Origin of the sequence: Streptomyces sp. NPDC094448 (assembly GCF_044763775.1) — a bacterium.
Classification (GTDB): domain Bacteria; phylum Actinomycetota; class Actinomycetes; order Streptomycetales; family Streptomycetaceae; genus Streptomyces.
Genome location: NZ_JBIWGU010000009.1, coordinates 219,077 through 276,747, shown reverse-complemented (window position 1 = coordinate 276,747; position 57,671 = coordinate 219,077). Strand labels below are relative to the sequence as shown.

The 57,671-nt window shown below is 71.5% G+C and carries 49 protein-coding genes and 1 riboswitch (1 of these 50 cut by a window edge); of the genes, 32 read left to right on the top strand and 17 right to left on the bottom strand.

Translation table 11 applies throughout. The features are described 5' to 3' along the window. Nucleotides 1–2,520 carry the 3' portion of an efflux RND transporter permease subunit gene (locus ACIQ9E_RS19640; RefSeq protein ID WP_403708633.1) on the top strand. The gene continues 612 nt to the left of window position 1, outside the view, so only the last 2,520 of its 3,132 coding nucleotides appear in the window; its start codon lies beyond the left edge, outside the window; it ends in the stop codon at nucleotides 2,518–2,520. 251 nt (nucleotides 2,521–2,771) lie between these two features. Beyond that, nucleotides 2,772–3,449: an alpha/beta fold hydrolase gene (locus ACIQ9E_RS19635; RefSeq protein ID WP_006349713.1), complete on the top strand. Its 678-nt coding sequence runs from the start codon at nucleotides 2,772–2,774 to the stop codon at nucleotides 3,447–3,449. Between the two features lie 24 nt (nucleotides 3,450–3,473). Here the strand turns inward: ACIQ9E_RS19635 and nadA are convergent, their stop codons facing one another. Continuing rightward, the gene (nadA, locus tag ACIQ9E_RS19630; RefSeq protein WP_403708631.1) at nucleotides 3,474–4,679 is read right to left on the bottom strand and encodes a quinolinate synthase NadA; all 1,206 of its coding nucleotides are present in this window, start codon (nucleotides 4,677–4,679) and stop codon (nucleotides 3,474–3,476) included. 313 nt (nucleotides 4,680–4,992) lie between these two features. Between nadA and ACIQ9E_RS19625 the strand changes: the two genes are divergently transcribed. Then, nucleotides 4,993–5,349 carry an iron-sulfur cluster assembly accessory protein gene (locus tag ACIQ9E_RS19625; RefSeq protein ID WP_006349715.1) on the top strand — a complete coding sequence of 119 codons (357 nt, stop codon included), beginning with the start codon at nucleotides 4,993–4,995 and terminating at the stop codon, nucleotides 5,347–5,349. Nucleotides 5,350–5,498: 149 nt separating this feature from the next. On the opposite strand, the gene ACIQ9E_RS19620 is transcribed toward ACIQ9E_RS19625, so the two are convergent. Both ACIQ9E_RS19620 and ACIQ9E_RS19615 read right to left on the bottom strand, forming a co-directional pair. Then, complete coding sequence (locus tag ACIQ9E_RS19620) at nucleotides 5,499–7,031, bottom strand: hypothetical protein (protein ID WP_403708629.1); 1,533 nt, start codon at nucleotides 7,029–7,031, stop codon at nucleotides 5,499–5,501. Between the two features lie 121 nt (nucleotides 7,032–7,152). Then, entirely contained in the window at nucleotides 7,153–7,353 is a 201-nt protein-coding gene (locus ACIQ9E_RS19615; RefSeq protein ID WP_403708627.1) for a hypothetical protein, read from the bottom strand. Nucleotides 7,354–7,482: 129 nt separating this feature from the next. Here ACIQ9E_RS19615 and ACIQ9E_RS19610 point away from each other — a divergent pair, with 129 nt between their 5' ends. Continuing rightward, nucleotides 7,483–8,454: a carbohydrate kinase family protein gene (locus tag ACIQ9E_RS19610; protein ID WP_403708625.1), complete on the top strand. Its 972-nt coding sequence runs from the start codon at nucleotides 7,483–7,485 to the stop codon at nucleotides 8,452–8,454. 265 nt (nucleotides 8,455–8,719) lie between these two features. Here the strand turns inward: ACIQ9E_RS19610 and ACIQ9E_RS19605 are convergent, their stop codons facing one another. After that, nucleotides 8,720–10,117, bottom strand: coding sequence for a cysteine desulfurase/sulfurtransferase TusA family protein (locus ACIQ9E_RS19605; RefSeq protein ID WP_403708623.1), 1,398 nt, complete (start codon nucleotides 10,115–10,117; stop codon nucleotides 8,720–8,722). Between the two features lie 362 nt (nucleotides 10,118–10,479). On the opposite strand from ACIQ9E_RS19605, the gene coxB reads away from it, so the two are divergent. The 4 genes from coxB to ACIQ9E_RS19585 all read left to right on the top strand — a co-directional run bounded on the left by coxB (nucleotide 10,480) and on the right by ACIQ9E_RS19585 (nucleotide 14,966). After that, nucleotides 10,480–11,475, top strand: coding sequence for a cytochrome c oxidase subunit II (coxB, locus tag ACIQ9E_RS19600; protein WP_403708621.1), 996 nt, complete (start codon nucleotides 10,480–10,482; stop codon nucleotides 11,473–11,475). Next, nucleotides 11,472–13,199 (top strand): cytochrome c oxidase subunit I, encoded by a 1,728-nt coding sequence (gene ctaD / locus ACIQ9E_RS19595; RefSeq protein ID WP_403708619.1) that lies wholly within the window; start codon nucleotides 11,472–11,474, stop codon nucleotides 13,197–13,199. Before coxB ends, ctaD begins: the two co-directional genes overlap by 4 nt. Next, nucleotides 13,196–13,594 (top strand): cytochrome c oxidase subunit 4, encoded by a 399-nt coding sequence (locus tag ACIQ9E_RS19590; protein ID WP_006349722.1) that lies wholly within the window; start codon nucleotides 13,196–13,198, stop codon nucleotides 13,592–13,594. The genes ctaD and ACIQ9E_RS19590 overlap by 4 nt, the downstream gene beginning before the upstream one ends. A gap of 121 nt (nucleotides 13,595–13,715) precedes the next feature. Continuing rightward, a complete protein-coding gene (locus ACIQ9E_RS19585) occupies nucleotides 13,716–14,966 on the top strand; it encodes an Ig-like domain-containing protein (protein ID WP_403708617.1) in 1,251 nt (416 codons plus the stop codon). A gap of 169 nt (nucleotides 14,967–15,135) precedes the next feature. Here ACIQ9E_RS19585 and ACIQ9E_RS19580 read toward each other — a convergent pair whose 3' ends face one another. Further along, nucleotides 15,136–15,537: a hypothetical protein gene (locus tag ACIQ9E_RS19580; protein ID WP_403708615.1), complete on the bottom strand. Its 402-nt coding sequence runs from the start codon at nucleotides 15,535–15,537 to the stop codon at nucleotides 15,136–15,138. Between the two features lie 182 nt (nucleotides 15,538–15,719). Between ACIQ9E_RS19580 and ACIQ9E_RS19575 the strand changes: the two genes are divergently transcribed. The 6 genes from ACIQ9E_RS19575 to ACIQ9E_RS19550 all read left to right on the top strand — a co-directional run bounded on the left by ACIQ9E_RS19575 (nucleotide 15,720) and on the right by ACIQ9E_RS19550 (nucleotide 23,422). After that, entirely contained in the window at nucleotides 15,720–16,337 is a 618-nt protein-coding gene (locus ACIQ9E_RS19575; protein ID WP_366257736.1) for a heme-copper oxidase subunit III, read from the top strand. Nucleotides 16,338–16,455: 118 nt separating this feature from the next. Next, nucleotides 16,456–17,265, top strand: coding sequence for a c-type cytochrome (locus tag ACIQ9E_RS19570; RefSeq protein ID WP_366257738.1), 810 nt, complete (start codon nucleotides 16,456–16,458; stop codon nucleotides 17,263–17,265). Continuing rightward, on the top strand, nucleotides 17,262–18,344 hold the full coding sequence (locus ACIQ9E_RS19565) for a Rieske 2Fe-2S domain-containing protein (RefSeq protein ID WP_403708612.1): 1,083 nt from the start codon (nucleotides 17,262–17,264) through the stop codon (nucleotides 18,342–18,344). Before ACIQ9E_RS19570 ends, ACIQ9E_RS19565 begins: the two co-directional genes overlap by 4 nt. Beyond that, complete coding sequence (locus ACIQ9E_RS19560; RefSeq protein ID WP_403708610.1) at nucleotides 18,341–20,023, top strand: cytochrome bc complex cytochrome b subunit; 1,683 nt, start codon at nucleotides 18,341–18,343, stop codon at nucleotides 20,021–20,023. The genes ACIQ9E_RS19565 and ACIQ9E_RS19560 overlap by 4 nt, the downstream gene beginning before the upstream one ends. Nucleotides 20,024–20,155: 132 nt before the next feature. Continuing rightward, nucleotides 20,156–21,217, top strand: coding sequence for an anthranilate phosphoribosyltransferase (gene trpD, locus ACIQ9E_RS19555; RefSeq protein ID WP_403708608.1), 1,062 nt, complete (start codon nucleotides 20,156–20,158; stop codon nucleotides 21,215–21,217). A 466-nt stretch (nucleotides 21,218–21,683) separates the two neighbouring features. Next, nucleotides 21,684–21,801, top strand: a riboswitch (SAM riboswitch). A 196-nt stretch (nucleotides 21,802–21,997) separates the two neighbouring features. Continuing rightward, on the top strand, nucleotides 21,998–23,422 hold the full coding sequence (locus ACIQ9E_RS19550; protein ID WP_403708606.1) for an aminotransferase class V-fold PLP-dependent enzyme: 1,425 nt from the start codon (nucleotides 21,998–22,000) through the stop codon (nucleotides 23,420–23,422). On the opposite strand, the gene ACIQ9E_RS19545 is transcribed toward ACIQ9E_RS19550, so the two are convergent. From ACIQ9E_RS19545 to ACIQ9E_RS19515, 7 genes are all read right to left on the bottom strand, one after another. Then, complete coding sequence (locus ACIQ9E_RS19545) at nucleotides 23,347–24,573, bottom strand: glycerate kinase (RefSeq protein ID WP_403708604.1); 1,227 nt, start codon at nucleotides 24,571–24,573, stop codon at nucleotides 23,347–23,349. The two genes, ACIQ9E_RS19550 and ACIQ9E_RS19545, sit on opposite strands and share 76 nt — an antisense overlap. Nucleotides 24,574–24,635: 62 nt before the next feature. After that, nucleotides 24,636–26,051 carry an SLC13 family permease gene (locus ACIQ9E_RS19540; RefSeq protein WP_403708602.1) on the bottom strand — a complete coding sequence of 472 codons (1,416 nt, stop codon included), beginning with the start codon at nucleotides 26,049–26,051 and terminating at the stop codon, nucleotides 24,636–24,638. 167 nt (nucleotides 26,052–26,218) lie between these two features. Next, nucleotides 26,219–26,881 carry a response regulator transcription factor gene (locus ACIQ9E_RS19535; RefSeq protein ID WP_403708600.1) on the bottom strand — a complete coding sequence of 221 codons (663 nt, stop codon included), beginning with the start codon at nucleotides 26,879–26,881 and terminating at the stop codon, nucleotides 26,219–26,221. Next, nucleotides 26,878–28,344, bottom strand: coding sequence for a sensor histidine kinase (locus ACIQ9E_RS19530; protein ID WP_403708598.1), 1,467 nt, complete (start codon nucleotides 28,342–28,344; stop codon nucleotides 26,878–26,880). The genes ACIQ9E_RS19535 and ACIQ9E_RS19530 overlap by 4 nt, the downstream gene beginning before the upstream one ends. Beyond that, a complete protein-coding gene (locus ACIQ9E_RS19525) occupies nucleotides 28,331–28,753 on the bottom strand; it encodes a hypothetical protein (protein WP_403708596.1) in 423 nt (140 codons plus the stop codon). The genes ACIQ9E_RS19530 and ACIQ9E_RS19525 overlap by 14 nt, the downstream gene beginning before the upstream one ends. Before the next feature lie 169 nt (nucleotides 28,754–28,922). Beyond that, nucleotides 28,923–29,204 (bottom strand): Lrp/AsnC family transcriptional regulator, encoded by a 282-nt coding sequence (locus tag ACIQ9E_RS19520; RefSeq protein ID WP_403708594.1) that lies wholly within the window; start codon nucleotides 29,202–29,204, stop codon nucleotides 28,923–28,925. Then, a complete protein-coding gene (locus ACIQ9E_RS19515; RefSeq protein ID WP_403708845.1) occupies nucleotides 29,201–29,866 on the bottom strand; it encodes a rhomboid family intramembrane serine protease in 666 nt (221 codons plus the stop codon). Before ACIQ9E_RS19515 ends, ACIQ9E_RS19520 begins: the two co-directional genes overlap by 4 nt. A 378-nt stretch (nucleotides 29,867–30,244) precedes the next feature. On the opposite strand from ACIQ9E_RS19515, the gene ACIQ9E_RS19510 reads away from it, so the two are divergent. From ACIQ9E_RS19510 to ACIQ9E_RS19490, 5 genes are all read left to right on the top strand, one after another. After that, nucleotides 30,245–30,487 carry a hypothetical protein gene (locus ACIQ9E_RS19510; protein WP_006349738.1) on the top strand — a complete coding sequence of 81 codons (243 nt, stop codon included), beginning with the start codon at nucleotides 30,245–30,247 and terminating at the stop codon, nucleotides 30,485–30,487. A 46-nt stretch (nucleotides 30,488–30,533) separates the two neighbouring features. After that, nucleotides 30,534–31,895: an NYN domain-containing protein gene (locus ACIQ9E_RS19505; RefSeq protein ID WP_403708592.1), complete on the top strand. Its 1,362-nt coding sequence runs from the start codon at nucleotides 30,534–30,536 to the stop codon at nucleotides 31,893–31,895. A 384-nt stretch (nucleotides 31,896–32,279) separates the two neighbouring features. Further along, nucleotides 32,280–33,314, top strand: coding sequence for an NlpC/P60 family protein (locus ACIQ9E_RS19500; RefSeq protein WP_403708590.1), 1,035 nt, complete (start codon nucleotides 32,280–32,282; stop codon nucleotides 33,312–33,314). A 213-nt stretch (nucleotides 33,315–33,527) separates the two neighbouring features. Next, nucleotides 33,528–34,559, top strand: a complete 1,032-nt coding sequence (locus tag ACIQ9E_RS19495) for an NlpC/P60 family protein (protein WP_403708588.1) — start codon at nucleotides 33,528–33,530, stop codon at nucleotides 34,557–34,559. 41 nt (nucleotides 34,560–34,600) lie between these two features. Next, the gene (locus tag ACIQ9E_RS19490) at nucleotides 34,601–35,872 is read left to right on the top strand and encodes a hypothetical protein (protein ID WP_403708586.1); all 1,272 of its coding nucleotides are present in this window, start codon (nucleotides 34,601–34,603) and stop codon (nucleotides 35,870–35,872) included. Here ACIQ9E_RS19490 and ACIQ9E_RS19485 read toward each other — a convergent pair. Further along, entirely contained in the window at nucleotides 35,829–37,133 is a 1,305-nt protein-coding gene (locus tag ACIQ9E_RS19485) for a glycosyltransferase 87 family protein (protein WP_403708584.1), read from the bottom strand. The genes ACIQ9E_RS19490 and ACIQ9E_RS19485 overlap by 44 nt on opposite strands. Nucleotides 37,134–37,294: 161 nt before the next feature. Between ACIQ9E_RS19485 and ACIQ9E_RS19480 the strand changes: the two genes are divergently transcribed. Further along, the gene (locus ACIQ9E_RS19480) at nucleotides 37,295–38,449 is read left to right on the top strand and encodes a glycosyltransferase family 4 protein (protein ID WP_403708582.1); all 1,155 of its coding nucleotides are present in this window, start codon (nucleotides 37,295–37,297) and stop codon (nucleotides 38,447–38,449) included. A 218-nt stretch (nucleotides 38,450–38,667) separates the two neighbouring features. Here the strand turns inward: ACIQ9E_RS19480 and ACIQ9E_RS19475 are convergent, their stop codons facing one another. Further along, nucleotides 38,668–40,488 (bottom strand): AMP-dependent synthetase/ligase, encoded by a 1,821-nt coding sequence (locus ACIQ9E_RS19475; protein WP_403708580.1) that lies wholly within the window; start codon nucleotides 40,486–40,488, stop codon nucleotides 38,668–38,670. A gap of 298 nt (nucleotides 40,489–40,786) precedes the next feature. Between ACIQ9E_RS19475 and ACIQ9E_RS19470 the strand changes: the two genes are divergently transcribed. From ACIQ9E_RS19470 to ACIQ9E_RS19445, 6 genes are all read left to right on the top strand, one after another. Then, nucleotides 40,787–41,569, top strand: a complete 783-nt coding sequence (locus tag ACIQ9E_RS19470; RefSeq protein ID WP_403708578.1) for a metallophosphoesterase — start codon at nucleotides 40,787–40,789, stop codon at nucleotides 41,567–41,569. 172 nt (nucleotides 41,570–41,741) lie between these two features. Further along, nucleotides 41,742–42,191, top strand: a complete 450-nt coding sequence (locus tag ACIQ9E_RS19465) for an SRPBCC family protein (protein WP_403708576.1) — start codon at nucleotides 41,742–41,744, stop codon at nucleotides 42,189–42,191. Then, nucleotides 42,191–43,411 (top strand): ArsA-related P-loop ATPase, encoded by a 1,221-nt coding sequence (locus ACIQ9E_RS19460; RefSeq protein WP_403708574.1) that lies wholly within the window; start codon nucleotides 42,191–42,193, stop codon nucleotides 43,409–43,411. The genes ACIQ9E_RS19465 and ACIQ9E_RS19460 overlap by 1 nt, the downstream gene beginning before the upstream one ends. 65 nt (nucleotides 43,412–43,476) lie before the next feature. Further along, complete coding sequence (locus tag ACIQ9E_RS19455) at nucleotides 43,477–43,977, top strand: DUF5304 domain-containing protein (protein WP_403708572.1); 501 nt, start codon at nucleotides 43,477–43,479, stop codon at nucleotides 43,975–43,977. Between the two features lie 135 nt (nucleotides 43,978–44,112). Then, nucleotides 44,113–45,060, top strand: a complete 948-nt coding sequence (locus tag ACIQ9E_RS19450) for an ROK family glucokinase (RefSeq protein ID WP_403708570.1) — start codon at nucleotides 44,113–44,115, stop codon at nucleotides 45,058–45,060. A gap of 313 nt (nucleotides 45,061–45,373) precedes the next feature. Then, nucleotides 45,374–46,138 carry an endonuclease/exonuclease/phosphatase family protein gene (locus ACIQ9E_RS19445; protein ID WP_403708568.1) on the top strand — a complete coding sequence of 255 codons (765 nt, stop codon included), beginning with the start codon at nucleotides 45,374–45,376 and terminating at the stop codon, nucleotides 46,136–46,138. A 40-nt stretch (nucleotides 46,139–46,178) separates the two neighbouring features. On the opposite strand, the gene ACIQ9E_RS19440 is transcribed toward ACIQ9E_RS19445, so the two are convergent. Continuing rightward, entirely contained in the window at nucleotides 46,179–46,829 is a 651-nt protein-coding gene (locus ACIQ9E_RS19440; protein WP_403708566.1) for a hypothetical protein, read from the bottom strand. Continuing rightward, nucleotides 46,822–47,601 (bottom strand): alpha/beta hydrolase, encoded by a 780-nt coding sequence (locus ACIQ9E_RS19435; RefSeq protein WP_403708564.1) that lies wholly within the window; start codon nucleotides 47,599–47,601, stop codon nucleotides 46,822–46,824. Before ACIQ9E_RS19435 ends, ACIQ9E_RS19440 begins: the two co-directional genes overlap by 8 nt. Before the next feature lie 270 nt (nucleotides 47,602–47,871). On the opposite strand from ACIQ9E_RS19435, the gene ACIQ9E_RS19430 reads away from it, so the two are divergent. The 5 genes from ACIQ9E_RS19430 to ACIQ9E_RS19410 all read left to right on the top strand — a co-directional run bounded on the left by ACIQ9E_RS19430 (nucleotide 47,872) and on the right by ACIQ9E_RS19410 (nucleotide 53,638). Continuing rightward, nucleotides 47,872–48,633: a lysophospholipid acyltransferase family protein gene (locus ACIQ9E_RS19430; RefSeq protein ID WP_403708562.1), complete on the top strand. Its 762-nt coding sequence runs from the start codon at nucleotides 47,872–47,874 to the stop codon at nucleotides 48,631–48,633. Between the two features lie 88 nt (nucleotides 48,634–48,721). Continuing rightward, nucleotides 48,722–49,948 (top strand): MacS family sensor histidine kinase, encoded by a 1,227-nt coding sequence (macS, locus tag ACIQ9E_RS19425; protein WP_403708560.1) that lies wholly within the window; start codon nucleotides 48,722–48,724, stop codon nucleotides 49,946–49,948. Nucleotides 49,949–49,963: 15 nt separating this feature from the next. After that, a complete protein-coding gene (locus tag ACIQ9E_RS19420) occupies nucleotides 49,964–50,701 on the top strand; it encodes a response regulator (protein WP_403708558.1) in 738 nt (245 codons plus the stop codon). A 349-nt stretch (nucleotides 50,702–51,050) separates the two neighbouring features. Next, nucleotides 51,051–52,079, top strand: coding sequence for a 6-phosphofructokinase (locus tag ACIQ9E_RS19415; RefSeq protein ID WP_403708556.1), 1,029 nt, complete (start codon nucleotides 51,051–51,053; stop codon nucleotides 52,077–52,079). A 554-nt stretch (nucleotides 52,080–52,633) separates the two neighbouring features. Further along, a complete protein-coding gene (locus tag ACIQ9E_RS19410; protein ID WP_403708554.1) occupies nucleotides 52,634–53,638 on the top strand; it encodes a 2-hydroxyacid dehydrogenase in 1,005 nt (334 codons plus the stop codon). 2 nt (nucleotides 53,639–53,640) lie between these two features. On the opposite strand, the gene ACIQ9E_RS19405 is transcribed toward ACIQ9E_RS19410, so the two are convergent. Further along, entirely contained in the window at nucleotides 53,641–55,605 is a 1,965-nt protein-coding gene (locus ACIQ9E_RS19405) for an anthranilate synthase family protein (protein ID WP_403708552.1), read from the bottom strand. 487 nt (nucleotides 55,606–56,092) lie between these two features. Here ACIQ9E_RS19405 and ACIQ9E_RS19400 point away from each other — a divergent pair, with 487 nt between their 5' ends. Then, complete coding sequence (locus ACIQ9E_RS19400) at nucleotides 56,093–57,445, top strand: class II 3-deoxy-7-phosphoheptulonate synthase (protein ID WP_366257771.1); 1,353 nt, start codon at nucleotides 56,093–56,095, stop codon at nucleotides 57,443–57,445. Nucleotides 57,446–57,671: the final 226 nt, after the last annotated feature.

Below are 57,671 nucleotides of genomic sequence, written 5' to 3'. Positions count from 1 at the left end.
GCGGCCCTGCAGGCGGGCGGCGCCACCATGCCGGCCGGTTCCTTCAGCGAGGACGGCAAGAGCCGAACCGTCCAGGTGGGCGCCGGATACACGGGCCTCCAGCAGATCCAGGAGCTGCGGATCCCGCGCTCCGGGGGTGCGCCCGTCCGCCTCGGCGACCTGGCGACGGTGGCGCAGACCCCGGCGGCGACGGTCTCCATCACCCGTACCAACGGAAAGCCCAGCCTCGCGGTCTACGCGAACATGGACAAGGACGGCAGTGCCGTCGCCATCTCCGACGCGGTCAAGGACAAGCTGCCCGGCCTGCGCAAGGATCTGGGCGCCGGATCCGAGGTCACGGTCGTCTCCGACCAGGGCCCGGCGGTCTCCAAGGCGATCTCCGGTCTGACCACCGAAGGCGCGCTCGGCCTGGTGTTCGCCGTGATCGTGATCCTGGTCTTCCTGGCGTCCCTGCGCTCCACCCTGGTGACCGCGGTCTCCATCCCGCTCTCCGTGGTGCTGGCGCTGATCGTCCTGTGGACCCGCGACCTCTCCCTGAACATGCTCACCCTCGGTGCGCTGACCATCGCCATCGGCCGGGTCGTCGACGACTCGATCGTGGTGCTGGAGAACATCAAACGCCACCTCGGGTACGGCGAGGAGCGGGAGAGCGCGATCATCAACGCGGTGAAGGAGGTCGCGGGCGCGGTCACCTCCTCCACCCTGACCACCGTCGCCGTCTTCCTGCCCATCGGCTTCGCCGGGGGCATGATCGGCGAGCTGTTCGGCTCCTTCTCGCTGACCATCACCGCGGCTCTGCTCGCCTCGCTGCTGGTCTCCCTCACCGTCGTCCCCGTGCTGTCGTTCTGGTTCCTGCGCGCCCCCAAGGACGTGCGGGGTCTCGGCCAGGAACAGGCCCGGCGGATCGCGGAGGAGAAGGAGGAGCGCAGCAAGCTCCAGCGGTCGTACCTGCCGGTCCTGCACTTCGCCACCCGGCGCCGGATCACCAGTGTGGTGCTGGCCCTGGTCGTTCTCTTCGGCACCTTCGGCATGGCCGGGCTGCTGAAGACGAACTTCTTCGACGAGGGCGAACAGGAGGTCATGGCGGTCCGCCAGGAGCTGCCGCCCGGTACCAGCCTGGAGGCCGCCGACGCCGCTTCCAAGAAGGTCGAGCAGGTACTCTCCGGCATCGACGAGCTGGAGAACTACCAGGTCACCGTCGGTTCCGCCGGCTGGATGGCGGCCTTCGGCGGCAGTACGGGCGCCAACCAGGCCTCGTATCAGATGACCCTGAAGGACGCCTCCGACTTCGACAAGGTCCGCGACCGGATCGACGACGAGCTGGCGAAGCTCAAGGACATCGGTGAGACCACCATCTCGGCCGGTGACGGCTTCGGCAGCCAGGATCTGAGCGTCGTCGTCAAGGCTTCCGACGCCGCGACCCTGAAGACCGCGTCCGAGCTGGTCCGCAAGGAGGTCGCCGGGATGAAGGACGTCACCGACGTCCAGAGCGACCTGGCCCAGTCCATTCCGCGGATCTCCGTCACCGCCAAGGCCAACGCGGCCGCGGCCGGGTTCAGCGATGCCACGCTCGGCGCGGCGGTGCTCCAGGCCGTCCGGGGCACTCCGGCCGCCAAGGCGGTCCTGAACAACACCGAACGCGATGTCGTGATCACCTCGGCCAGGCCCGCCAAGACCATGGCCGAACTGCAGGCACTGCCGCTCGGCTCGGTGAAGCTGGGCGATATCGCGGACGTGAAACTGGCGCCCGCCCCGGTGTCGATGACCCGCATCGACGGTGCCCGCGCCGCCACCATCAGCGCCAAGCCGACCGGTGACAACACCGGAGCGGTCAGCTCCGACCTCCAGACGAAGGTCAAGGACCTGGACCTGCCCGAGGGTGCCACCGCCTCCATCGGCGGGGTCGCCGAGGACCAGGACGAGGCCTTCGCCTCCCTCGCCCTCGCCATGCTCGCGGCGGTCGCGATCGTGTTCATGCTGCTGGTCGCCACCTTCCGCTCGCTGGTACAGCCGCTGATCCTGCTGGTCTCCATCCCGTTCGCGGCGACCGGTGCGATCGGACTGCTGCTGGCCACGAACACCCCGATGGGCGTACCCGCACTGATCGGCATGCTGATGCTGATCGGCATCGTGGTCACCAATGCGATCGTGCTGATCGACCTGATCAACCAGTACCGCAGGCAGGGTTACGGTGTGGTCGAGTCGGTCATCGAGGGCGGCCGGCACCGGCTCCGCCCGATCCTGATGACCGCCCTGGCCACGATCTTCGCCCTGCTGCCGATGGCCCTCGGGATCACCGGCGAGGGCGGCTTCATCGCCAAACCGCTGGCGGTCGTGGTGATCGGCGGGCTGCTCTCCTCGACCCTGCTGACGCTGCTGCTGGTCCCGACCCTGTACACCATGGTGGAACTGCGCAAGGAGCGCCGCGCGGCCAAGAAGGCGGCCAAGCGGGCCGAGCAGGACGACGGCCCGACGCCGCCCGACTCGGCGGGGGAGGAGCTGACGCTGCAGAAGGCGTAGCCCGTTCCCGGTGGGCCGGTAGCCGCCGGAAATGATCGGCCCGGCCCGCCGGCGGCTCCACCGCCCCGGCGCGCCGGGGCGCCGCGCCCGCCGGCCGGAGCCCGCTCGCACACCGTGAGCGGGCTCCGGCCGTTCCCGCCCCCCGGCGGTACCGGACGTCTTTCCGAAGTCACGGCATCCGCAAAGAAGCCACGGCACCCTAAAAGGGGTTAAAGCGCACAAATCACTCATGGGTGCGGCACGATGTGGGGATGACGGAGTACGTACTCATCCCCGGCGCCGACGGCCGCGCCTGGTACTGGCACCGCGTCGTACCGGAGCTGCGCGCCCGCGGGCATGAGGCCGTCGCCGTCGATCTGCCCGAGGACAACACCGCGGGGCTGGCCGACTACACGGACGCGGTGATCGAACAGCTCGACGCCGCGTCCGGGCGGCTGGTCGTCGTGGCCCAGTCGCTCGCCGGGTTCGTCGCGCCGCTGCTCTGCGGACGGATCCCGGTCGAGAAGCTGATCCTGGTCAACGCGATGGTCCCGGCGCCCGGCGAGAGCGCGGGGGAGTGGTGGGCTGGCACCGGGCATCCGGAGGCCCGCCGGATCGCGGCGCTCCGGGACGGCCGGGACCCGGAAGCGCCCTTCGACCCGCTGGTCGACTTCTTCCACGACGTGCCCCCGGAGATCGCCGACGAGGCGCTGGCGATCGGCCCGCCCGGCGGGCCCTCCGAGGCGCTCTTCGCCGACCCCTGGCCCCTGGACGCCTGGCCGGACGTCCCCACCCGCTTTCTCCAGGGCCGGGACGACCGCTTCTTCCCGCTGGAGTTCCAGCGGAAGGTGGTCGCGGAACGGCTGGGCGTCCCGGTCGAACCCCTGCCGGGAGGGCATCTGATCGCGCTCGCCCGGCCGGAGCAGCTCACCGACTGGATCTGCGGCTGACACCGTCCGCCGGACGGGATCCGGCTACGGCAGGGCGAGCATCCGCTCCAGCGCCAGCTTCGCGTAATGCTCGGTCTCCTCGTCGACCCTGATCCGGTTCACCAGCGTGCCCTCCGCCAGCGACTCCAGCGTCCAGACCAGATGCGGCAGGTCGATCCGGTTCATGGTGGAGCAGAAGCAGACCGTACGGTCGAGGAAGACGACCTCCTTGTCCGGATGGGCGTTCGCCACCCGGCGGACCAGGTTCAGCTCGGTCCCGATCGCCCACTTCGACCCGGCCGGGGCCGCGTCCAGGGTCTTGATGATGTACTCCGTGGAGCCGACGTAGTCCGCCGCGGCCACCACCTCGTGCTTGCACTCGGGGTGCACCAGCACATTGACGCCGGGGATCCGGTTCCGTACGTCCTCGACGGACTCCAGCGAGAACCGTCCGTGCACCGAGCAGTGGCCGCGCCACAGGATCATCTTCGCCGAGCGCAGCTGCTCCGCGGTGAGCCCGCCGTCCGGCTTGTGCGGGTTGTAGACCACACAGTCGTCGAGGGACATCCCCAGATCGCGGACGGCGGTGTTCCGCCCGAGGTGCTGGTCGGGGAGGAACAGCACCTTCTCCCCCTGTTCGAACGCCCACTCCAGGGCCCGCTGCGCATTGGACGAGGTGCAGATCGTGCCGCCGTGCCGGCCGGTGAACGCCTTGATGTCCGCCGACGAGTTCATATACGACACGGGGACGACCTGCCCGGCTATCCCGGCCTCGGTCAGCACGTCCCAGCACTCGGCGACCTGCTCGGCCGTCGCCATATCGGCCATCGAGCACCCGGCGGCCAGATCCGGCAGGACCACCTTCTGGTCGTCGGAGGTCAGGATGTCCGCGGACTCCGCCATGAAGTGGACGCCGCAGAAGACGATGTACTCGGCCTCCGGGCGGGCGGCGGCGTCGCGGGCCAGCTTGAAGGAGTCGCCGGTGACATCGGCGAACTGGATGACCTCGTCGCGCTGGTAGTGGTGGCCCAGCACGAAGACGCGGTCGCCGAGCTTCGCCTTCGCGGCACGGGCCCGTTCCACCAGGTCCGGATCCGACGGGGACGGCAGATCGCCGGGGCACTCGACGCCGCGCTCACTCCTCGGATCGGCCTCCCGGCCGAGCAGCAGCAGCGCGAGCGGCGTGGGCGCCACGTCGAGCGCGGCCTTCCGCGGCTCCGTACCCGTGGGGGTGGTGGTCACGTCCCACACACCTTTCTCTCTGCGATCAGGCCTTTTCGTCTGTTTGACGTTATCTATGATAACCACTTCGTGTCACTTTGACGATCTCGATAGCGTCAATGTGACGCACCTCCCGATCCGACCCGGGCGGCCGCCGGTCCGCCCCGGCCGTCCGCCCGTCACCCCCGGGGCGGTGTGCGAGCATGAAGGGGAACGACGGATAGCGACAGGTGGCGACAGTCCGGAATGAATCCGCGGCCGTGCCTGTTGCAGTGTCGGCAAGCAGTCTCCGTACCTCGCCCTGCCTCGGTGGGGAGAGCCCATCCCGGGAGTGATGAAGCAGATGTCCGTATCGGACGAGACCCAGACCGTGAGCGACGGCATCCTCCTGTCCGACGCCGCCGCGGCCAAGGTGAAGGCCCTGCTCGACCAGGAGGGCCGTGACGATCTGGCGCTGCGCGTCGCGGTCCAGCCCGGCGGCTGCTCCGGCCTGCGCTACCAGCTCTTCTTCGACGAGCGTTCCCTCGACGGCGACGTCGTCAAGGACTTCGACGGTGTGAAGGTCGTGACCGACCGGATGAGCGCTCCCTACCTGGGCGGTGCGTCCATCGACTTCGTCGACACCATCGAGAAGCAGGGCTTCACCATCGACAACCCGAACGCCACGGGCTCCTGCGCCTGCGGCGATTCCTTCAACTGACCGTTCCCGCACCGGGCCGGACGGCCGCCGGTGCGGGGACGGTACGAGGCGGTGGCCCCGGACAGGGGCCACCGCCTCGTGCGTTTCCACGGATCCGTACGGCCGCTCCCGGCCGCCACCGGTCCATCGGTCCCGGCCCCCTTCCCGGGTCAGCCGCGCCGTACCGCCGTCCCCGTCGACGCGTCCACGACCTTCCGGTCGCCCAGCGGCCCGGTCAGGACGGCCTTCGCCGTCTGCTCCTTGGCTATCGCGATGCACGCCTTCCCCGGGTCCCGCCATGTCCCCTTCACGGTCACCCGGACCGTCCCGCTGCTCTCCTCGGCCGTCGCGCGGTATGTCTCGCACACCCCGCCGTAGAAGGTCAGGATCAGCGTCCGCCCGTCCACCCGGTACGAGTCCACCGCACTGCCCCCGGGGGCCGTCGTCGGAGCCGTCGGCGGCTTCGGGGCGTCGGGCGACGGGGCCGGAGCCGTCGGCGAAACCTTTCCGCCGGGGGTGGTCTCCCCGCCCCGGTCCAGATAACGCGGCTCCACCGCGGGCTGCGCGACCGTGTACCCGGCGCCCTTGCCGCCGTCGGGCGCCACCGAGAACAGCCACGCCGGAACGAAGGTCACCCGCTCGGTGCCGTGCACCGCGGTCAGCCCGAGGACGGCACCGGTCACCGGGAGCCGGGCGCCCGCCGGCCGGGCCGGACCGCAGTTCGCCGGGTCCGGCTCCGTACGGGCTCCGCGATCGGCCGCCCCGTCCAGCGGTACCGCCGTGGCACAGGCGGGCGGCCCGCTCAGGCCGCCGCCGTATCCGCCGAGCGCCGCCGCATTCGCGTCCTTCAGCGCCCGGTCGGCCGTGATCAGCGGATAGGCCTTCCCCTTCACGGGCACCGAAAGAAACCCGTTCGCCTGCATGATCCACCCGTCGGGCCCGATGTGGAGCACCGTCGCGTAGTTCCGGGTCCGGACGCCCCCGAGCAGCGGATCCGCCGTCACGATCCGGGTCGGCCCGGCCGTCCGGCGGGCGTCGACCACCGCATCGGCCAGCCCGAGCGCCTTCAGTACCGGCGCCGCCGCCTGCCGCGCGACGGACTCGGTCACCGGCTGCGCGGCCGGCTGCCCCGGTGCCCTCGCCGGACCCGGTGGAACATAGGGGCCCGAGCAGAATTCGGCCTTCTCCGCACAGTTGTCGGTCTCGGCCGTGCCCGCGTGCGCGCCGTACGACCAGGCGCCCGGCGGCCGGGCCGAGACCTGCAGCACCGCGCCCGTACCGTCGGCGTCCGGTCCCGCCCGCCACCCGCCCGCGCCCGACCGGACCGGACCCGCGAGCCCGAGGGCCCCGGCCGCCGCGGCCACGTCCGCCGCCTTCGGCCCGTCGTGGGCCCGGTGGACCGGGGCCGAGTCCGGCGCATCCGGGAAACCGGCCCCCGGGCGCCTCTCCAGGACTCCGCCCGCCGGATGCGGTTCACCCGGGGCGATCCGCTCCGCCGGCGAGAGCACCGGGGACACCGGGAGCTTCGGCAGTTCCCCGCCGGCACCGCTCCCGCCGGCCGGACCCCGCCCGCCGTCCCCGCCCGCCGACGAGGCCAGCCAGACCCCGCCGCCACCCGCCACCAGCACCGCCGCGACGACGGACGCGACCAGGGGGAACCGCCTGCGTGCGCGTTCGTCGTCCGTGCTCCGTACACCGCTCACCGCATACTCCCTGCCGCCGTTCTCCCCGAGATCCCCGTCCGGGGCTCGGGGATGGGACGGAAGCAGGGCGGGTACGGTTCCCGACCCCCCCGTGCTCCGGGACGCGGAGGCAGCCGCGGGATCAGCCGTCGGTCATCCCCTGCACCAGACGCACCGAAGCCGCGGGCACCACGACGCCCTGAATCCGCGAGGGCGACACCGGCGCGTCCGCGACGGCCGCGGGAACCGTCCAGTGCGGGGCCATCCGGACGCAGTCGCCGCGCAACTGGGCAAGGGTGAATTCCGGATCGCGAGAGGCCGGAGAGTGGCCGGAGTTCGTCATCAGCGCACCGTATGCACCCAAGAGTCGGGAGGAAAGCATCTACTATGGGGTAGTTTATGGTCTTTGGTCACCTGGTGCGACCGGGTAGCGTTAAGCGTCATATCCCCGCGTCCCAGGAGCGCATACGCCGTGCGAATCGCAGTCACCGGCTCCATCGCCACCGACCATCTGATGACCTTCCCCGGTCGCTTCGCCGACCAGCTGGTCGCCGAACAGCTCCACACGGTCTCCCTTTCCTTCCTGGTCGACACCCTCAATGTGCGCCGAGGAGGCGTCGGCGCGAACATCTGTTTCGGCATGGGACAGCTCGGCACCGAGCCCGTCCTGGTCGGCGCGGCCGGCGCCGACTTCGGCGAGTACCGTGCCTGGCTCGACCGCCACGGAGTCGACACCGGCTCCGTCCGGATCTCCGAGGTCCTGCACACCGCGCGATTCGTCTGCACCACCGACGCCGACCACAACCAGATCGGCTCCTTCTACACCGGTGCCATGAGCGAGGCCCGGCTCATCGAGCTGAAGTCCGTCGCCGACCGCGTCGGCGGCCTCGACCTCGTCCTGATCGGCGCCGACGACCCCGAGGCGATGCTCCGCCACACCGAGGAATGCCGCTCCCGCGGTATCGCCTTCGCCGCCGACTTCTCCCAGCAGATCGCCCGGATGAGCGGCGACGAGATCCGGATACTGCTCGACGGCGCGACGTACCTCTTCTCCAACGAGTACGAGAAGGGGCTCATCGAGAACAAGACGGGCTGGACCGACGGAGAAATCCTCGACCGGGTCGGCCACCGCGTCACCACCCTCGGCTCCCGGGGCGTCCGGATCGAACGCGTTGGGGAAGACCCCATCGAGGTCGGCTGCGCCCAGGAGACCGCGAAGGTCGACCCCACCGGCGTCGGCGACGCCTTCCGCGCGGGCTTCCTCTCCGGCCTGTCCTGGGGCGTCGGCCTGGAGCGCGCCGCCCAGATCGGCTGCATGCTCGCCACCCTGGTGATCGAAACCCTCGGCACCCAGGAGTACACGCTGCGCCGCGCACACTTCATGGAGCGTTTCGCCAAGGCCTACGGAGACGAGGCCGCCACCGAGGTCCACAAGTACCTCTAGTCTTCGGGCCCGGTTCGCCTCCGGGGGCTTTGGCCGCGGTCTTCAGCCGATCGTGCTCGATCACTCGTTCCTCGCGATCTGCGCGCGTTCTCCTTCCGGACCTCGACGCACCCTTTCGGCTCACTCGCCGACCCCGGAGTCCTGGCGGGCCCTGAGCGGCGGTCGCGCCATCCCCCTGGGGCATCCACTCCGGGCCGGGCTCTCCCCGAGGAGGCCCGGCCCGGGGTCCCGGGCCCCCGGGACGCACCCCGCCGCGAACCGTCCGTCAGGACACCCGGCGGACCAGGTACGCCGTACCCCGTTCCGCCGGCTGCTCGCCCGCGTACTCCTGCCCCCGCATCTCGCACCACGCGGGAATGTCCAGACGGGCCGCCTCGTCGTCCGAGAGGACGGTGATCGTGGTGCCGACCGGGACCCGGGGGAGCAGCTTCGCCAGTTCGATCACCGGAATCGGGCAGCGCCTGCCGAGCGTGTCGAGCACCAAGGGCTCCCCGGGCTCCCCGGCCTCCGCCTCCGGCTCGGCCGCAGGCCCGGCCGGGGCGCCGATCCGGGCGCGGACCGTCGACACGAGTTCCGGGAGGACCGCGAGGAAGCGGTCCACGTCCGCCGCCGCCGTACCCATCGGCAGGGACACCCGGACATTGCCCTCGCTCAGCACCCCCATCGCCCGCAGCACATGGCTCGGCGTCAGCGTGCTCGATGTGCACGACGAGCCCGAGGACACCGAGAACCCCGCCCGGTCCAGCTCGTGCAGGAGCGTCTCCCCGTCGACGTACAGACAGGAGAAGGTGACGATATGCGGCAGCCGCCGCACCGGATCCCCCACCACCTCCACATCGGGCACCAGCTCCGGGAGCCGGGTCCTGATCCGGTCCACCATCGCCCGCAGCCCGGCCGCCTCACCCGCGGCCTCGGCGCGCACCGCCCGCAGGGACGCCGCCGCGGCCACGATCGCCGGAAGGTTCTCGAACCCCGCGGACCGGCCCGACTCCCGCTCGTCCGCCGGCTCCTGCGGGGCGAACCTGACCCCCTTGCGGACCGCGAGCAGCCCCACCCCCGCCGGGCCGCCCCACTTGTGCGCGCTCCCGGCCAGCAGCGACCAGCCCCCGTCGACCGGTCCCCACGCCAGCGACTGGGCGGCGTCCACCAGCAGCGGCACCCCCGCCTCCCGGCACACCTCGGCGACCTCCGCCACCGGCTGCTCCGTCCCCGTCTCGTGATTGGCCGACTGGAGACACGCCAGCGCCGCCCCCTCCCCGGACGGATCCGGCCCCAGCGCCCCGGCGAACGCGGCCGCCGACACCCGGCCGAGCCGGTCCACCGGCACCTCCGTCAGGGCGAACCGGTCCGCCGCATGCAGAACCGAGGAGTGTTCGACCGCCGAGACGACCACCCGGCCGCCCGCCCGCCGGCGTGCCGAAGCCGCCCCCGACACCCCGAGGTGAACCGCGCGCGTCCCCGAAGGAGTGAAGATGAGTTCGTCCGGGCGGCAGCCCACCGCCTCCGCCGCCGCCTCCCGCGCCGCATCCAGCAGCAGGCGGGCGCGCCGCCCCTCCCGGTAGAGGCGGGCCGGGTCGGCCCACCCCTCGTCGAGGGCGGCCAGCAGGGCCTGCCGGGCCACGGGGTGCAGCGGAGCGGAGGAAGCGGCGTCGAAGTAGGGCACGTCCTCAACGTAACGCCCCGCCGAACTCCGGGCGGGCGGCGGGCCGTCACCCGGCGGAACCCCCGGCTCCACCCGGTCCGGGAAGGGGGCCCGGGATTCCGCGACGGCCCGCCCGAATGGCCCCGAGGCACCCCTCACCCCCGGTCGTTTGAGGGGGAAATCAGGGTAAATTTCGGGGTGATTCCACCCCTTCAGGGGGTCGGGCGGCGCGTTGGGCACCCTCCCCGCGCGACCCCAAATAGCGTCCAGTAGGGTTTGGTCCGCATAAACATCCAAACCCCTGCCCGCGTCAGGGCCGGCGACCGACCAGCGTGACGGCCGCACCCGTCGCGCGCGGGCCGAGACTCTCGGGAAGGCGCTACGTGAGTCCCAACGGCTCCGACCTCCCCCGCAGCCATGGCGCGGGTGGTACCCCCGTGTCGCGGCGCCCGATGCGGCGGAAGCTGCCGCAGGTGCTGACTGCGGGCCTGATCCTGGTTACCGCCACCGGTTGCGAATACACCTGGGAAGACTTCCCCCGGCTGGGCATGCCCACCCCGGTTACGGAAGAGGCGCCCATCATCCTCTCCCTCTGGCAGGGCTCGTGGGCGGCGGCGCTCGTCACGGGCGTCCTCGTCTGGGGTCTGATCCTGTGGAGCGTGTTCTTCCACCGGCGCAGCCGCACCAAGATCGAGGTTCCTCCGCAGACCCGGTACAACCTGCCCATCGAGGCGCTGTACACCGTGGTCCCGCTCATCATCGTTTCGGTGTTCTTCTACTTCACCGCACGTGACGAGTCGAAGCTGCTCTCCCTCTCCGACAAGCCGAAGCACACGGTCAACGTGGTCGGCTTCCAGTGGAGCTGGGCCTTCAACTACATCGAGAACGTCCCGGGCTCCACGGGCGACGCCAAGACGGACAAGAACCTCAAGGCGATCCCCGACAAGTGGCGCGACGACCTCCCCGCCAACGCGGGCGGCGTCTGGGAGGCCGGCATCCCCGGCACCCGGAACCCCGAGACCGGTAACCCGGGCCCGACCCTGGTACTGCCGAAGGGCGAGAAGGTCCGCTTCATCCTGACCTCGCGCGACGTCATCCACTCCTTCTGGGTGGTCCCCTTCCTGTTCAAGCAGGACGTCATCCCGGGCCACACCAACGCGTTCGAGGTCACCGCCACGCAGGAGGGCACCTTCCTCGGCAAGTGCGCCGAACTCTGCGGTGTCGACCACTCCCGGATGCTCTTCAATGTCAAGGTCGTTTCGCCCGCGGAGTACCAGGACTACCTGAAGACGCTGGCGGACAAGGGTCAGACCGGGTACGTCCCGGCAGGCATCGCGCAGACCACGCCGGCCATCAACGCGGAGAAGAAGCAACTGTGAGCATCCTCAATCAACCCCAGGGTGCCGCCGCGACCGACGACTCGTACGAGAACGAGGTGCCGGTCCGGCGCAAGCAGCCCGGCAACGTGGTGGTGAAGTGGCTGACCACCACCGACCACAAGACCATCGGTACGCTCTACCTGGTCACGTCGTTCGTGTTCTTCGTCATCGGTGGCGTGATGGCGCTCTTCATGCGCGCCGAACTCGCTCGCCCCGGCACGCAGATCATGTCGAACGAGCAGTTCAACCAGGCGTTCACGATGCACGGCACGATCATGCTGCTGATGTTCGCGACGCCGCTGTTCGCCGGATTCGCCAACTGGATCATGCCGCTCCAGATCGGTGCGCCCGATGTGGCGTTCCCGCGGCTGAACATGTTCGCGTACTGGCTGTACCTCTTCGGCTCGCTGATCGCGGTGGCCGGCTTCCTCACCCCGCAGGGTGCGGCCGACTTCGGCTGGTTCGCCTACTCCCCGCTGTCGGACGCCGTCCGCTCGCCGGGCGTCGGCGCCGATCTGTGGATCATGGGTCTGGCCTTCTCCGGCTTCGGTACGATCCTCGGCTCGGTCAACTTCATCACCACGATCATCTGCATGCGCGCACCGGGTATGACGATGTTCCGGATGCCGATCTTCACCTGGAACGTGCTGCTCACCGGTGTGCTGGTGCTGCTCGCCTTCCCGGTGCTCGCCGCCGCGCTCTTCGCGCTGGAGGCCGACCGTAAATTCGGCGCCCATATCTTCGACGCCGCAAACGGCGGTGCACTGCTCTGGCAGCACCTCTTCTGGTTCTTCGGGCATCCAGAGGTGTACATCATCGCCTTGCCGTTCTTCGGCATCGTCTCGGAGATCATTCCGGTCTTCTCCCGGAAGCCGATGTTCGGCTACATGGGCCTGGTCGCCGCGACCATCGCCATCGCCGGCCTTTCGGTGACGGTGTGGGCGCACCATATGTATGTCACCGGCGGTGTGCTGCTGCCGTTCTTCTCCTTTATGACCTTCCTGATCGCGGTCCCGACCGGTGTGAAGTTCTTCAACTGGATCGGCACCATGTGGAAGGGGTCGCTGTCCTTCGAGACACCGATGCTCTGGACCATCGGCTTCCTGATCACCTTCACCTTCGGTGGTCTGACCGGTGTCATCCTGGCCTCGCCGCCGCTGGACTTCCACGTCTCCGACTCGTACTTCGTCGTCGCGCACTTCCACTACGTCGTCTTCGGCACCGTGGTCTTCGCGATGTTCGCCGGCTTCCACTTCTGGTGGCCGAAGTTCACCGGCAAGATGCTGGACGAGCGGCTCGGCAAGATCACCTTCTGGACGCTGTTCCTCGGCTTCCACGGCACCTTCCTGGTCCAGCACTGGCTGGGTGCCGAGGGCATGCCGCGCCGGTACGCGGACTATCTCGCCGCCGACGGATTCACCGCGCTGAACACCATCTCCACGATCAGCTCCTTCGTTCTCGGCGCCTCGCTGCTGCCGTTCTTCTACAACGTCTGGAAGACGGCGAAGTACGGCAAGAAGGTGGAGGTCGACGACCCGTGGGGCTACGGCCGTTCCCTCGAATGGGCTACGTCCTGCCCGCCGCCGCGGCATAACTTCCTCACCCTTCCGCGGATTCGCTCCGAATCGCCCGCGTTCGATCTGCACCACCCGGAGATCGCCGCGCTCGACCAGTTGGACCACGGCGACACCGCCCAGATCTCCGGGAAGGAGGCCGGCAAGTGAAGATCCAAGGACGGATGTTCATCTGGCTGAGCGTCTTCATCCTCGCCATCGCCATCCTCTACGGCGTCTGGTCGAAGGAGCCGGCCGGTACCACCGCGCTCTTCATGGCCTTCGGCCTGAGCCTCATGGTCGGCTTCTACCTGGCCTTCACGGCGCAGCGAGTCGACGCCATGGCCCAGGACGACAAGGAAGCGGACGTCGCCGACGAGGCCGGCGAGGTCGGTTTCTTCTCCCCGCACAGCTGGGCGCCGCTCTTCCTGGCCTCCGGCGGAGCCCTCGCCTTCCTCTCGGTGGCGATCGGCTGGTGGCTGATGTACTTCTCGGCGCCGATCATCCTGGTCGGCATCTGGGCCTGGGTCTTCGAGTACTACCGCGGAGAGAACCAGAACCAGTAAACGGTCCGTGTCAACGACACACACCGGGCCCGGGTCCCCCTTCACCCAGGGGGACCCGGGCCTTCCCCTTTTGTACGCATCCAGCGCGCTCCCGGGAGGCGATCTTCCTACGGTGTGAGCTATGAACCAGACGCCCCGGTTTCGCACCGTGCTCCGCTGCTCCCTGCTGCTGGTCTCCCTCGGTGCGGTTGCGATCGCCTGCGGGGAGGCAGGCCCCGACCCGCTGACCGTCAAGCCCTACGACGCGGCGAAGCAGGTCACCTTCAATACCCCCCAGGGGGGTACCAAGGTGAACCCCGACAAACCGCTTGAAGTCACCGTGAAGCGTGAAGAGGGCCGCATCACGGATGTGTCCGTGGTGGACGACACCGGGCACCACCTCGCGGGCGAGCTGTCCGCCGACGGTGTGCGCTGGCGCTCCACCGGCGCCCTGTCGGCCGGTGCCAAGTACACCGCCCGGGTCGCCACGGAGAACCCCGAGGGCTCCCCCGGCAGCCGCAACCTCACCTTCGCCACCGCCCCCGCCAAGGAACATCTGACCGTCGAGTTCGCCCCGGAGAGCGGTGAGTACGGCGTCGGCCAGCCGATCATCGCCGAGCTGAGCGCGCCCGTGGACAAGGCCTCCCGCAAGGCCGTGGAGCGCGGCCTCAAGGTCGACGTCAAACCCGGTGTCGAAGGCGCCTGGCACTGGCTCAACGACGATGTCCTGCACTACCGCCCCAAGGAGTACTGGCCCGAGGGCGGCAAGGTCACGGTCACCAACAACCTCCAGGGCGTGAAGGTCGCCAAGGGGCTCTACGGCGGACCTCCCGGCGAGCCCCTGAAGATGACCTTCGACGACCGGATGGAGGCCATCGTGGACGCCTCCTCCCACTGGATGACCGTGCTCCAGAACGGCGAGGTGATCCGGTCCGTGCCGATCACCACCGGCAAGCCGGGCTTCGCCACCCGCAACGGCGTCAAGGTCGTGCTCGGCAAGGAATACTTCGTCCGCATGCGCGGCTCCAGCGTCGGCATCGGCGGCTCCGAGGCGTACAACCTGCCCGTCTACTACGCCACCCGGGTCACCTGGAGCGGCGAGTACGTCCACGCCGCGCCCTGGTCCCTCGGCTCCCACGGCTACGCCAACGTCAGTCACGGCTGCACCGGTATGTCCACCCGGAACGCCGCCTGGTTCTACGAGAACTTCCAGGAGGGCGACCTCGTCGAGGTGATCAACAGCATCGGCGAGGACATGGACGTCTTCGGCAACGGATACGGCGACTGGAACATGGAGTGGCCGGAATGGCGCGAGGGCAGCGCCCTGAACGCCGACACCAAGCCCGACGGCAGCAGCGCCACCGACGCCGCCCGGCTGCGCCCGCGGATCTGAACCGCGGCCCCGATCACCCGTACGGCCTCACAACGCGCTCAGGGGGGCCGTACGGGAACCTCCGCGCCCCGGGTCGACCATTCACCCGAAAAGCGGAACGGGGGCCCTGCGGCGACCGCCGGCCGCCGCAGGGCCCCCGGGAAACCCCCGAAGGGCGAACAGCCGTCCGTCAGGCCTCCACGGCGGTACGGGAGCGCAGCAGGGACGCCAGCGCACCGGCCAGCTCCACCGGATCCACCGGCAGCGTCACCGCCGAGTCCGCCCGGCTCCACGTCGCCAGCCAGGCATCCTGCGGGCGCCCGATCAGCAGCAGCACCGGCGGGCAGTCGAAGATCTCGTCCTTGATCTGGCGGCAGACGCCCATCCCGCCGGCGGGCACGGTCTCGCCGTCCAGCACGCACACGTCGATTCCGCCCCGGTCCAGCCGGGCCAGTACGGCGGGCAGGGTGGCGCACTCCACGAACTCGACCGGCGGCACATCGGGGGCCGGCCGCCGTCCCGCGGCCAGCCGCACCTGCTCACGGGTGTTGGCGTTGTCGCTGTAGACCAGCACGGTGGCGGTCGGCTGCATCGTTCCTCCGCGTCTTCGGACCCTGGTACCGATGGGGCGGATGCTACTCCGTCCACCACGGCGCCGACAGCCGCCCGCCGCCCGCTCTCCGGCCCGCGCGATGGGCCGTTCGAGCTGGGACGGGGCCGCTGACACACCGAACGGCACCCCCCGGAGTGAGGGCGGGATAAGCGACCGACATAATGTCGGTCGTGGCGACAGCAACGACAGTAGATATCGGGCACGCGCACCCGTCGGTCAATCGACCGAACCTCACCAGCGTCGGAACCATCATCTGGTTGAGTTCCGAGCTGATGTTCTTCGCGGCCCTCTTCGCGATGTACTTCACTCTGCGTTCGGTGACGGGTGCCGACTTCTGGAGTGAGCGGGCGGACCTTCTCGACTTTCCCTTCTCGGCGACGAACACCACGATCCTGGTGCTCTCCTCACTCACCTGTCAGCTCGGCGTCTTCGCCGCCGAGCGCGGTGATGTGAAGAAGCTCCGGACCTGGTTCATCGTCACCTTCATCATGGGCGCGATCTTCATCGGCGGCCAGGTGTACGAGTACACCGCGCTGGTCCAGCACGGTCTCTCGCTGAAGTCGGACCCCTACGGTTCGGTCTTCTACCTGACCACCGGCTTCCACGGACTGCACGTCCTCGGCGGTCTCATCGCCTTCCTGCTGGTTCTGGGCCGTACCTACGCGGCCCGGCGCTTCACCCATGAGCAGGCCACCTCCGCCATCGTCGTGTCCTACTACTGGCACTTCGTCGATGTCGTCTGGATCGGCCTCTTCCTCACGATCTACATGATCAAGTAATGGGGCGGGCGGTCCGCCGCCCGACGCACGAGCCGCTGCCGGCGGCAGACCGCCGGGCAGACGCAGACAGACACAGTCCAGAAGCACGACGCAGAAAATCCTGACACCGGGGTAATCCGTGAAAAAGCTCTCCGCACGACGACGCCATCCGCTGGCGGCGATCGTCGTCCTACTCCTCGCGCTGGCGGCCACCGGGGGGCTGTACGCCGCGTTCGCGCCCGCGGACAAGGCACAGGCTGACGAAACCGCCCAGTCCCTCGCCATCGAGGAGGGCAAGAAGCTCTATACCGTCGGCTGCGCGAGCTGCCACGGAACGGGCGGCGAAGGTACGTCCGACGGCCCGAGCCTGGTCGGCGTCGGTTCCGCCGCGGTCGACTTCCAGGTCACCACCGGCCGGATGCCGGCCCAGCAGCCCGGCGCCCAGGTGCCGAAGAAGCCGGCCATCTACACCCAGGCCGAGGTCGACCAGTTGGCGGCCTTCATCGGCGCGATGGGTGCCGGCCCGGTCACACCGACCGAGAAGCAGTACAGCCCCACGGGCGCGGACGTCGCCAAGGGCGGCGACCTCTTCCGTAACAACTGTGCCCAGTGCCACAACTTCTCGGGCAAGGGCGGCGCGCTCACCGAGGGCAAGTACGCCCCCACCCTTGAGGGCGTCAGCGCCAAGCACATCTACGAGGCCATGCAGACCGGCCCGCAGAACATGCCCTCCTTCCCCGACGGCATCATGCCGGAGCAGGAGAAGCGGGACATCATCGCCTACGTCCAGGAGATGAACGACAGCCAGGCGGAGAGCCCCGGTGGTCTCTCCCTCGGTGCTCTCGGCCCCGTTTCTGAGGGTCTCTTCGCGTGGGTCTTCGGGCTCGGCGCGCTGATCGCAGTTGCCGTCTGGGTCGCGGCCCACACCGCTAAGGCCAAGAAGTCATGAGTAGCCAAGACATTCCAGAAGAGAACCTGCCGCACGAGCAGGACGCCGCGCACGGCGCGGCCGGGGGCGGCTCCGCCGTGACCCCGCACGGGACCGGTTCCGCGGACCCGTTCGCCGACCCCGGACTGCCGGCCCACAAGCCGCGAATCCAGGACATCGACGAGGCCGCGGCCAAGCGCTCCGAGCGCACGGTCGCACTGCTGTTCACGCTGTCGATGCTGGCGACGGTGGGTTTCATCGCCTGCTACGTCATCTTCCCGGTCGACAAGATCGTGTACATCTTCCCGTTCGGCCATGTGAGCGCGCTGAACTTCTCGCTCGGTCTGACCCTGGGCGTCGCCCTCTTCTGCATCGGCGCGGGCGCGGTCCACTGGGCCCGTACCCTGATGTCCGATGCGGAAGTCGCCGACGACCGGCACCCGATCGAGGCGTCCCCCGAGGTCAAGGCCCAGGTCATGGCCGACTGGCGGGCGGGTAACGAGGAGTCCGGCTTCGGCCGGCGCAAGCTGGTCCGGAACACCATGTTCGGCGCGATGGCCCTGGTGCCGCTCTCCGGTGTGGTGCTGCTGCGCGACCTCGGTCCGCTGCCGGAGAAGAAGCTCCGCTCCACCCTGTGGGCCAAGGGCAAGCAGCTCATCAACATGAACACCAATGAGCCGCTGCGTCCCGAGGACATCACGGTCGGCTCGCTGGTCTTCGCGAGCCCCGAGGGCCTCGACCCGCACGCCCACGACTGGCAGATTCAGATGGGCAAGGCGGCCCTGATGCTCGTCCGGATCAAGCCGGAGGACATCAAGGACAAGCGCGAGCTGGACTGGTCGCACGACGGCATCGTCGCCTTCTCCAAGGTCTGCACCCACGTCGGCTGCCCGATCAGCCTCTACGAGCAGCAGACACACCACGTGCTGTGCCCGTGTCACCAATCCACCTTCGACCTCTCCGACGGCGCCCGGGTCATCTTCGGCCCGGCGGGTCACCCGCTTCCGCAGCTGCGGATCGGCGTGAACGCCGAGGGCAACCTTGAAGCGCTCGGCGACTTCGAGGAGCCTGTCGGTGCCGCCTTCTGGGAGCGCGGATGAGTACTACGACCGAGAACAAGCAGTCCGCGGATGACCGGAAGGCACCCGCGGGCGAGCGGGTCGCCGACTGGGCCGACGGCCGGCTGGGGATCTACTCCCTCGCCAAGGCCAATATGCGGAAGATCTTTCCGGACCACTGGTCCTTCATGCTCGGTGAGATCTGCCTCTACAGCTTCATCATCATCATCCTCACGGGTGTGTATCTGACGCTGTTCTTCAACCCGTCGATGAACGAGATCGTCTACGAGGGCAGCTATGTGCCGCTCCAGGGCGTGAAGGTGTCCGAGGCGTTCGCCTCGACCATGGACATCAGCTTCGACGTCCGCGGCGGTCTGCTGATCCGCCAGATCCACCACTGGGCCGCGCTGATCTTCGTCGCCGCGATGATGGTCCACATGATGCGCGTCTTCTTCACCGGCGCGTTCCGCAAGCCGCGCGAGGTCAACTGGCTGTTCGGCTTCCTGCTGCTGGTCCTGGGCATGTTCACCGGCTTCACCGGTTACTCGCTTCCGGACGACCTGATCTCCGGCACCGGTGTCCGGTTCATGCAGGGCGCGATCCTGTCCGTGCCGATCGTCGGTACGTACATCTCGATGTTCCTGTTCGGCGGCGAGTTCCCCGGGCACGACTTCGTGCCGCGGTTCTACTCGATCCACATCCTGCTGCTGCCCGGCATCATGATGGGCCTGCTGGTGGCCCATCTGATCCTGGTCATCTACCACAAGCACACGCAGTACGCGGGCCCGGGCCGGACCAACAAGAACGTCGTCGGCATGCCGCTGCTGCCGGTCTACATGGCCAAGGCCGGAGGCTTCTTCTTCCTGGTCTTCGGTGTGATCGCGGTGATCGCGGCGATCGCGACGCTCAACCCGGTCTGGTCGGTCGGTCCCTACCGGATCGACCAGGTCTCCACCGGCGCGCAACCCGACTGGTACATGGGCTTCGCCGAGGGTCTGATCCGTGTGATGCCGGGCTGGGAGATCAACGCGTGGGGCCACACCCTGGTCCTGGGTGTGTTCATCCCGCTGGTGATCTTCCCGCTGGTGCTGGCCGCCATCGCCGTCTACCCGTTCATCGAGTCCTGGGTCACCGGCGACAAGCGCGAGCACCACATCCTGGACCGCCCGCGCAACGCCCCGACCCGTACCGCCTTCGGTGTGGCCTGGCTGACCGCGTACTTCATCATGCTGGTCGGCGGTGGCAACGACCTCTTCGCCACCCACTTCCATCTGTCGATCAACGCGATCACCTGGTTCGTCCGGATCTTCTTCTTCGTCGGACCGGTCCTGGCGTTCATCATCACCAAGCGCATCTGCCTGGGTCTCCAGCGCCGCGACCGCGACAAGGTGCTGCACGGACGCGAGTCCGGCATCATCAAGCGGCTGCCGCACGGAGAGTTCATCGAGGTGCACGAGCCGCTCAGCCAGGCGGATCTGCACACCCTCACCGCGCACACCCAGCACCAGCCGCTCGAAATCGGCCCCGAGGTCGACGAGAACGGTGTGCGCCGCAAGATCTCGCCCGTGCAGAAGTTCCGCGCGAAGCTCAGCAAGGGCTTCTACGGCGAGGGGAACCAGATCCCCAAGGCCACGCGCGAGGAGTACGAGGAGATCGCCGCGGCCCATGGTCACGGCCATGGCCACGGTGAGCACGAGGAGGTCACCAGCGGCAAGCACTGACCGCTGACCGACCGCTGAAAGCGTCGCCACGGCAAGAGCCCCGTCCACTGCCCGGACGGGGCTCTTTGCCGTACCCGGCGCTGGATAGGGTGGGCCGTATCCCTTACTCACGATGGACCCCGGGAGCGGACCATGAACGTTGTGACCCCGGCAGGCGGCGACAGCGTGGCGGCCCACTCCTGGCCGGCCGTACTCGACTCCCTGCTCACCGACCACGACCAGAGCGCGGATGCCACGGCGTGGGCGATGGACCGCATCCTGAGCGGTGAGGCGACCGACGCGCAGATCGCCGGTTTCGCGGTGGCGCTGCGGGCCAAGGGCGAGACCGTGGCGGAGATCTCCGGTCTGGTACGCACGATGTATGAGCACGCTCATCTCATCGACGTGCCGGGCCCCACGGTGGACATCGTCGGTACCGGCGGCGACGGCGCCAAGACCGTCAACATCTCCACGATGGCGTCGATCGTGGTCGCCGGGACCGGCGCCAAGGTCGTCAAGCATGGCAACCGCGCCGCCTCCAGCGCGTCCGGCGCCTCCGACGTCCTGGAGAAGCTCGGCGTCAATCTGGAGCTGACGCCCCAGCGGGTCGCGGAGGTCGCCGAAGAGGCGGGGATCACCTTCTGCTTCGCGGTGAAGTTCCACCCGGCGCTGCGGCATGTGGCGGCGGCGCGGAAGGAACTCGGGATCCGGACCACCTTCAACTTCCTCGGCCCGCTGACCAACCCCGCCCGGGTCGGGGCGCAGGCGACGGGCGTCGCCGACGCCCGGATGGCCCCGATCATGGCCGGGGTGCTGGCCGAGCGGGGCTCGTCGGCGCTGGTCTTCCGCGGTGACGACGGTCTGGACGAACTGACCACCACGGCGACGTCCCGGGTCTGGATCGTCCGTGACGGCACGGTACGGGAGGAGGCGTTCGACCCCCGTGACGTCGGCATCGACCTCGTCCCCGTCGAAGCCCTGCGCGGCGCGGACGCCGCCTACAACGCGGAGGTCGCGACCCGGGTGCTCGCGGGGGAGCGGGGGCCGGTACGGGACGCGGTCGTGCTGAACGCGGCGGCGGCGCTGGTCGCGCTGGCACCGACGGACGAGCCCCTGACGACCCAGATCGCGGCGGCGGCGGCCCGTGCGGCGGACTCCCTGGACTCGGGAGCGGCATCGGCGACGCTGACCCGCTGGATCCAGGCCACGAAGTAGCCTCCGGCCCGGGCGCGGGAAACGGCAGGGCCCTGGGCCCCTGCGGCTGCCCGACGGAGGCCCACGAGGGTGTGCGGGAGATCTCTGATGCCACGGTCACCCGCCCCACCCGGGCTTTGACGGCAGGCGCCGGAACCGGCGATGTCTGCTCCCGGCCGCGGGCCGTCGGTGGCTTGTCGCGCAGTTCCCCGCGCCCCCCAAGACCTTGTCCTCATTCCGCCGGAGAGGGAGACCTCATGGACGGCGACCGATTCAGGGGCGGGACGACCAGGTAGGGGCGCGGGGAACTGCGCGAACGGCCCATGGCGGCTCGCAGCCGGCAAACAAGCCCTGCAGACACTGCACTCGCCGCGGACCGACTCGTTACGGGACGGCACCGGGCCGAGGCCGGGCCCCGGGACGGCCGGGTTGTCCGGATACCGGACGGGGTTGCGAGGTCGCAGGCTGTCGCATACGGTTTGGGCCAGGTCATGAGTGACAGCGACTACGGCCCCGGCCCGCTGTCCGGCAACCCTCCGTCCGTGGCGGGGTGCCCCGGGTGAAGACCAGGCCGTGGGCAGCGAGGCCCGCGGCAAGCGCGGACCCCTGCTACACCCTGGGGTCCTGGTCCTCAAGGGAGCAGCCTCGTGAGCAAGCGAATGCGATAGGGCCTCGTAGCCCCTTCTTCAGCACCTCCCCGTACCCCGGAACGCCGTGCGCCCGAGCACCACGCGCCTCCTCCGTCTGCCGTGCGGGGCTTTTGAAGCCTTCATTCCGCCTGCCCTCCCGGGAGAGTTCGCCATGTCCGCATCCGTGTGTCCGCAGCCCGTCGCCACCACCACCGCCCCCGCCGCGACCACCGCCTCCGCTCCCCTCCCCGTCCTCGGCAGCGATGTCACCGTGCCGCTCGTCACCGGCGGCGAAGTGACCTACGCCGCGCTCGACTACGCCGCCAGCGCCCCCGCCCTCCAGCGGGTCTGGGACGATGTCGCCGCGTACGCGCCGTACTACGGCAGCGTCCACCGGGGCGCGGGCTATCTCTCCCAGCTCTCCACCGACCTCTTCGAGAACAGCCGCCGCACCGTCGCCGAATTCCTCGACTGCCGCGACGGCGACCAGGTCGTCTTCACCCGCTCCACCACCGACTCCCTGAACCTCCTCGCCGCCGCCCTCCCCGCCGGCTGCCAGGTCTTCGTCTTCGAGACCGAGCACCACGCGTCGCTGCTGCCGTGGCGGGATGCCCGGGTGACGTACCTCAACGCGCCGCGGACCCCCGGCGATGCCGTGACCACCCTGGAGCGGGCCCTCGCGGACCGGGACCCGTACGGCCCGGCGCTGGTCTGCGTCACGGGCGCCTCCAACGTCACCGGCGAGCTGTGGCCCGTCAGGGAACTCGCGGCCGCCGCGCACGCCCACGGCGCCCGGATCGTCCTCGACGCCGCGCAGCTCGCCCCGCACCACCCGGTCTCCGTCCAGGAGCTGGACGTCGACTGGGTCGCGTTCTCCGGACACAAGCTGTACGCGCCCTTCGGCTCGGGCGTCCTCGCGGGCCGCTCCGACTGGCTGCGCGCGGCCGATCCGTACCTCGCGGGCGGCGGCGCCTCCCGCAAGGTCGCCCGCCGCGCCGACGGCGGCGTCGAGGTGGAGTGGCACACGACGGCCGCCCGCCACGAGGCCGGTTCGCCGAACGTCATCGGCGTCTACGCGATCGCCGCCGCCTGCCGCGCCCTCACCGAAGCCGGCTTCGACGGTCTCGTCGCCCGCGAGCAGGCGCTCGTGGACCGCGTCCGCGCCGGCCTCGCCGAGGTCCCGGAGGTCAAGGTCCTCTCCCTGTTCGGCGACGACGCCCCGCGGGTCGGTGTGATCTCCTTCGTCGTCGAGGGCTGGAACAGCTCCCACTTCGCCGCCGCGCTCTCCGCCGAGTACGGCATCGGCGTCCGCGACGGCCTGTTCTGCGCCCACCCCCTGGTCCGTACCCTGCTGGGCAGCGACCCCCAGGACCCGGGCGAGTGCGGTGCCCCCGAGGCCGAGCCGGGCGAGCGGTCGCTCAACGCCATCCGGGTCAGCTTCGGCGCCGGTACGCCCGACGAGCACCTGGACCGTTTCATCGGCGCCGTCCGCGAGCTGGTCACCGACGGCGCCCGCTGGTCCTACCGCACCGAGGACGGCCGGTGCGTCCCCGACCCCGGCACCGCACCCGCGGCGGCCCCCGCGCCGACCGGCTGACGCTCCGGGATCCGCGTCCCGATCAGCACCATCCGCAGCGCCCGCTCGGTCGCGTCGGTGAGGAACTCCCCGCCGCGGCCGAGGGCCTCGGTCAGGGTCACCGGAGCCGGCAGTATGCCGCTGTACGCGTCCACCCCCGCCGACCGCACCTGGTGCGCGCCCTCCCCGATCGTGCCCGCCAGGGCCAGTACCGGACGGCCGTACCGCTTGGCCCGCCGGGCGACCTCGGCGGGCACCTTGCCGCGGGTGGTCTGGTGGTCGAGCGCCCCCTCCGCGGTGAGCACCAGATCCGCCCGGGCCAGCCGGGCGTCGAGGTCGAGATGTTCGAGCAGCACCTCGAACCGCGGCAGCAGCAGGGCGCCGAGCGCCGCGAGCCCCGCGCCGAGCCCGCCGGAGGCGCCGGTCCCCGGGCCCTCGTACAGATCGGCCCGGACGTCCAGATCCCGGGTGAGGACGTCCGCCCAGTGCTCCAGCGCCGCCGACAACTGCTCGACCTGCTCGGGCGTCGCACCCTTCTGGGGGCCGAAGACCCGGGCCACACCCCGCTCGCCGCAGAGCACGTTGAACGGATTGCAGGCGACGCGGATATCGGTGCGGCCGAGCCGCGGGTCGAGACCGGAGACGTCGATCCGGTCCAGCCGGAGCAGCTCCCGCCCGCCGTGGGGGAGTTCCGTGCCGTCCGCGGCGAGCAGCCGTGCCCCGAGGGCCTGGAGGGCGCCCGCACCGCCGTCGGAGGTGCCGGAGTCGCCGCAGCCCACGAGGATCTCCCGGGCGCCCTCGTCGAGCGCGGCACGGATGAGTTCCCCGACGCCGTACGTCGTGGTGGCGGCCGGGTCCCGCAGCTCGCGCGGGACCAGCGACAGACCGGCGACCGCGGCCATCTCCACCACGGCCGTGTACTTGTCGAGCATCGCGAAATGTGTGGCGACCGGCCGGCCCGTGGGCCCGGTGGCGGTCAGCCGGACGAGCCGCCCGCCCGAGGCGGCGGCCAGCGCTTCGGCGGTGCCCTCCCCGCCGTCCACCAGGGGGATGAGGTCGATCTCGGCACCGGGCACCACCCGGCGGACCCCGGCGGCGATGGCCTCGGCCGCGGACTGGGCGGACAGGGACTCCTTGAAGCCGCTGGGGGCGACGGCGAAACGGGTCAGCATCGTATGAACTCCCGGTACGGGTGAGGAACAAGTGAGGGTGAGGGGCGCGGACCGGCCGTGGCTCAGGGGGTGACGGGAACGCCGGCCAGGGGCCAGACCGCCACCGCGAACAGCAGCACCAGCGCGGCGGTCATGGGCGCCAGCACCGCGGACATCCGCAGCAGATCGCGAGGGGTGTACGTGGGGATATCCGGTATATCGGAGTAGAGGGTGACGGGCTTCGCGGAAGCGGGCAGCGTATGGCAGAACCCGGCGGCCGCCGTGGACGCCAGCGCCGCCGCCACCGGGTTGACCCCGGCGCCCACGGCCGCCGCCACGACCAGCGGCACCAGTACCGAGGAACGGGCCGAACGGGACTGCAGGACGAGGTGCGCCAGGGTCGACACGACCACCACGACGGCCAGGAAGGCCCACGCGGGCACATCCAGCGGTACCCCGCCGACCAGCCACTTCGCGGCCCCGGAGTCGGCGAGCGCGACACCCATCGCCATCGTCGCGGCCATGAAGAGCAGCATCGACCAGGGCACGGTCTTCAGCGCATCCTTCAGTCCGACGGTCCCCAGCGCGGGCGATGCGGCGACCACCGCGCCGATCAGCGCGACCACGGCCGGCGGCACCCGGTGCAGCGGTTCGCTGCACCACAGCGCCACCACGGTGGCCAGCAGCAGCGCACAGCGCGCCTCCGCCTGCGACCAGGGCCCGGTGACCGGGGCCTCGGTGTGCTCCTGGATCTCCTCGGCGGTGATGTGCACGGGGCCGGTGCGGTCCGCCCGCTTCGTGGTGGTGAACAGCACCACCTCGGCGGCCAGATGGGAGGAGACGATCGCCAGCGGCAGCCCGATCAGCAGCCATTCGGCGAAACCGATGCTCTCCCCGGTGGCCTCCCAGAGCACGGACACCGTGATCAGATGGGCGCCGGCGCCGATGAGGGTCGCCACCGCGGAGAGCAGGATCACCGTCGGGAACAGCAGCGCCAGCATCACCACCAGCCGCTTCCGGTCGGCCAGCGCCTTCGCCAGCGCGATGAACACCGGCAGCGCGAGCGCCGCCCGCCCGGAGGTCGCGGGCACCGCGAAGGCCGTGACCACCAGGGCCGCGGTGGTCAGATGGACGAGCTGGCGGACCGTCCGGGCGCCGGTGACCAGAAAGGCCGCGGCCCGGCCGGCGAGCCCGGTCCTGGCCACCGCGGCGGCCAGGACGAAGGCGCAGATCAGCAGCCAGACCGTGTCGTCGCCGAGGGTTCCGAAAAGGGTGTCACTGGTGATCACCCCGGTCGCCGTGAGCGCCAGCCCCGCACCCAGCGCGATATAGGTGTCGTCGATCGGGGTGCCGATCCAGGCGCAGGTGGCGATGGCGAAGACGCCGAGGGTGATCCGGGCGTCGCCGCCCAGTCCGGGGAAATTGCCGGGAACGACGAGCAGCGCGCAGATGCTGAGCGCCACACAGAGGGTCGCGGCCTGTCGCAGGTTCAGTGTCACGGAATAGAGGTTTCATCCGTGCGGTGAGCACTTCATGAGCCGTTGATGAAAGGAACTTCACCAAGCCGTACGGCCGGGAGCGCATCGCGGTACGGCGGGTGGCGCGCGGAAGCCGTACGGCGTGTTCACCGTACGGCTCCCGATGGCTGCGCCCCGACGGGCCGGGGTCACTCCGGCAGGCGGTAGCCCATGCCGCGGACCGTCTCCACCCGGTCGGCCCCCAGCTTCTTCCGCAGCGCCCGGACGTAGACGTCGACGATGTTGGAGCCGGGGTCGAAGTCGTACCCCCAGACATGGGAGAGGATCTGCTCCCGGGACAGCACCTGCCCCGGGTGGCGCAGGAAGAGTTCCAGCAGGACGAATTCACGGGCCGTCAGATCGACCAGCCGCTCCCCGGAGCGGGCCCGGCGGGTCCGCAGGTCGAGGGTGAGTTCGCCGTTGCGCAGTACGGTGACCTCCGGCGCGCGGGCGGCCGTGCGCAGCCGCAGCCGGACCCGGGCCAGCAGCTCCTCGAAGCGGAACGGTTTGGTCATCCAGTCGTCGGCGCCGCCCTCCAGACCGGCGACCGTATCCCGTACGGAGTCCCTGGCCGTCAGCACGATCACCGGCACCGATACCTGGGCCTCGCGCAGTTGGCGCAGCACGGTGAAGCCGTCCCGGCCGGGCAGTCCGATATCGAGGACGACCAGATCGAAGCCGCCGGTCACGGCGTAGTCGTAGGCCGCGTCCCCGTCGTGGACGACGCTGGTGGTGAAGCCGTTGGCGCGCAGTCCCTTCTCCACGAACGACGCGATGCGTTCCTCGTCCTCGACGATGAGTATCCGGCTCACGGGGTCGCTTCCTTCTGGAGTACGAGAACGAAGGTGGCGCCGCCGCCTCCGGTCGGGCGCAGTTCGACGTGCCCGCCGTGCCCTTCGGCGATGGCCTTGACGATGGCGAGCCCCAGCCCGGCGCCGGTGGCCCGGGAGCCGCGGCGGGCGGTGCCGCGGCGGAACCGCTCGAAGATGACCTCGGCGTCCTGCGGCTGAACGCCCGGCCCGCTGTCGGCGACGTACAGCTCGATGCGGTCGCCCGTATCGCGCGAGCCGATGCTGACCCGCTGCCCCATGACGGTGTGCTGGACCGCGTTCTGCGCCAACTGCACCATGGCCTGGGTGATCCGCTGCGAGTCGAGCATGACCTCGGCGTCGACCGCCCCGGCCAGCTGCCAGTCCCGTTCGCCGAGCGCCCGCGCCTTGACGAACACATCGGCCGTCAGCTCCCCGGTCTGGACCGGCTCGGGGGTGATGAAGTCCGGCCGCTCCGCCTTGGCCAGCAGCAGCAGGTCCTCGACGATCCGGCTCATCCGGTCGAGTTCCTCCATCACGATCCGGACGGTCTCCTCCCGCTCGGCCGGATCGTCGCCCATCAGCTCCAGATGGCCCCGGACGATGGTGATGGGGGTACGGAGTTCATGGCCCGCGTCGTCGACGAACTCCCGCTGCGCCGCGAACGCCCGCTCCAGCCGGTCGAGCATGGCGTTGAAGGTCTCGGCGAGCGCGGCGATGTCGTCGCGGCCCTCGACCGGGATGCGCTGGGTCAGGTCCTGCTCGGTCAACTGGGCGGCGGTGGTGCGGACGAGCCGTACGGGACGGAGGATGCGGCCCGCGACGACCCAGCCGATGCCGGTGGTCAGCAACAGGGCGATGCCGGATATCGCGAGCAGCATATGGAAGACGTCGGTCGCCTTCTCGCGTTCACCGGCGGGGTGGACGGCGACGACGAACGCCGCCGGGGGGTGGCCGCCCGCCGACTCGATGGGGACCTTCGCCCAGCGGATCTCGCCGTCGGGGCGCCGGAGGGTGCCCGAGTTGTCGCCGGAGTCGAGGATGTCTTTGAGGGACGTGGTGTCCTTGACCAGCGGACGGCGCATCTTGTGGTCGCGGCCCTGCTGCTTTGTGTCCAGCCCGTCCCTGGCGGCGGGGTTGTCGATGAGGCCGATGAGTTCTTCGTCCGGGTCCGGGTACTGGCGTGCCAGGAAGACCTTCAGCAGCGGGTTGGGGTCGGTGAACCGCTGTCCGGTGTCGGGGTCGAAGCCCTGCTGGACGAAGTTGGCGAATTCATTGGTCTCCTGGGCCAGCAGACCGTTGATCCGGTGGTCGGCGTCGCGCAGCAGCGCCGACCGGGTCGCCAGGGCCACCGCGGCGAGTGCCACGGCCATGACGATGAGCAGCCAGAGAAGGATCCGGGCCCGGGCCGAGACGGTCCGGGCCCGTGCGGTGACCCAGCGGCGCAGTGGTTCAGCCGTCGTCACCGAAGTCGTCGCCTCCCGGGCCGTCGTCGTCCCCGCCGTTGTTGCCCGGTGCGGGCTTGGTCGCTCCGCCACCCGTACCACCGCCCGTAGCACCTCCGGTGCCGCCTCCGGTGGCCCCGCCGTTCGTGGCCGGCCGGTCGGTGGCCGGGTTCCGCGACGGGGTGGCCGGGGGAGCGTCGTCGTCGCCCGGGTTCTCGCTCACCGGGGGCGCCACCGTCTCGTCGCCCTGGGCCGGGCCGGGGCTGCCGGCCGTTCCCGTGGGGCCGCCGGGCGATTCGGACTCCAGCTTCACCTTCGGCGGGACCTTGGGGGTGTCGGAGCTGTCGGTGAGGGCGTAGCTGGTCACCGCGATCCCGAGGGGGATCGCGACGACGGCGATCAGGGCCGCGATGCGGTGGGAGAAGAGCATGGTGTCGATGGTGGGAGCCGCAGGGCGTCATCCGGATGAGAAGAAGATGAAGAATTCCTCATCAGAACGTTTCCTGTAGGGAAAGCTGCTGGTGGCGAGGGTGCTGTGGCCACTGTGACGGGGGCCACGGGGCCCGCCGGGGGAGCGGCCGGATGGTCCCGGCCCGCCGTCAGGCGTCCAGGCCGATGGCGAACGCGGCTTCCAGATCGTGCTGGGAGTACGTACGGAACGCGACATGGGTGTCGGTGCCGAGGACGCCCTCGACCTTGCTGATCCGGCCCGGGATCACCTCGGCGAGATTCTCGTGCCGGGGCACCCGGACCATGGCGATCAGGTCGTACGTCCCGGTCACCGAGAAGACCTCGCTCACGTTCTCCAGCGCCGCGATCTCGTCGGCGATCTCGGGGATGCGGTCCACGCTGGTCTTGATGAGCACGATCGCGGTGATCACGGTTGGCTGTCTCCCTCGGTGGCCGCTGCTGGTGCCTTCACTCTAGCCGGACGCCGGAAACGTCCCCACGCGTAGAGGAAGCCGATCGCGAACCCCACCAGATGCGCCAGATAGGCCACCGCGGGCGAGCCCTGGCCGAGCCCCGTCGCCGCGAGCCACTGGAGTACGAACCAGAACACCAGCACCAGCCGGGCCGGGAAGCGCAGCGGCAGGAAGAAGAGGAACGGGAAGAGACTGGTGACCCGGGCTTTCGGGAAGAGGAAGAGGAAGGCCCCGAGCACCGCCGAGATCGCCCCCGAGGCGCCGACCAGGGTCTGTTCGGAGTCCGCGTTGGCGACGGCGTAGGCGGCCAGGGCCGCATAGCCGGCCCCCAGATAGAAGAGGGTGAACCGCAGTCGCCCCAGGTGTTCCTCGGTCATGGCGCCGAAGACGTAGAGGAAGAGCATGTTTCCGAGGAGATGCAGCCAGTTGCCGTGTACGAAGAGGGCGGTGAGCGGGGTGAGCAGGGCGCCCGGTGTCCCGTCGACGAGCGCGGCGGGGATCACCCCCCAGCGGGCGAAGTACGCGCCCTGGGCGGCGGTGAGGGCCTCCCCGGTGCCGTAGGAGCGGTTGAACCCCGATACCGGGCCGATGAGGAAGACCGCGCAGCAGACGGCGATCAGCGTCCGGGTGACGACCGGAGGGCCGCCGTCCGGCGGATCGGCGCCGGGAGCCGCCGCCCCGGGTGCGGGGGCGTCTCCCTCCTGCGGCGGACATCCCGCACCGGTCCCGGTGGTACGGCGCGCTCCGCGCGGGGCCCGTCGCGCCGCCGCGTCGAGTGCGCGCCGGGCCGCCTGTTGCCAAGGACTCACGGGGCAAATAATGGCGTAAGGGCATCAAGCGGTACAGAGTGCCTCGCCGTGTCACCGCACCCCCGCGAGGCCATAGAGTTACGGGCAGTACACCCGCAGTTCGACGGCGCACCGCGGTGAACGGACCAACCGCACGAACCGCAAGGATCAGACCGGATGCAACCCGTGACGAACAGGACGGACGGAACGATGACGACGGTGCCCACGCCGACGGCCGACACCCGCTGGCGCTGCACGCTCTGCGGCAACCTGACCCGCTTCGACGTGACCCGCTCCTCCAAGGTCGTGGAGTACGTCCATCTGGACCTGGCCGGAGAGCCCGCCGTCGAGGAGCGGGAGGTGCTCAGTGAGACCATCGACTCCGTGCGCTGCCGCTGGTGCAACGCCGTGGATCAGATCGAGCTGGTGGACAGGCCCGGCGCGACCTCCTGAGCGGAGGCGGCCGGGTCTCGGTTGACGGGTAGTGGGGTGACGGATCGTGGAGCAGCCTGAGAGCGGCGCCCAACCGGCCGGGCCGGCCGGTGACGCCGCGGAGGCGCTCGACCGGCCGTTGCCGGAGGGTGTCCGGCGCAGGGTCGTGGCCCTGGTCGCCGACGCCTTCGGCGGGCTGACCGTGCCGGAGCTGCCCGCTCAGCTCCGGCAGTACGCCCGCTTCACCCCCTCCCGGCGCGCCCGGCTCGCGGGCAACGCGATGGCCGCGGCGCTGGAGAGCGACCCCGTCTTCCGCCGGCGCATCGGTGAGCGGATCACCACCGCGCAGCCCGAGCTGTGCGCCGCGCTGGCCGCGGGTGCCCCGCCGGCCGCCGCCGATCCGCTGGACGTGGCCGCCGCCGCGTACATCGTGCGGCCCACCGGATGGGTGAAGCTGGTGGCCGCCGCGGGCGAGGAGGCCCAGCGCGCGGACGCCGAGCGCGCCGACGAGGCCGGACGGCTGGAGCTGGAGCGGCTCCGGGACGAACTGGCCGAGGCCCGGACCCTGACCCGCAGCGAGACCGAACGGCTGCGGACGGAGCTGGAGACGGCCCGCAAGGAAGCGGAATCGCTTCGCCGGAAGCTGCGCTCCGCCGAGAGCGACCTCAAACGCGGTGAGGCCGCGCTGCGCCGCGCGGGCACCGAACTGGACACGGCCCGAGCGGAGGCGGCGGCCCAGGTCTCCGCCGCCGAGAGCGAGACCCGCCGGCTCAAGGCCCGGCTCGGGGAGGCCGAGGCGAGCGCCGAGGCCGGGCGGCGGGCCGCCCGCGAGGGCCGCTCGATCGAGGACATGCGGCTGCGGCTGCTGCTGGACACCGTGCTCGACGCCGCCCAGGGGCTCCGCAGGGAACTGGCCCTGCCGCCCGCCTCCGTCCATCCCGCGGACACCGTGGACGCCGTGGAACCCGGCCGGATGTCGCCCAAGGACATCGCGGCCCGCGCCCTGTCGGAGACGGATCCGGCCCTGCTCGACCAGCTGCTCGCCCTGCCCCAGGTCCATCTGGTCGTCGACGGCTACAACGTCACCAAAACCGGCTATCCGACGATGCCGCTGGAGAAGCAGCGGCTGCGGCTCCTCGGCGGGCTCTCGGTGCTCGCCGCCCAGACCGGCGCGGAGATCACCTGTGTCTTCGACGGCGCCGAACTGGCCGCACCGGTGCTGCTCGCCCCGCCGCGCGGCGTGCGGGTGCTGTTCTCCAAGCCCGGGGTGACCGCCGACGAGCTGATCCGCCAGCTGGTACGGGCCGAGCCGCCGGGGCGCCCCTTGGTCGTCGTCTCCACCGACCGCGAGGTCGCCGACGGCGTCGCCAAGGCCGGGGCCCGCCCGGTGGCTTCGCTGCTGCTGCTCAAGAGGCTGTCCCGGGTCTGAAACCCGGCTCCCGGGCCCGATTCCGGAGCATCCTCGCCCCGTTGGCGCCGAACACCCCGATTTCCGCACAGTGCGCCTCTTTTGATGCCTCCTGAGGTCCTACGGTGCGGAACGGACGGTCAACTACCCCTGACACAGGGTGGGGCGAGGGTAAAAGAATGCCCGGACGGCCGGAATTTTTCCGATGAGGATTTGAACTGATCACAGGAGTATCACTAGGGTCGGGCCTCGAACCTTCGCACGGTTGATCGCCCAGCCGGGGTGACAGCGAAGAACCGCCGAATCCGCCACCGACGGCCGTTTCACGGGGGAGCCGCTCGGAGCGCAGCCGGGGACGTACGTCCCCTTCCGGCAGGCGGTGCCGAGGAGAAGGAGCCCGCCTCCGTGGCGTCCCACCGTCGTGCCAAGCAGCCGGGCCGTACCCGCGTCACCGTTCTCACCGCGACCGCCGCCGCGGCCGTCGCGCTGACCTCCCAGAGCGCCAACGCCGCCCCGCAGCCCAGCAAGAGCGAGGTCAAGGCGAAGGTCGACAAGCTGTACGAGGAGGCCGCGCAGGCCACCGAGAAGTTCAACGGCGCCAAGGAGAAGCAGGACCAGCTCCAGAAGCAGGTCGACGCCGTCCAGGACCGGGTCGCCCGCGGCCAGGACGAGCTGAACACCCTGCGCAACAACCTCGGAACGGTCGCCGCCGCCCAGTACCGCTCCGGCGGTATCGACCCGGCGCTCCAGCTCTTCCTCTCCTCCGACCCGGACACCTACCTCGACAAGGCGTCCGCGCTCGACCGGATCGGCAGCCGGCACAGCGATGCCATCGACGCGATCCAGGAGAAGCGGCGCGACCTCGCGCAGCAGCGCAAGGAGGCCCAGGGCAAGCTCGCCGACCTGGCCGAGACCCGTGAGCAGCTCGGCGCCAAGAAGCGCGAGGTGCAGGCCAAGCTGAGCGCCGCGCAGAAGCTGCTGAACACCCTCACCGCCAAGGAGCGGGCCGAGATCAAGCAGGAGGAGACCCGCGCCAACCGGGCCGCCACCAGCGCCCGGCCCGACCTCGGCACGACACTGCCCGGGTCGAGCACCGCGGCAGCCGCCTTCGCCGCCGGCCAGAGCAAGATCGGCAAGCCGTACCTCTGGGGCGCCACCGGCCCCAACTCCTTCGACTGCTCCGGCTTCACCTCCTGGGCGTACAAGCAGGCCAACGTCAAACTCCCGCGGATGTCCCAGGACCAGGCCAACGCCGGTACGCGGATCTACAAGCAGAGCGACCTCAAGCCCGGCGACCTGGTCATCTTCTACGGCGACCTGCACCACGTCGGCCTCTACGCGGGCGGCGGCCAGGTCCTTCACTCGCCGCGCTCCGGAGCCGTGGTGCGTTACGAGTCCATGAACAACATGCCGTTCCAGTTCGGTGTGCGGGTCGGCTGACGCCCGCCGCGGGCCCGTACCCGCGCCACACCCGGGCATGCCGCCCGATCGGGCGAATCTCCGCCCCCCGGACCGACCCCGCGCCCCGCCGTTGACCTGTGGTCTCCCGGCGGGGCGCGGCCGTATCCGCCCGTACCGCCCGTGCCCGCGGGGTGATCGCCCGGCTACTGTCTGCCGCGCACGAATTCCCGTACGCGGAAGGAGCCCGCCTCCGTGGCGTCCCATCGACGGTCCTCACCGCCCGGCCCCGCCCACGGGGCCCGGCTCACCGTCCTCTCCGCGGCAGCCGCCGCCACGGCCGCCGCACTCGGTGCCGTCCCGGCGGGCGCCGCGCCCGGCGAACCCACGACCCCCCGGTCGGCCCGCGCAGGCGTCGACCGGCTGCTGGCCGACGCCGAACGCGCCACCGAGGACTTCAACCTGGCCGAAGAACGGGCCGGGAAGCTGCGGCAGCGCACCAGAGCCGCCCAGGACGCCCTGGCCCGCGGCCAGGAGCGGGTCAACCGGATGCGCGGCGCCCTCGGCGCGGTCGCGGGCGCCCAGTACCGCTTCGGCGGCACCGACCCGGCCCTGATGCTGCTGCTCTCCTCCGACCCCGACACCTTCCTCCGCCGGGCCGAGGTACTCGACCGGATCAGTGCCCGCCAGGCCGGCACCCTCAACGCCTATCTCCACGCCCAGCGCGAACTGGCCCAGCAGCGCGCCGAAGCCGTCCGCGACCTCGCCGAACTGGAACGCTCCCGGGCCGCCGTCGCCCGCCACAAACAGTCCGTCGAACGGAAACTCGCCGCGGCCCGAAGGGTCCTGAACACCCTCCCCGACGGCGAACGCGACCCCTACGCCCGCGCCTCCCGCTCCGCCCGCGGCCCGCTCCTCGCCCCCGGTGGCGCCGCACCCTCCGCCCGCGCCGCCGCCGCCGTCGACGCGGCCCGCAGCGCCGTGGGCCGGCCCTACATCTGGGGCGCCAACGGGCCCTCCGGCTTCGACTGTTCCGGCCTCACCCAGTGGTCCTACGCCCAGGCGGGCGTCGGACTGCCCCGTACCTCACAGGCCCAGCGGTACGCCGGACAGCGGGTACCGCTCTCCCAGGCCCGCCCCGGCGACCTCGTCGCCTACCGCGACGACGCCAGCCACATCGGCATGTACGTCGGCAACGGACAGGTCGTCCACGCCCCTTACCCCGGCGCCGCCGTCCGCTACGACCCGGTCGGCATGATGCCCGTCTCTTCGGTCACCCGGGTCTGAACATCCGGCCACCGGGCCGCGCGTTCCGTACGATCAGCCGCGTGGCGGTGCACGGAAGGCCGGACCGGACCCCTGGGGACCGGCCGAGCGGACGGAACGAACAGCCGGGGCGGCGACGGGCCCTGGCACTCTCCCTCGCCCTGGTGGCGGGCGGGTCGACGGGCTGCGCCCCGGACTCACGGGCGTCCGCGCATACCGTCGACTCCGTCCAGGAGACCCTCAACGCGCGGGCGGCCGCCCTGCTCAACCGGGACGAGCAGGGCTACCTCGCCGTACTCGCCGGCGAACAGACCGAACTGCGGGCCGCCGAACGGAAGGTCTTCCGCAATCTGGCGCACGTCCCCATCGGCTCCTGGGCCTACCGGCTCGGGGCGGTACGGCGGGACGGTCCCAAGGTCTATGCCGAGGCCGAACTCAACTACCGGGTACGCGGCTACGACACCGCACCCGTCGTCGTCCCCCGCCGGCTCGAACTGGGCCTCCGCGACAGCCGCTGGTTCCTGACCGCGGACCGGCCCGGCGACGGCGCCGCCGAGCAGCTCTGGCAGCAGGGCGCCGTCACCGTCGTCCGGGGCCGCAGCTCGCTGGTCCTCGCCGTCGGCCGGCCCGTCGACCGGCTGCGGGCCCTGGCGGACGCGGTCGACCGTACGGTGCCCGCCGTCTCCCGGGCCTGGCGCGGCCCGTGGCCCGGCCGCGTCGTGATCATGGTCCCGGGGTCCCTGGAGGCCATGGGCGGCCTGCTGGGCACACCCCCGGCCGTCTACCAGGGCATCGCGGCCGTGACCACCGGCGAGACCGGCACCTCGGCCGCCGTTCCCGCGGACCGGGTGATCGTGAACCCCGTCGCCTACGACAGCCTCGGCGACATCGGCCGGAGCGTGGTCCTCGCCCATGAGACCACCCATGTCGCCACCCGCAGCGCGACCTCCGCCGCCACCCCGATGTGGCTCTCCGAAGGCTTCGCCGACTGGGTCGCCTACCGGGACACCCCCCGGACCACCGGCCAGAACGCCCCCGAACTCCACCGCTCCGTCCAGCAGGGCGAACTCCCCGCCACCCTCCCCGCCGACCACGACTTCTCCTTCGGCGGCGACCAGGCCACCCTGTCCCGGGCCTACGAAGGCGGCTGGCTGGCCTGCGAGCTGATCGCCGCCCGATGGGGCGAGGAAACCCTCGTACGGTTCTACCGGCAGATCGGCGCCGGCCGCGAACGGACCGCCGCCGTCACCAAGGCCATGCACCAGCTCCTCGGCATCGGCCCCGAGGAGTTCACCGCACGCTGGCGCGGCTATCTGCGGGACCGGCTGGCATGACGGCCGCCGCGGTGCCGGTATCCGCCGGACCGGCCACGGCCGCCGTTTCCGCGACAGCGCGCCACAGCTCCCGGCAGGCCGTCAGCGCCGCTGCCACCAGCAGAGCGTTGCGGACCAGGATCAGCGCCACCCCCACCGGGCGGCTCGCCACCACCTGGTCGAAGAAGAGCGGAAATTCCAGCACCGTCACCGCGGTCGCCGCCAGCACCAGAACGGCGGGCAGCACCATCCGCGCCGGACGGCGCAGCAGACAGACGGCCGCCAGGCCGACCAGCCACAGCAGATACTGCGGGCTGATCACCCGGCTCGTGGTGGTGAACAGCAGCACCGCCGTGAACGCGGCATCCGGCACCGCACCGGGTACCGCCCCGAGCCCGGCACCCCCCGCCGCCGTCGCCGCACGCAGCCGCCACAGCACCAGCCAGCCCAGCGCCACCGCCGCCAGCCCCAGAGCGGCCCCGGAGACCAGCGGGACGTACGGCCCGAGGAACTCCAGCGAACCGTAGTGCAGCAGCACCTGCCCCTCCCAGTCGCCCGCCAGCCGCCAGACGTGGAACACCAGCGCCCCCAGCGACTCCACCTCCGTACCCCGGTCCCGCTGATGGGTCAGGAAACCGTAAGCGCCCGGCACCGCGAGCGCCGCCACCAGCACCGCCGCAGCCGTCACCGCGGCCGCCCACCACACCCGGGCCCGGACCACCCCCGTCAGCAGCAGCACCGGCCACACCTTCACCAGCGCACCCAACGCCACCAGAGCACCCATCAGCCGGGGCCGCCGCACCCCCGCCAGCAGCGCCCCCACCGCCACCGCGGTCACCATCAGGTCGTAGCGGGCGTACGCGGTCGGACCCAGCAACGGCACCCCCGCCACCCACACCCACACCCCCCGCACCGAACCCCCCGGACGCCGGGCCGCACCCAGCAGCAGAACCAGCACCACCGCATCGCACAACAGCGCCAGGACGAAGAACGCGGCCGCGTACTCCAGAAAGGGCAGCACCGAGGGCGAGAGGATCACGAGCGCAGCCGCCGGCGGATACTGCCAGGTCACGTCGCCGACCGGGAACACACCGGTACGCAGCACCTCGTACCAGCCCCGGTAGATCACCGAGACGTCCGAAGTGACGTCCGGGCCGGGCACGGTCACCAGCCCGAACACACACATCAGCAGACCGGCCCGGGTCAGCAGCCACCCGGCGGCGATCGCGCCGAAGGCCCGCCCGGTGCACCCCGTGACGCCGCTGCGCCGCCCGTCGGTCATGGCCGCCCCTTCTCCCGGCAGATGCCACGCCCGCCCCCGGGGCGGCCGCACCCCGCACATGATGCAACCGCCCGGCACGCCGGACCGTGAGGCAGGGCCGGACGGACCCCGGCCGGGTGTGCGGGAGCCGGTACGGCCCCGATTGGTACTGTCGGCCCACGATGCACAAGACCCTGATCGTGACCAACGACTTTCCCCCGCGGCCCGGTGGCATCCAGGCGTTCCTGCACAATATGGCCCTGCGACTCGACCCCGACCGGCTCGTCGTCTACGCCTCCACCTGGAAGCGGGGCCGCGAAGGAGCCGAAGCGACCGCCGCTTTCGACGCGGAGCAGCCGTTCACCGTGGTACGGGACCGTACGACGATGCTGCTGCCCACCCCCCGCGTCACCGCCCGCGCCGGCGCGCTCCTGCGGCAACACGGCTGCACCTCGGTCTGGTTCGGGGCGGCCGCCCCCCTCGGACTGATGGGCCCCGCCCTGCGCCGAGCCGGAGCCGACCGGATCGTCGCCACCTCCCACGGCCACGAAGCGGGCTGGGCACAGCTGCCCGCCGCCCGGCACCTGCTGCGCCGGATCGGCGAAGGCACCGACACGATCACCTATCTGGGCGAGTACACCCGCTCCCGGATCGCCGCCGCGCTCACCCCCGCGGCCGCCGCACGCATGGTCCAGCTCCCGCCCGGGGTCGACGAGAAGACCTTCCACCCCGGCTCCGGCGGCGCGGCCGTACGGGAACGGCTCGGCCTCACCGACCGGCCCGTCGTGGTCTGTGTGTCCCGGCTCGTACCCCGCAAGGGCCAGGACACCCTGATCCGGGCACTGCCGCGGATCCTCGCGCGGATCCCCGGCACCGTCCTCCTGATCGTCGGCGGCGGACCGTACGAGAACGACCTGCGGCGACTCGCCGAGAGCACGGGCGTCGCCGCATCCGTACGCTTCACCGGCGCCGTCCCCTGGGACCAGCTCCCCGCCCACTACGGCGCGGGCGACGTCTTCGCCATGCCCTGCCGGACCCGGCGCGGCGGCCTGGACGTCGAGGGGCTCGGCATCGTCTACCTGGAGGCGTCCGCGACCGGCCTTCCCGTCGTCGCGGGCGACTCGGGCGGCGCGCCGGACGCGGTACTGAACGGCGAGACCGGCTGGGTGGTGCGCGGCGGCACCGACGAGGCGGCGGTGGCGGAGTCGGCCGAGCGGATCGTGACCCTGCTGGCGGACGAGGAGCTGCGGCGGCGCATGGGCGACAGGGGCCGCCGGTGGGTCGAGGAGAAGTGGCGCTGGGACCTTCTGGCGACGAGGCTCCGGGAACTGCTCTAGCGGTCCCCGGGGGGTGGGGGTGCCCCCGGTGACCGGTGCGGTCGCGCGTCACGGGAGGAGGGTTCCCACCCTGGTGGAGTCGGCCCTGAGAGGAGCAGGGCGGGCAAGCGGGGGCGCGAGGGAACTGCGCGACCAGCCACCCTGCGGCCCGCGCCCGGACACGCAACACCAGCCACCGGCGGCGCGGCCCCGCACCCTCGGCCCCGCACCCCGGCCCCTCAGCGGGCGGCGCCCCCGCGGGCGGCGTCCCCGTAAAGGGATTCGATCTCCTCCGCGAAGTCCTTCGCCACCACGCTCCGCTTCAGCTTCAGCGACGGCGTCAAATGCCCGGCCTCCTCAGTGAACTGCGCCCCCAGCAGCCGGAACTTCCGTACCGACTCCGCCTTGGACACCGCCGCGTTGCCGTCGTCGACCGCACGCTGGATCTCCGCCAGCAGCTCGGGATCGTCGCGCAGCGACTCCGCGGTCGACCCGGCGGGCTTGCCGCGGCCCGCGGCCCAGCGGCCCAGGAACTCCTCGTCGAGGGTGATGAGCGCGCCCACGAACGGCCGGCCGTCGCCGACGACCATGCATTCGGCGATCAGGGCGTGCGCCCGGATCCGGTCCTCGATGACCGCCGGGGCGACGTTCTTGCCGCCCGCGGTCACCAGGATCTCCTTCTTCCGGCCGGTGATGGAGAGATAGCCGTCCTCGTCGAGGGCGCCGATGTCACCGGTGTGGAACCAGCCGTCGCGAAGGGCTTCCGCGGTCGCCGCCTCGTTGTTCCAGTAGCCCTCGAAGAGGTGCTCGCCGTGGAGCAGGACCTCGCCGTCGTCCGCGATCCGTACCACCGTGCCCGGCAGCGGCTGGCCGACCGTGCCGATCTTCTGCCGGTCCCAGGGGTTGAAGGCGGTCGCCGCACAGGACTCGGTGAGCCCGTAGCCCTCCAGGACGGTGAAGCCGATACCGCGGAAGAAGTGCCCGAGGCGTTCGCCGAGGGGCGCGCCGCCCGAGATCGCGTACTCGCCGCGGCCGCCGAGCACCGCCCGGAGCTTGCGGTAGACGAGCCTGTCGAAGACGGCGTGCTGGAGACGGAGCCCCAGGGAGGGGCCCTGCGGGCCGTCCAGCGCCTTGCTGTAGGCGATGGCGGTCAGGGCCGCCCGGTCGAAGATCCTTCCCTTGCCGTCGGCCTGGGCCTTCGCGCGCGCCCCGTTGTAGACCTTCTCGAAGACCCGCGGTACGCCGAGGATCACGGTGGGCCGGAAGGCGGCCAGATCGTCGGTGAGGGTCTTGATGTCGGGGAGGGTGCCGAGTCTGATGGGTGCCATGACCGCGGCCAGTTCGGTCATCCGCCCGAAGACGTGCGCTGCGGGCAGGAAGAGCAGCACGGAGCTTTCGCCGGTCCGGAAGAGCGGTTTGAGGCGCTCCACGATATTGCCGCATTCGGCGAAGAACGCCCGGTGGGTGAGGACGCAGCCCCGCGGCCGCCCGGTGGTGCCCGAGGTGTAGACGATGGTCGCCACGTCGTCGGCCTTGAGGCTGCCGCCGCGCTCGTCGACGGTCGCGTCGGAGATCTCCGCGCCCGCCGCGGTCAGCTCGTCGACGGCGCCTTCGTCGATACGCCAGACGGAGCGCAGCTTCGGCAGGCCGTCCCGGACGGAGGCGACGGCAGCGGCGTGCGTGGCGCTCTCGACGGCGATGGCGACCGCTCCGGAGTCGGAGAGGATCCACGCGATCTGCTCGGCCGAGCTGGTCTCGTACACGGGCACGGACACCGCGCCCGCGCTCCAGATCGCGAAGTCGAGCAGAACCCATTCGTAGCGGGTGCGGGACATCAGGGCCACCCGGTCGCCGGGGCCGATGCCGGAGGCGATCAGGCCCTTGGCGGCGGCGCGCACCTCGGCGAGGAACTGCCGGGCGGTGACATCGGTCCAGCCGCTGTCCGTCCGGCGGCCCATGACCGCGACATCGGGGTGCTGAGCGGCGTTGCGGTGGATGAGGTCCGTCAGGTTTCCGTCGGCGGGGACCTCGTACAGGGCCGGAAGGCTGAACTCGCGCAAGACTGCTGCTCCTCATCGGGCGCCGGCGCCACAGCCTCGTGGCGGGTGCACTGGGCTGCCCGGACGTTACCCACCGGTAGTCCGTTCCGGGTAGGGGGTTCCGGCCAGATGTTCTGTGCGTCACACCCGCCGACACCGGCGTACCGCAGATCCACAAGACACGACCGGGTCCCACGGTAGTCGACGGTTGCCGGAACCCGGAAGAACGGCCGGTCCGCCGCGCGGGCCAGGCGCGCGCCGGGCGCACAGGGCTAGGGTTGATCACCGGGGCCGGACGGAGCGGCGGGAGGGCGTACGGGTGGGTACACGGGTCAATGTCGTCAGCGATGTGCACGGCAACGCGGCGGATCTCGCCGCCGCGGGCGCCGGCGCCGATGCCCTGATCTGCCTGGGCGACCTCGTGCTCTTCCTCGACTACCACGACCATTCGCGGGGGATCTTCCCCGATCTTTTCGGCGTCGAGAACGCCGGTCTGATCGTCTCCCTGCGCACCGCCCGCCGCTATGAGGAGGCCCGTGACCTGGCCCGGAGGCTCTGGGCCGAACGGGACCCCGGCGGCGGGGGCCGGGATGCGCTGATCGAGGACGCAGTCCGCCGCCAGTACGCGGAGCTGTTCGCGGCCTTCCCCGCCCCGACGTACGCCACCTACGGAAACGTCGACATCCCGGGGCTCTGGCCCGAGTACGCCCGCCCCGGTGTCACCGTCCTCGACGGCGAGCGGACCGAGATCGGCGGTCTGGTCTTCGGTTTCGTCGGCGGCGGGCTGAGCACGCCGCAGCGCACGCCGTACGAGATCTCCGACGAGGAGTACGCGGCGAAGGTCGAGGCCCTCGGCGAGGTCGACGTGCTCTGCTCGCACATCCCGCCCGAGGTGCCGGAGCTGACCTACGACACGGTCGCCCGCCGCTTCGAGCGCGGCAGTACGGCGCTGCTGGACGCGATCCACCGGGTACGGCCCCGGTACGCGCTCTTCGGCCATGTCCACCAGCCGCTGGTGTCCCGGATGCGGGTCGGCGCGACCGAGTGCGTCAACGTCGGGCACTTCGCGTCGACCGGGCGGCCGTGGACGCTGGAGTGGTGACCCGGGCGGTACGGTCCCCGGGCTCGCCGGCCCTGGTGTGATCGTCCGGGGTGTGGACCGGGTGCCTCCCCGGTCGCGATAGCCTGCACACCACATATTCACCCCTTCACCCCGGGACGTGCGGCGTCCGTCCGCGTCCGGGCCGGGTACCGCACTGTGAGGAGCCGCGGCGATGGCGGAACACACCAGCTCGAACATCATCATCGACGCGGCGCCCGCCGAAGTCATGGCGGTGATCGCGGACTTCGACCGCTACCCCGAGTGGACCGGAGAGGTGAAGCTGGCCGAGGTCGTCTCCCGGGACACCGAGGGACGGGCCGAGGAGGTCCGGCTGGTCCTGGACGCCGGGGCCATCAAGGACGACCACACCCTCGCGTACACCTGGGGCGGTCCCGACCAGGTGAGCTGGACCCTGGTGAAATCGCAGATGCTGCGGGCCATCGACGGCTCGTACACCCTGCGCCCGGTGGACGGCGGCGACCGTACCGAGGTCACCTACCGGCTCACGGTCGACGTCAAGATCCCCATGCTCGGCATGATCAAGCGCAAGGCCGAGAAGGTCATCATCGACCGGGCCCTCGACGGGCTGAAGAAGCGCGTCGAGAGCGGACCCGCGGTCTGATGCGGACGGTCCTCGTCACCGGGCTCGGCGGCGCGGGCCGTACCACCGTCGCGGCGGCGACCGCGCTGGCCGCCGCCCGCGCGGGCCGTCGCACCCTGCTGCTCTCGCCCGAGCCGGGCGAGGCCCTGGCGGCCGTTCTCGGACTGGAGGCGCCGCCGTCCGCCGACCCTGCGGAGCCGGTGGCGGTCGCCCCCGGACTGTGGGTGGCGCGGATCGACGCGGCTGCCGACTTCCGTACCGAATTCCTCGCCTTCCAGGAGCGGGCCGGGGCGGCCCTGGAACTGCTCGGGGCGGCCCCGCTCGCCGGGGAAGAGCTGACGGAACTCCCGGGCAGTGAACAGTTCGCCCTGCTCAGGGCAGTCGCCCGGCATACCCGCGGGGATCCGGCACCCGATCTCGTCGTGGTCGATCTGCCGCCGCTCGCCGAGGCCGTCGCCCTGCTCGCCCTGCCCGGACAGCTGCGCCGTTATCTCCGCAGGCTGCTGCCCGCGGAGCGGCAGGCGGCCCGCGCCCTGCGGCCCGTACTGGCCCAGCTCGCCGGAGTTCCGATGCCCGCGCAGTGGCTCTACGACACCGCCGCGGGCTGGGACCGCGATCTGGCCGCGGTGGAGGAGCTGCTCGCCGCCCCCGGGACCGGTCTGCTGCTGGTCGCGGAGCCGTCCCCGGCGGCCACCGACGCCCTGCGGGCCGCCCGGCCGGGGCTGGCGCTCCACGGGCTGCGGGTCGGGATGCTGGTCGCCAACCGCCTGCTGCCCGCTCACTCCGCCGACCCCTGGCTGGCGGGCCTCACCGCCGAGCAGAACAAATGCCTCGATGAATGGGGTGAATGGGATGAGTGGGGCGAAGTGCACGGACTGCAGCATCTGGGGCGCGAGCCGCGTGGCGCCGACGATCTGGCCCGGCTGCCCGTGCCCCTGCCCGTGTCGGCTCCGGGCGACGCCACGGCGCTCCGCCCCGGCCCCTCGGGCGACGGGGTCGAGGACCGGCGGGCCGAGGACGGGATCCTCACCTGGGCCATCCCCCTGCCCGGTGCCACGAAGGACCGGCTCGGCCTGGTGCGGCGCGGCCGTGAACTCGTGCTCACCGTGGGCCCGTTCCGCAGGATCGTTCCGCTGCCGTCCGTGCTCCGCCGCTGTACGGTGACCGGCGCCGGACTCTCCGACGGCGTGCTCACCGTCCGCTTCACCCCGGATCCCGGGCTCTGGCCCGAGCGGGACTGAACGCTTCCCACGGGGTCGGGTACCGTCGAAGGAGACCACCCGACGCGCCTGTGCAGGAGTACGAGATGAGCGATGCCACCGGACGTCCCGCCGACGCCGACGTGACCGCCGACCCCTGGGGCGATGCCTGCGCCGAGGACTTGGAGGCGGAGAAGGCGCGCCGCCGCGCGGAGTACGGGACCCCGCCCGGTACGGCCGCCGACGAGCTGCGCAAACTGTTCGGTGCCGTTGCCGACAAGGTCACCGAATTCCAGTCCTCGCTGCCGGGGGCGGCCGCGCAGAGCGCCGTCCAGCAGTTCGTGAACCAGGCGAAGGCGGCGGTGGAGCCGGTTATCGAGCGCAACCCCCAGGTCTTCGACCACCTCGCCGCCGCCGGGGGCGAACTGCTCGCGGCCTACCGCTCCGCCGTCCAGGACCAGGAGCACCGCTGGACCCGTGGCGCGACCGCGGAGAAGCCGGCGGACACCTCCCGCGCCGACGCCCGCGACCGTGACAAGCACGACGACCGCAACGACCGTGGCGACGACGGCCCGGCGGCCGGCGAGAAGATCGACCTCGACGACTGAACCACCCGGTGACCGCCCCGGTCGCGGGCCGGTCCCGATCGGTGCCCCGGTGATCACAACCGGCCGGAAACCGTCCCCGCTCCGGTACGGTTGCCCCCGTCCGGGCCCGAACCGATCGCAGGGACAACAGGGATCATGGCACTCACCATCGGCGTTGACATCGGCGGAACGAAGATCGCGGCGGGAGTGGTCGACGAAGAGGGCACCATCCTCGAAACCCACACCGTTCCCACCCCGCCGACGGCCGACGGCATCATCGACGCGATCTGCACCGCCGTCGACGGAGCGCGGACGAGCACCGGTGGGGAGATCGCGGCCGTCGGTATCGGTGCCGCGGGCTATGTCGACGACAAACGCGCCACGGTTATCTTCGCGCCCAATATCGACTGGCGCCACGAACCGCTCAAGGACAAGGTCGAGCAGCGCGTCGGACTGCCCGTCGTGGTGGAGAACGACGCCAACGCGGCGGCCTGGGGCGAGTACCGCTTCGGCGCCGGACAGGGTCATCACGACGTCATCGTCATCACCCTCGGCACCGGCCTCGGCGGCGGCATCATCATGGGCAACAAGCTCCGCCGCGGACGCTTCGGCGTGGCCGCCGAGTTCGGGCATGTCCGGGTCGTACCGGACGGTCTGCTCTGCGGCTGCGGCAGCCAGGGCTGCTGGGAGCAGTACGCCTCGGGGCGCGCCCTGGTCCGCTACGCCCGCCAGCGGGCGGCCGCGGCACCGGAGCGGGCGGCGGTCCTCCTCGGCCTCGGCGACGGTACGGTCGACGGCATCCAGGGGCAGCACATCAGCGCGGCCGCGCGCCGGGGCGACACCGTCGCCGTCGACTCCTTCCGGGAGCTGGCCCGCTGGGTGGGGGCGGGGCTCGCGGATCTCGCGTCCCTCTTCGACCCGTCGGCGTTCATCATCGGCGGCGGCGTCTCCGACGAGGGCGAACTCGTCCTCGACCCGGTCCGCAAATCCTTCCGCCGCTGGCTGGTCGGCTCCCAGTGGCGCCCCCACGCCCAGGTCCTCGCGGCCGAACTGGGCAACCGCGCGGGCCTGGTGGGCGCGGCGGACCTGGCCCGCCAGGGCTGAGCCCGTATCCGGAAAGCAGCGCCGTCCGCCCGCAGGGCGCGCCCTGCGGCCGGGGGACCCCCACCGGCGAAGCCAGGGGGCCGTTTCCCTGGTACCCCCACCCGCGCCCGAAGGAGACAGGGGGAGAGCGTGCGGGCCGGGCGTCGCGGGCCGGGCGGGACCGTGTGGACACGGCCGGGGCCGGCTCACGGCCTCCGGCGGCCGGACCCGGCGACGGACCGGCCGGTCGGGACGAGCGGAGAAGGAGCCCCGGAGAAGGAGCCCCGGTGGAGAGCCGCACCCCCTGCGGCCCCGCAGTTGCCAGAATGGGCGCATGTCGATCAGCGCGATGCCCAACTCCCGTACGAATCCCGACGGATCCGTTGTCGTCCGGGCGCTCAGCTACAACGTCCGCTCCCTCAGGGACGACGAGGACGCCCTGGTCCGGGTGATCCGTGCCTGCGCCCCCGACCTGGTGTTCATCCAGGAGGCGCCGCGGTTCTTCCGCTGGCGCAAGCACGCCGCCCGGCTGGCGTCGAAAACGGATCTCGTGGTCCTGTCCGGCGGTGCCACCGCCGCCGGACCGCTGCTGCTCTGCTCGCTGCGGGCGACCGTGGACCGCACCGAGGACATTCTGCTGCCGCTCACCCGGGGGCAGCACCGCCGGGGTTTCGCGACCGCGGTCGTACGCTTCGGCGGCTCCGCCCCGCTCGGCGTGGTGAGCTGCCATCTCAGCCTGCACCCCCGGGAGCGGTTCGCCCAGGCGGGGATGCTGCTGGACCGGCTCGCGGCACTCGGTACGGCGTACACCGTCGCCGCGGGCGACATCAACGAGGAACCGGACGGGGCGGGCTTCCGCCGGCTCGCCGCCGGTCACCAGGACGGCTGGGCGGTCGCGCCCTGGGGCGGTGAGCACACCTTCCCCCAGAGCGCGCCGCGCAAGCGGATCGACGCCTTCTTCGCCGGCCCGGGCGTCGAGGTGCTGGCCTGCGGAGTGCCGTCCCGGCTGCCGGGAGTGGCCGAGGCGGACCTGCGCACGGCCACCGACCATCTGCCGGTCCTGGCCGCGCTCCGCGTCCCCGCCGCGGCCGCGGGCTGAGGCGGCCCGGCCCCCGGCGGGGCGGTCGGGCCGGTCGCCGTCAGACCACCGCGCCCCGCCCCGGGTCGTCCTCCTCGTCGTCACCGTCCGCCATCCGGGCCACCAGCGTCGCGAAGCCGCCGAGGAAGCCGCCCACCGAGAGCGTGGTCAGCCACCACGTCATCTCCCACTGGAGCAGCACGGCGATCAGCATCAGCACCGGCCCGCCGACCACTGCCAGCCAGGCGAACTTCGCCGTGACATCGGCCTCCGGCAGCGGCGGCGGCTCCGGCGGAACGAAATGGCCCTCGTCGCTCTCGTCGAGATCGTCGTCCCTGGCCTCGGCGACCGCATAGTCCCGCGGGCCCGCGCCGCCGACCCCCGGGGCGAAGACGACGGAACTCCCCAGCCGGGGTACGTCCCCGGGCCCGGCGGCCCCGTCCTCACCGGCGGCCCCGTCCTTCTTCCGGTCCGGACCCTCAGGATCCGGACCGCCGGGGTCCGGGCTCTCCGCGGCCGGACCACGCCCCGGCGCGGGCACCGGCTTCTCGTTGACCGGGGCCTCCAGCGCCGCGAGGTCCTCCACCGATTTGAACGGTTTGGCCCCCGGCGGATCCGGCGGCTCCTCCCCGTACCCCGCGACGATCGCCGCCCAGGCGGCCTCCTCGTCGATGGGCTGCGGTTCGCGGTCCGCGTCGTGTTGCTCAGCCACCAGTCGAGCTCCCCTCCGTCTGCTCCTGCGAAGCGAGCCGGCCGATGAACGCGTAACTCCTGTCGAAAATCTGCTCCGCGTCATGGTCCAACGTCGCGACGTGGTAGCTCTGTTCCAGCACCACCTCGGTGACGTCCGTCGACGAGACCCGGCTCAGGATCCGGGCCGAATCCGCCGGGGCGACCACATGGTCCACCCGGCTGTGGAGCAGCAGCAGCGGCTGGGTGACCTGCGGCAGCTCGCCGTCGACCAGCCCGGTGAAGCGCAGCAGGGAGTGCGCGGCGCGCAGCGGCACCTTGTCGTACCCCACCTCCAGCACCCCCGGCTTCGCGATATCGCTGGCGACACCCGGACCCGCCGGGACGATATGCCGCAGCACCGGCAGCAGCGCCGGCCGGAGCCCGTGCAGCCGGTTGAGCGGATTGACCAGCACGATGCCCCGGACCGCATCGCCGTGCCGGGCCGCCAGCCGCAGGGTCAGCGCCCCGCCCATGGAGAGCCCGAAGACGAAGACCGTGGAGCAGCGGGCGGTCAGCTCCCGCAGCTCGCGGTCCACCTCCGCGTACCAGTCCTGCCAGCCCGTGAGCTGCATGTCCTGCCAGCGGGTCCCGTGTCCGGGCAGCAGCGGCAGGGAGACGGTGAGCCCGCGCTCCGCCAGATACTCGGCCCAGGGACGCAGGGACTGCGGGGAACCGGTGAAACCGTGACACAGCAGGACGCCGATCTCACCGCCCTCGTGGCGGTACGGCTCGGCTCCGGGGAGGACCGGCACCGGAATCTCCTTTCAGAGGGCGGGACCGCGGCGGAGCCGGCGGAGCGGCAGCGGCGGCCCCGGTCGCGGGGGTGGAGCACGGTGGCTCGGAAGGTGTACTTCACGGTACGCGACCCGACTGGCACCGACCAGGTCCGCCGCCCCGGTCGTCCGCCCGCCACCGGCCCCGGCACCGGCCCGCCGCCCGCCCGCCCCTCACCGGCCCCGGTGCGGGGAGACCGGACCCCCCTCGGGTTAAGGTCTGGACTACAGCAACAGGAGGCATTCGAGTTGATCTACGGCGCTATGAAGTTCTCCGTCGGCGGGGGGCTGAAGCTTGCCTTCAGACCCTGGGTGGAGGGACTGGAGAACGTACCCACCGAGGGGCCGGCGATCCTCGCAAGCAATCACCTCTCCTTCTCCGACTCCTTCTTCCTGCCCGCGGTGCTGGACCGGAAGGTCACGTTCATCGCCAAACAGGAGTACTTCACCTCCCCCGGAGTCAAGGGCAGGCTCACGGCCGCCTTCTTCAAGGGGGTCGGGCAGCTCCCGGTGGACCGCTCGGGCGCGCGCGGCGCGGGCGAGGCGGCCATCCAGGCCGGTATCAAGGTCATCGAGAACGGCGGCCTGTTCGGCATCTACCCCGAGGGCACCCGCTCCCCGGACGGCCGTCTCTACCGCGGCAAGTCCGGCGGACTGGCCCGGGTCGCACTCGCGACCGGCGCCCCGGTGATCCCCGTCGCCATGATCGACACCGAGAAGATCCAGCCACCGGGCAAGGTCGTCCCCAAGCTGATGCGCCCCGGGATCAGAATCGGCGCGCCGCTCGACTTCACCCGCTACCAGGGGCTGGAGAACGACCACTTCATCCGCCGGTCGCTGACCGACGAGGTGATGTACGAGATCATGAAGCTCTCCGGCCAGGAGTACGTCGACATCTACGCGACCGCCGCCAAACGGCAGCTCGCGGAGGAGAAGAAGGCCGCGGAGCAGAAGGCCGCGGAGCAGAAGGACGGGGAGAAGAAGGACGGGGACCGGGCGCAGGCCGCCTGATCCGCCGGGCCCGGCAGGCTCCGTACCGGGGGGTACGGACCGGCGTCCACGGGCGGGCAGCAGCAGGGAACACGGGGGAGCGGGGAGCATGGCCAAGCGCGAGCGGGTCGTACGGATGTCGGTCGAGCTGCCACTGTGGCGCGCCCTCGCGGGCTACCGCGTCCTGACGATGCTCTACGCCCTCCTGCTGCTGCCGCTCAACCCGGACAAGTTCGAACGCCCCTGGGTGGCTTACGCCTTCCTCGCCTTCCTGACGGTCTGGACGCTGGCCACCCTCCCGTACGTCCGCAACGCCGCCGCCTGCACCCGGGCCTTCCTCGCCGCCGATCTGACGATCGCCCTCACCGGCATCATGCTCACCCCGGTCGCCGATGCCGACGCCCAGCGCGTCGACGGTCCGACGCTGCCGTCGATATGGACCGCGGGCGCCGTCCTCGCCTTCGCCCTCAAGGGCGGCTGGCGGTGGGCCGGTCTCGCCTCCTCGCTGGTGGCCGTCGCCAATATGGTGCAGCGCGGCGAGCCCAGCGGGGACACCTTCCACAACGTCCTGCTGGTGTGGGTGGCGTCCATCGCCATCGGGTACGTCGTCGAGGTCGCCCGCGCCTCCGAACGCACCCTCGCCCGGGCCCTGGAGATCGAAGCGGCGACCCGGGAGCGGGAGCGGCTGGCCCGGGACATCCACGACGGTGTGCTCCAGGTCCTCGCGATGGTCCAGCGGCGCGGCACCGCGCTCGGCGGCGAGGCCGCGGAACTGGGCCGGATGGCGGGAGAGCAGGAAGTCGCCCTGCGCACCCTGGTCTCCAGCGGCCTGGTCCCGGCGAGCCGGGCCTCCGAAGACGCCTCCCAGGGCGCCCTGGTCCGCGCCTTCGACGAGGGTGCCCCGGCCGGCGGGCGCTCCGGGGACGGTGAGGAGCCCGGCGCGTGCGATCTGCGTTCGCTGCTCGCGCCCAGGACCGGGGCCCGGGTCACTCTCTCCGAGCCCGGCGCGCCCGTACTGCTCCCGGCGGCCGCGGCGACCGAGCTGGCGGCCGCTGTCGGTGCCGCGCTGGACAATGTGGAGCGCCATGCGGGAGCCGCCGCCCATGCGTGGATCCTGGTCGAGGACTGGCCGGACGAGGTGATCGTCACGGTCCGGGACGACGGGCCGGGCATCCCCGAGGGGCGGCTGGTCCAGGCCGAGGGGGAGGGCCGGCTGGGGGTCGCGCTCTCCATCCGCGGCAGGCTGCGGGAGCTGGGCGGCACCGCCGAGCTGATCTCGGTCCCGGGGCAGGGCACGGAAGTCGAGTTGAAGGTCCCGCGGACCGCGGGAACCTAGGGGGAAGGACGGAGCATGACGGAGCAGTCGCCGCAGCAGGGGGCGGTCCGGGTGATGGTCGTCGACGACCATCCGATGTGGCGGGATGCCGTCGCACGTGATCTGGCCGCGGCCGGTTTCGATATCGTCGCCACCGCGGGCGACGGTCAGCAGGCGGTCCGCCGGGCCCGGGCCGTGACGCCCGATGTCCTCGTCCTCGACCTGAACCTGCCGTTGAAACCGGGTGTCCAGGTCTGCAAGGAACTGGTGGCCGTGCTGTCCGGGCTGCGGGTGCTGGTGCTCTCCGCGAGCGGTGAGCACGCCGACGTACTGGAAGCGGTCAAATCGGGCGCCACGGGCTATCTGCTGAAGTCCGCGAGTGCGGAGGAACTGGCCGACGCGGTCCGGCGCACGGCCGAGGGCGATCCGGTCTTCACCCCGGGACTGGCCGGTCTGGTCCTCGGCGAGTACCGCCGGCTGGCCACCGACCCGGCCCCCGCCGCCGGTCCGGGCGACAGCAAGGCCCCCCGGCTCACCGAACGCGAGACCGAGGTGCTCCGGCTGGTCGCCAAGGGGCTGTCGTACAAGCAGATCGCCGAGCGGCTGGTGATCTCCCACCGCACCGTGCAGAACCACGTCCAGAACACCCTTGGCAAGCTCCAGCTCCACAACCGCGTCGAGCTGGTCCGGTACGCGATAGAGCAGGGCATCGACATACCCGACGACCCGGACGACCCCGACGACCGCGCCGATTCGGCCCGCCCGGCGGGCTGACCGCCGGAGGCCGGGCCCGGAACCCCGCGGTCCGCAGCCGCGCGGGGCACGGCAGGCGGCCCGGCCCCCGGCACCGGGCCGGAAACCCGCCGCGGCCCCCGCTGCGGCGGCCCGTCCGGCCCCGCGGAGGGGTACCAGGACCCGGACCGAGCCCCTCCCCTCGTACGGGTGAAATACCGCCCAAAGGCCGGCGAAAGCCTCCCGGCCCGCAACCCCGGCGCACCCCGCTGACCAGCGCCTCGACCGCCGCGTACCGCAGGGGGATTGACCCTCGCCGCCCACTCGTAGTGACCTGGATCACGATTAGCGTGACGGTCCTAGGGCTCATCTGGCGAAGGGATTTCTTCTCATGCGCGTCGGAGTACTGACCGGGGGCGGGGACTGCCCCGGCCTCAACGCCGTCATCCGCGCGGTCGTCCGCAAAGGCGTCCAGGAGTACGGGTACGAGTTCACCGGCTACCGCGACGGCTGGCGGGGACCGCTCGAAGACGACACCGTTCCGCTCGGCATCCCGGCCGTCCGGGGCATCCTGCCCCGCGGTGGCACCATCCTCGGTTCCTCGCGCACCAATCCGCTCAAGACCCCCGACGGCATCCGCCGTATCAAGGACAATCTGGCCAAGGCCGAAGTCGACGCACTGATCGCGATCGGCGGCGAGGACACCCTCGGCGTCGCCGCCCGGCTGCACGACGAGTACGGCGTCAAATGCGTCGGCGTTCCCAAGACCATCGACAACGACCTGTCGGCCACCGACTACACCTTCGGCTTCGACACCGCCGTCGGCATCGCGACCGAGGCGATCGACCGGCTGCACACCACCGCCGAATCCCATATGCGCGTCCTCGTCGTGGAGGTGATGGGACGGCACGCGGGCTGGATCGCCCTGCACTCGGGCCTGGCCGGCGGCGCCAATGTCATCCTCATCCCCGAACAGCGCTTCGACCTCGACCAGGTCTGCGCCTGGGTCACCTCCCGCTTCAAGGCCACCTACGCACCCATCGTGGTGGTCGCCGAAGGCGCCATGCCCAAGGACGGCGAGGTGGTCCTCAAGGACGAGACGCTCGACTCGTTCGGACACGTACGGCTGTCCGGCGTCGGCGAATGGCTGGCCAAGGAAATCGAGAAGCGCACCGGCAAGGAGGCCCGGACCACCGTGCTGGGCCATGTCCAGCGGGGCGGTACGCCCAGTGCGTACGACCGCTGGCTGGCGACCCGGTTCGGGCTGCACGCCATCGACGCCGTACGGGACGGCGACTTCGGCCTGATGGTCGCCCTCAAGGGGACGGACATCGTCCGCGTCCCGATCTCCGAGGCGACCGCGAAGTTGAAGACCGTCGACCCCGCACTCTACGAGGAGGTCGGGGTCTTCTTCGGCTGACGGCGCGAGAGCCGGACGGGGCCCGGGTGGCATGGGCGCCCGGCCCCGGTCCGCCGCGTGCCCGAAAGCCCGGCCGGTGGACCGGGTGCCGCCCCGGTGCGATTCGGATGTGCCTTCGGAAGCATGTCGACCCGGCCCCGGCCGGGTCCGTACCACAGTGCCGCCCGGCCGCCTCTTGCCGCTCGGGCCGGAGAAGCGCCGGGCGGGCACCCGCGGCCGATCGGCCACCTCGTGCAGTGCTCATGCAGTACGCGGACACCGTCCCCGGAGGGCGGGCACGGGCGGGGGACTCCGGCACCCCCGCCCGTGCCCGCAGGGCACAGGGGGGGACAGCGCGCCGTGCCGGGTGGGTCACGGGCGGCGGTCGGGTCCGCCGCCCCCACCGCCCGCTCCGCCCTTGCCCGTCCGGCCTCCGCTCCCCGCCGGAGGCGACCGGCGCGTCCGCCCCCGGCCCGCCGCCCGGGTTCGTATAGTCGCCCCGGAAGCGGCCCGCGCCCCCCATCACAGGACCCGGCGGCGGGCGGACAGGCGGACAGGCGGACGGGAGACACCGTATGGAGATCCTCGCCTTCGGCGTACAGGCGGACGAGAAGCCGCTGATCGAGAAGGCCTTCGCCGGACGGTTCCCGGTCCGCTGTCTGGAGGTCTTCCTCAACGCCGACACAGCCCCCATCGCGGCGGGCCACGAAGCCGTCTCCACCAGCGTCAACGCCGATCTCGACGCCGAAGTGCTGCGGATCCTGGCAGCCGGGGGCACCCGGATGATCGCCCAGCGCTCCACCGGCTTCAACAACATCGACCTCGCGGTCGCCGGGGAACTGGGCCTGACCGTCGCCCGGGTCGAGTCCTACTCCCCGTACTCCGTCGCCGAATTCGCCTGGACCCTGGCCACCGCCGTCAACCGCCGCATCGTCCGGGCCGCCGGCCGGACCCGGGACTTCGACTTCCGGCTCGACGGACTGCTGGGCCGCGACCTCCACGGCCGCACCGCGGGCGTCCTCGGCACCGGCCGGATCGGCGCCGCCTTCGCCCGGATCGCCCACGGCTTCGGCATGCGCCTGCTGGGCTGGGACATCGCGGAGAACCCGGACTGCACGGACCTCGGCATGACGTACACCGACAAGGAACGCCTCTTCGCCGAGGCCGATCTGATCAGCCTGCACGTCCCGCTGCTCCCCGCCACCCACCACATCGTCGACGCGGCGGCGCTCACCGCGATGAAGGACGACGCCGTCCTCGTCAACACCAGCCGCGGCGGTCTGATCGACACCGAGGCCCTCGTCGGAGAGCTGCGCCGGGGCCGGTTCGGCGGCGTCGGACTCGACGTCTACGAGGCCGAAGCCGGGCTCTTCTTCCTCGACAAATCCCTCGAAGCGGTCGCCGACGACACCCTCGCCCGGCTGATGACCTTCCCGAATGTGCTGGTCAGCTCACACCAGGCCTACTACACCGAGGACGCCGTCACCCAGATCGTCGAGACCACCGCACGGAACGTCTCCGACTGGGCGGCGGGCCGCCGGTCCGGGAACGTCCTCGTCCCGGCGGCCCCCGCCCCCTGAGTTCAGCCCCCGGCCAGCACCGACTCCCGCAGCAACCCGGCGACCAGCGCCGGACCGTCCATGGTCAGCACCGACTCCGGATGGAACTGGACCGAGGCGAAACCGGGCGCCCGCAGCGCATGCACCTCACCGCTCAGCGGATCCCGCGCCACCTCCACCGCCCGCCCCGCGAGCCGCCGGGCCGCGGCCCCGTCGCAGCGGGCCGTGAAACTGCTGTAGAAACCGACGGTCTCCGGCCGCCCGAAGAAGTCGATCCGCTCCTGCGCACCCTGGTAGGGCGCCGCCTTCCGGACCAGCGGAAGGCCCAGCTCCGCGGCGATCAGCTCATGCCCGAGACAGACCCCGAGGACCCCGTGCTCCCGGCCGGCCAGCAGCTCCCCGGCGAGCGCCCGCAGCAGCCGCATCTTCGGATCCGCGGTATCGCAGGGATCGCCGGGACCGGGGCCGAGCACCACCGGACCCCGGTGCGCGGCGACCGCCTCCCGCAGACCGGGCTCGTCGAACCGCCGTACCGACACATCGAGCCCCGTCGACCGCAGCAGATGGGCGAGCATCGCCGTGAACGTGTCCTCACCGTCCACCACCAGCGCATGCCCGTGCAGCTCACCGCCGCTGCCGCCGAGACCGGCCGGCCGCTCCTGGAGCCGCAGCCAGAACGGCGCCAGCGAAGCCCGGCGGGCGTCGAGCGCGGCCCTCACCCGGGGGTCGTCCGCGAGCCGCGGCCGCCCCGCATCCCCGGCGGACCGGCCGGGACGCACCCCCAGGGCCGCCAGCACACCCGACGCCTTGGCATGGGTCTCCGCGACCTCGTGCGCGGGCACCGACCCCCGTACCAGCGTCGCCCCCACCGGCACCCGGAGCCCGCCGTCCGGGCCGATATCGGCGGTACGGATCAGAATGGGCGAGTCCAGCGTCTGCGCGCCGCTGCCGTCCCGGCCGACCAGCGCCAGCGCACCTCCGTAGTAGCCCCGACCGCCCACCTCGTGGCGTTCGACGACCCGGCACGCGTTCTGCACCGGCGATCCGGTGACCGTGGCCGCGAACATGGTCTCCTTCAGCACCTCCCGTACATCCAGCGAGGAACGCCCCCGCAGCTCGTACTCGGTATGCGCCAGATACGCCATCTCCTTCAGCCGGGGCCCGACGACGACCCCGCCCCGGTCACCGACCGTGCACATCATCTTCAGCTCCTCGTCGACGACCATCGACAGCTCGTCGCGCTCCTTGGGATCGTCGAGGAAGCGCAGCAGGGCCTCGGCGTCCGGGCCGCCGGGCGGATAGCGGAAGGTGCCGCTGATCGGATTCATCACGACCGTGCCGCCGCTCATCCGGACGTGCACCTCGGGGCTGGCGCCGACCAGCGTCCGGCCGCCCCTCCCGGTGTGCACCACGAACGTCCAGTACGCGCCCCGCTCACCCGCCAGCAGCCGGCGGAACAGCGCCAGCGCGTCGGCCCGCCCGAAACCCGGGATGGTGCCGGTGTACGTCCTGCGGATCACGAAGTTCGCGCCTTCGCCGCCGCCGATCTCCTGATCGACGACCCGGGCGACGATATCGGCGTACTCCTCGTCCGGGGTGTCGAAGGCACCGCCCTCGACCCGGACCGCACGGTCCGGCAGCGCGTCGAGAACCTCGGCGAGCGGCAGCTCGTACAGCTCGTCGGCGATCAGGACGCTCAGCGGTGTGCCGTCGTCACGGACGTCGAAACCGCGCTCCCGGATCTGCCGGAACGGCACCAGGGCGAGCGCCGGACGGTCGGTGAAGACGGGCAGCTCACCGAGAGTCCCGCAATCGAGGACCGGTCCCGTGAGGACCTCGACCGTGTCGTGGCCGAGGCCGGGGGTGCGCCTGCGGAGCAGGGCGAAGGGGCGGTCGCCGGAGAGCAGACCGGAGATCACTCCGGCCGCGGACGGCGCGGCCGTCGGCGCGGGTGCGACGGGTGGGGCGGGTGGTGCGGTGGTGGACATCCGGGTTCCTTCCGGCGGGGCTCGGACGGCGGTGCGCCGTCGGCTCGGGAAGCCGCGGGGGAGAGGGCCGGCCGGGGTCCGCGGAGTGCGGACGGCGAAAAACACGAAGGCCGCCCCTCGGGCGGCCTGGTCGTCTGCTTCGCTGCGTCTGCTGGGAACGCGCAGTCAGTGGGCCGCCGGATGAGCGGTCCACCACCACTGGGTGCGGTGCTGCGTCGTGTTCATGGCGCGAACTGTAGCGCACGGCCGGAGGCGTACGGCGGCCCTTCCGGCCGCGCCGGGCCGGGGCGCCGCGCCCCCGTGCGGTGCCCGCGGCTCCGGCCGGAAGCCGACCATGGGCCGTGGGACCACGGTGATCAGGGGAAACACTGAAACGCCTGTAAACGACTGAGGCCCGGTGTGATTTATGTGACGGAATGCTGGACCGTACGTCTCATTGGGTGGGCGGGGACCGAGCGCGCCACGCCGACCCCGTACTGTTGGCGCTGTGACCGTGAACGCTAAGACCACCACGTCCGGTGGCAACACCTGGCGAGACCTGCCCGCGGCGCAGCAGCCCGAGTACCCGGATGCCGAGGCTCTGCGCGATGTGATCGCCGAGCTCGAAAGCTATCCGCCGCTCGTCTTCGCGGGCGAGTGCGACCAGCTCCGGGCGCGTATGGGCGCCGTCGCCAGGGGCGAGGCGTTCCTCCTCCAGGGCGGTGACTGCGCCGAGGCGTTCGACGCCGTCTCCGCGGACCATATCCGGGCCAAGCTGAAGACGCTGCTCCAGATGAGCGCCGTGCTGACGTACGCCGCGTCCGTCCCGGTCGTGAAGGTCGGCCGGATCGCCGGCCAGTACTCCAAGCCGCGCTCCAAGCCCACCGAGACCCGCGACGGCGTCACGCTGCCGACCTACCGCGGCGACTCCGTCAACGGCTTCGCGTTCACCGAGGCCGAGCGGGTCCCGGACCCCGAGCGGCTGAAGCGGATGTACCACGCGTCCGCCTCGACGCTGAACCTGGTCCGCGCCTTCACCACCGGCGGCTACGCCGATCTCCGGCAGGTCCACGCCTGGAACCAGGACTTCGTGAAGTCGTCCCCCTCCGGCCAGCGCTACGAGCAGCTCGCCCGGGAGATCGACAACGCGCTGAACTTCATGAAGGCGTGCGGGACCGACCCGGCCGAGTTCCGCGCGGTGGAGTTCTTCGCCTCCCACGAGGCGCTGCTCCTCGACTACGAGGGCGCCCTGACCCGTACCGACTCCCGGACCGGGCACCTCTACGACACCTCCGGCCATATGGTGTGGATCGGTGAGCGCACCCGCCAGCTCGACGGGGCGCATATCGAGTTCGCCTCCCGGATCCGCAACCCGATCGGCATCAAGCTGGGCCCGACGACCACGGTCGACGAGGCGCTGACCTACATCGACCGGCTGGACCCGGACCGCGAGCCCGGCCGGCTGACCTTCATCGTCCGGATGGGCGCCGACAAGGTCCGCGACAAGCTGCCCGAGCTGGTCGAGAAGGTCACCGCGTCCGGTGCCACCGTCGCCTGGGTGACCGACCCGATGCACGGAAACACCTTCGAGGCGGCCTCCGGTCACAAGACCCGCCGCTTCGACGATGTGCTCGACGAGGTCAAGGGCTTCTTCGAGGTCCACAAGGGGCTCGGTACGCACCCCGGCGGCATCCATGTCGAGCTGACCGGCGACGATGTCACCGAGTGCGTGGGCGGCGGCGACGAGATCTTCGTCGACGACCTCCACCAGCGCTACGAGACGGCCTGTGACCCGCGGCTCAACCGCAGCCAGTCCCTCGACCTGGCGTTCCTGGTCGCGGAGATGTACCGGGACCAGTGACCGGCACCCGGTGACGGTCCGGTGACCGGCTGTCCGCCGCGTTCTCCGAGGGCTTCTCGGGCGCTCTCCGCAGGACAGTTCTCCGTACGGCAGTGGGGGGGGGGGGGGGGGTTGCCCCCCCCCCCCCCCCGGGGTACCCCCCCCCCCCCCCCCGGGCGGGTGGGTGTTGGGCCCCGCGGGGAACGGGGGGTTTTGGGGGGAAAGGGGCGACCCCCCCCGGGGCGGG

Excerpts from the sequence above, each read along its gene's own strand:
- ACIQ9E_RS19635 (WP_006349713.1), top strand. The coding sequence starts at position 2,772 with ATGACGGAGTACGTACTCATCCCCGGCGCCGACGGCCGCGCCTGGTAC.
- ACIQ9E_RS19625 (WP_006349715.1), top strand. The coding sequence starts at position 4,993 with ATGTCCGTATCGGACGAGACCCAGACCGTGAGCGACGGCATCCTCCTG.
- ACIQ9E_RS19615 (WP_403708627.1), bottom strand. The coding sequence starts at position 7,353 with ATGACGAACTCCGGCCACTCTCCGGCCTCTCGCGATCCGGAATTCACC.
- ACIQ9E_RS19585 (WP_403708617.1), top strand. The coding sequence starts at position 13,716 with ATGAACCAGACGCCCCGGTTTCGCACCGTGCTCCGCTGCTCCCTGCTG.
- ACIQ9E_RS19580 (WP_403708615.1), bottom strand. The coding sequence starts at position 15,537 with ATGCAGCCGACCGCCACCGTGCTGGTCTACAGCGACAACGCCAACACC.
- ACIQ9E_RS19575 (WP_366257736.1), top strand. The coding sequence starts at position 15,720 with ATGTCGGTCGTGGCGACAGCAACGACAGTAGATATCGGGCACGCGCAC.
- ACIQ9E_RS19565 (WP_403708612.1), top strand. The coding sequence starts at position 17,262 with ATGAGTAGCCAAGACATTCCAGAAGAGAACCTGCCGCACGAGCAGGAC.
- ACIQ9E_RS19560 (WP_403708610.1), top strand. The coding sequence starts at position 18,341 with ATGAGTACTACGACCGAGAACAAGCAGTCCGCGGATGACCGGAAGGCA.
- trpD (WP_403708608.1), top strand. The coding sequence starts at position 20,156 with ATGAACGTTGTGACCCCGGCAGGCGGCGACAGCGTGGCGGCCCACTCC.
- ACIQ9E_RS19550 (WP_403708606.1), top strand. The coding sequence starts at position 21,998 with ATGTCCGCATCCGTGTGTCCGCAGCCCGTCGCCACCACCACCGCCCCC.
- ACIQ9E_RS19545 (WP_403708604.1), bottom strand. The coding sequence starts at position 24,573 with ATGCTGACCCGTTTCGCCGTCGCCCCCAGCGGCTTCAAGGAGTCCCTG.
- ACIQ9E_RS19525 (WP_403708596.1), bottom strand. The coding sequence starts at position 28,753 with ATGCTCTTCTCCCACCGCATCGCGGCCCTGATCGCCGTCGTCGCGATC.
- ACIQ9E_RS19510 (WP_006349738.1), top strand. The coding sequence starts at position 30,245 with ATGACGACGGTGCCCACGCCGACGGCCGACACCCGCTGGCGCTGCACG.
- ACIQ9E_RS19485 (WP_403708584.1), bottom strand. The coding sequence starts at position 37,133 with ATGACCGACGGGCGGCGCAGCGGCGTCACGGGGTGCACCGGGCGGGCC.
- ACIQ9E_RS19480 (WP_403708582.1), top strand. The coding sequence starts at position 37,295 with ATGCACAAGACCCTGATCGTGACCAACGACTTTCCCCCGCGGCCCGGT.
- ACIQ9E_RS19465 (WP_403708576.1), top strand. The coding sequence starts at position 41,742 with ATGGCGGAACACACCAGCTCGAACATCATCATCGACGCGGCGCCCGCC.
- ACIQ9E_RS19460 (WP_403708574.1), top strand. The coding sequence starts at position 42,191 with ATGCGGACGGTCCTCGTCACCGGGCTCGGCGGCGCGGGCCGTACCACC.
- ACIQ9E_RS19455 (WP_403708572.1), top strand. The coding sequence starts at position 43,477 with ATGAGCGATGCCACCGGACGTCCCGCCGACGCCGACGTGACCGCCGAC.
- ACIQ9E_RS19450 (WP_403708570.1), top strand. The coding sequence starts at position 44,113 with ATGGCACTCACCATCGGCGTTGACATCGGCGGAACGAAGATCGCGGCG.
- ACIQ9E_RS19445 (WP_403708568.1), top strand. The coding sequence starts at position 45,374 with ATGTCGATCAGCGCGATGCCCAACTCCCGTACGAATCCCGACGGATCC.
- macS (WP_403708560.1), top strand. The coding sequence starts at position 48,722 with ATGGCCAAGCGCGAGCGGGTCGTACGGATGTCGGTCGAGCTGCCACTG.
- ACIQ9E_RS19420 (WP_403708558.1), top strand. The coding sequence starts at position 49,964 with ATGACGGAGCAGTCGCCGCAGCAGGGGGCGGTCCGGGTGATGGTCGTC.
- ACIQ9E_RS19415 (WP_403708556.1), top strand. The coding sequence starts at position 51,051 with ATGCGCGTCGGAGTACTGACCGGGGGCGGGGACTGCCCCGGCCTCAAC.
- ACIQ9E_RS19410 (WP_403708554.1), top strand. The coding sequence starts at position 52,634 with ATGGAGATCCTCGCCTTCGGCGTACAGGCGGACGAGAAGCCGCTGATC.
- ACIQ9E_RS19405 (WP_403708552.1), bottom strand. The coding sequence starts at position 55,605 with ATGTCCACCACCGCACCACCCGCCCCACCCGTCGCACCCGCGCCGACG.